This window comes from Microbacterium sp. (assembly GCF_003248605.1).
Lineage (GTDB): Bacteria > Actinomycetota > Actinomycetes > Actinomycetales > Microbacteriaceae > Microbacterium.
Window position 1 is genome coordinate 1 of the sequence record NZ_QFPF01000004.1, and the last position, 51,350, is coordinate 51,350.

Consider the following 51,350-nt stretch of genomic DNA (forward strand, 5'->3'; position numbering starts at 1 on the left):
CCGCGCACCTTGATCGGTCCGAGCGTGACGTTCTCCAGCACGGTCTTGTGCGCGAAGAGGTTGAACGACTGGAAGACCATCCCCACGTCCGCGCGCAGCTTGGCCAAGCCCGATCCCTCTTCGGGCAGCTTCGCCCCGTCGATCGTGATGATGCCGGAGTCGATCGTCTCGAGCCGGTTGATCGCCCGGCACAGCGTCGATTTGCCGCTGCCGGAGGGCCCGATGACGACGACGACCTCGCCGCGGTCGACGACCGTGTTGATGTCGCGGAGGACGTGCAGATCACCGAAGTGCTTGTCAACGTGCTCAATCACGACCAGGGGCTCGCCTCGACGTGCGGAGATGTTCGATGTCTTCGGCTGCACATCGCTCTGGCTGACCATGACGTTCAGACTATGCACAGCCCACGTCCAGGGTCAGTAGGTTGACACGACCTTTACCGGACCGTAACAGGAGCGCGGATGCTGCCTCAGCTCGCCGCGGACCGCTGGGCGAATGCGCTCTCGTACAGGCAGACACTCGCCGCAGTCGCGAGGTTCAGCGACTCCGCGCGCCCGTAGATGGGCAGGCGCAGCGAGGCGTCCACGAGGGCGAGGGACTCGTCGGTGAGGCCGCGGGCCTCGTTGCCGAACAGCCACGCGGTCGGCGACGACAGCATCCCGTCCGCTCTCGCCTCGAGCAGATCGGCGCCCTTGACATCGGCGGCCACGACACGGAGGCCGCTCTCTCGCGCCCGGGAGATCACCAGGTCGAGGTCGCCCCCGAGCGCGATCGGCAGATGGAAGAGCGACCCGGTGGTGGCCCGCACGACCTTGGGGTTGTAGGGATCGACCGTGCGCCCGGTGAGCACCACGGCGTCGGCGCCCGCCGCGTCGGCGGCGCGGATGATCGTGCCGAGGTTTCCGGGATCACGCACCTCCTCGCAGATCGCGACCAGCCGCGGCCCCGCGGCGAACACATCGCGCACCGAGACGGGGAACTGCCGCGCGACGGCGACGACACCCTGCGGCGTCACGGTGTCGGCCATGGCCTCGATCACCGGCTCCGTCGTGAACTCGATGGCGCACGAGGCGTCGGCGGCGAGATCGCGCACGTCGCCGTGCTTCTCGAGAGCCGTCGGCGTCGCGTACAGATCGACGATCGCCTCGGGGCGCCAGGTCAGCGCCTCGCGCACCGCCTGCGGCCCCTCGAGCAGGAACAGCCCCGTCTCGTCGCGGGCACTGCGCTTGCTCAGTTTGGCGACGGCGCGCACGCGCGGCGAGCGCGGATTCTCCAGCACACGCCCAGTCTAGGCAACCGGGCTCGTGCGACCGGCGCACCCCACACGGCCATCGCGGCTCGCTATGCTTCGCTCGGCGGATCCCGCCGAACCTTGATCGAGAGGCACGTCATGTCGTTTCGTTATGGACCGGTGGAGCTGTACCTGGTGGGCTTCGACGGCGACCGTCCCGAGCCGGGCGTCGTCGACGCGCTGCAGAGCCTTGTCGGGTCGGGACTGATCCGGCTGCTCGACCTCGTCATCCTCTCGCGGGAGGAGGACGGCTCGGTCGAGGTCATCGAGATCGAGGACGACGATGACGGCTTCGGGTTCGGGGACATCGAGCTCGCCGAGACGGGGATCGCCGGCGACGAGGACATCGAGGAGCTCGCCGAGTTGCTCGAGCCCGGAACGTCGGCCGCGCTCGTCGCGTTCGAGCTCGTCTACGCCCGGCAGCTCGCGGGCGCGCTCGCCGACTCGGGAGCCGTCGTCCTGAGCGCCGAGCGCATACCCGCGCCCGTCGTGAACGCCATCATGGATGCCGACGACGACGTCGACGCCGACTGAGCGAAGGAGAACACCATGCGACGATCCGGACGACCCGGACTCATCGGACTGGCCGCACGAACCGCGGTCGTCGCCGGCACGGCGAACGCCGTCGGCGGCGCGATGGCCGGCAACCGCGACCGCAAGGCGCAGGCACAGTACGAACAGCAGCAGTACCAGGCCGCCCAGCAGCAGGCGGCGATGGATGCTGCCGCCGCTCGCGCAGTCGCTCAGGCGCAGCCCGCCCCGGCCGCCCCTGCGGCTCCCACCGCACCCGCCGCCGCAGGCCCCGCCACCGCCGGTGTCGACATCGTGGCGGAACTGCAGAAGCTCGCCGCGCTGAGAGAGGCCGGGGTGCTCACCGACGACGAGTTCAGCGCGGCGAAGGCCCGGCTGCTCGCCTGATCGGGAGCCCGCCGGGTCAGAATCCCGACATCCTCATCCAGGCGGCCTTGCCCTGTGCGCGAAGCGCGGCCGCCCGCGGGTCGAGGGCCGCGTCGTCACCGACGCGCTTCATGTCGTCGCGCTGGCGCGGACGGCGGCGAAGCACCGCACGACCGACGAAGGCCGCGGCCCAGCCCGCGGCCGCCACCACGGCCAGCACGATCAGTGATCCCATGCGTCAAGGGTAGGCCCGCGAGGCGGCCACGGGGCAGAAAAGACCCCCGTTCTCCGGACGGAGAACGGGGGTCTTTCTGCACGATGTTGCTCGTGTGCTTACGCCGAAGCCTTCGGAGCCGAGGTGTCGGCGGGCAGCGCGGCCTTGGCCGTCGCCACGAGCGACGCGAAGACGGCGGGCTCGTTCACCGCGAGCTCGGCGAGCATACGACGGTCGACCTGCACACCGGCAAGGCCGAGGCCCTGGATGAAGCGGTTGTACGTGAGGCCGTTCTGGCGGGACGCGGCGTTGATGCGCTGAATCCAGAGACGACGGAAGTCGCCCTTGCGCTTGCGACGGTCACGGTACGCGTAGACCAGGGAGTGGGTGACCTGCTCCTTGGCCTTGCGGTACAGGCGCGAACGCTGTCCGCGGTAACCGGAGGCGCGCTCGAGGATGACGCGACGCTTCTTGTGGGCGTTTACTGCCCGCTTGACTCTAGCCATGTGTCTTGTTTCCTATCCTGATTCGGCGCGCTCAGCGACCGAGAAGCTTCTTGGCGACCTTGGTGTCGGCCTTCGACAGGACCTGGTCCTGGTTCAGGCGACGCGTGCGACGACTCGCCTTGCCCTCGAGGTTGTGGCGCATACCGGCCTGCTGCTTCTTGAGCTTTCCGCTGCCGGTGATCTTGAAGCGCTTCTTGGCACCCGAGTGGGTCTTCTGCTTCGGCATCTCGTTTTCCTTTGCTGAGGCCCCGAAGGGCGTCGTGGGTGTGCACCCGCTGAGGCGGGAGTCGTATGGAGTCCTACTCGACGACCGATTCGGCCGTCTCGGACTCGGGCTTGGGACCGCGAGCCTCGCGCGCGGCCTGCTTGCTCGCGTCGCGCTTGGCGTTCTGCTCGGTCTTCACCTCGGACTTGTTCTTGTGCGGGGCGATGACCATGACCATGTTGCGTCCATCGATCGTGGGGCTCGACTCGACCGTGCCGAACTCGGCGACGTCCTCGGCGAACTTGCGCAGCAGGCGCACGCCCTGGTCGGGACGCGACTGCTCGCGACCGCGGAAGAGGATCATCGCCTTGACCTTGTCGCCGGTCTTGAGGAAGCCCTCGGCGCGCTTGCGCTTGGTCTCGTAGTCGTGGTCGTCGATCTTCAGACGGAACCGGACCTCTTTGAGAATGGTGTTGGCCTGGTTGCGGCGTGCTTCCTTGGCCTTCTGCGCTGCTTCGTACTTGAACTTGCCGTAGTCCATGATCTTGACCACGGGCGGCTTCGAGTTCGGAGCCACCTCGACCAGGTCGAGGTCGGCTTCTTGCGCCAGGCGCATCGCAACCTCGATGCGGACGACACCGATCTGCTCTCCTGCGGGGCCGACGAGTCGGACCTCGGGGACGCGGATGCGGTCATTGGTGCGGGGATCGCTGATGCGGAGCTCCTTGTGATCTGTGGGAGCCGCAGGGCGGAGCCGAGCGGCGAGGCCACCCGGATACGAGGGTCGGATCCGGGTGAAAGGGGACGCCGCATTCCACCCGGCGCGCGGTACATCACAGAGCCCGCCGGCTTCGTGCCCTGGCAACCGGGCCTCTCTTGCGAGACGGTCCGGCGGAGCACCTGGACCCGGTAGCCTGGTGAGCGGCCGACGCGGGTGGGATGCGAATCCTCTTTCGAACCGGGACAGAATGCCCCGGAGCCCGCCATAGCTTAGCAGAGAGTGACGCGTGACCACGATTCCCGGCGACCATGACCGCAGCACCCCCGCGACCGGGGCCCCGACAGGCCCCGACGCCGCACGTCAGGCCCGGTGGGAGGAGCAGGAGCGCGCCGCCTCGTCGGCCACGCGCGACATCGCCGATGTCGCGGCGGTCGAGGTCATCACCACGACGGCGGTCCACCTGCTCAGCGCCGCGGCCGTCAAGGTCGGATTGGCCGATGACCCCGAGAGCCAGCGTGACCTCGACGAGGCGCGCAAGCTGATCAACGCCCTCGCGGGCCTGATCACCGCGGCGGCTCCCGAAGTGAGCGACATGCACGCTCGCTCCCTGCGCGACGGCCTGCGCTCGGTGCAGCTGGCCTTCCGCGAAGCGTCGACGATCCCCGACCCGATCGGCAAGGGCCCGGGCGAGAAGTGGACCGGACCGGTCACCTGATCGTGCGGTGAATCACCGGCCGCCCGATCGCGGCTCCTTCGCACTGTCACGTCGGCGGCAGCGCGCGCGCGACCGCCGAGACGGTCTCGGTCACGGCCGTTCGATCCGTAGCCCAGTTGCTGACCGAGAACCGCAGGACGTCACGCCCCCGCCACACCGAGGAGGAGGCGAAGGCGACTCCCTCCGACCGCAGTCGCTCCCCGAGCGCCCGCGTGCCCGCGTCGTCATCGAGGGCGATGCAGACCTGCGTGAAGACGACGTCGTTGACCACGTGCACGCCCGGCATAGCGCCCAAACGCCCGGCGAGGCCGCGCGCTTGGGCGACGAGTCCGTCCACGAGGTCTGCCACTCCCTCCGAACCGAGCGCGCGCAGCGCCGCCCACACGGGAACGCCACGCGCGCGCCGGGAGAGCTCCGGCACCACCTGGTGCGGGTCCGTGGCGGTGTCGGACGCCGTCTCCACCAGATAGCTCGCGTGCGTGCCCATCGCGGCGCGAACGGCCACGGTGTCGGAGACGATCGAGATGCCGCAGTCGTAGGGCACGTTCAGGGTCTTGTGCGCGTCGGTGGCCCAGGACTGCGCACCCCTCACGCCGCGCATGAGCGCGCGCACGCTGCTGCCGGCGGCGGCCCACAGACCGAAGGCACCGTCCACGTGCACCCATGCCCCCGCGCGCCGCGCGATCGGGACGGCGGTGTCGAAGGGGTCGAAGGCGCCCGAGTGGATGTTCCCCGCCTGCAGCACGACGATCGCCGGTCCCGCATCCTCCCCCAGCGCCCGCTCGAGGGCACGTGCCTCGAGCCGGCCCTGGTCATCGACGGCGATCGGCATCGGGAGCCCGAGACCGAGCATGCGCAGCGCCAGATCTACCGATCCGTGCCGCTCCGCCCCGGCGAAGACGCGGATCACCGGGGCGCCCGTGAGACCGTGGACTCCGACATCCCACCCCGCATCCGCGAGCACCCGGTGCCGCGCTGCGGCCAGACCCGTGAGGTTCGCCGTGGTCGCCCCCGTCGTGAATCCCACGTCGCTGCCGCACGGCAGGTCGAGCAGATCGAGGATCCACCGGCCCGCGGCTTCCTCGGCGGCGACGACACCCGTCGTGACATCGCGCATCCCGGCGTTCTGGTCCCACGCGGAGACGAGCCAGTCGGCCCCGAGGGCCGCCGGCAGCGTGCCGCCCATCACCCAGCCGAAGAAGCGCGGCGACTGCGAGGCCATGAGCCCCGGCTCCACCGCGTCGGCGAGCATCTGGACCACCTCATCCGGACCGGCACCCCGCGACGGCAGATCGCCCCCCAGCGCGGCGGCCACCTCTGCGACGGTCGCTCGGGCCGGAATCGCGTGATCGGCACGGCCATGCAGCCAGGCGAGGGCACGATCGGAGGCCGTCGCGAGCGCGGCGGCGTAGTCGGCATCGATCGAAGGATCGAATGTGTGCGTCATGATCCCCTCCGGGGCGGCCGCGTCTGGGCAGGCGCGCGCGCCGTGGATCAGGAGGCGGGCGGGGCGGATCCTGATACGAGCACGACGCTCAGGGAGTCCACGAGCGTGGCGATGCGGTCATCCGCCGCCCAGCGCTGGGCGAGTCGGCCCAGCACCGCATCCAGCTCGTGGCGCTCGAGGCCCTGCAGGAGCCGCAGCCGCACGACCGTCTCGGGGCCGCGCATGCGCGCGTCGGGATCGCCGGCGGCCAATTCGACGTCGAGGGCGGCCAGCTCGGAGGCGATCGACTCCAGGAACGCGGTGCGCACCGGCACGGAGGTGTGCGGCGGCATCCACGCCTCGCCCTGGGCGAGCGCCCACACGGCGGGGCGGCGGATGACGAACTCGGTCTCGGAGCCGGGGTCGACCACGATCAGGTCGGTGCCCTCGCTCACCGCTGCCTGAGCCACGCGCAGGACCGGTGTGGGGATGGGGCGGGCGGTGGCGTCCCACGCCGTCATCGCCGTGACGCTGCTGAACGCCGGGAGCACGGTGCGGCCGTCGGGGGCTGCCACCGTGACGATGGAGAGCTCCTGCGTCTTGTCGACGACGTGACCGTGGGGCGAGAGGCCCTCGTCGCCGCGCTCAGCGACGAGGGGGATCAGCAGTCGTTCGTCGCGCAGCGCCTCGATGACGCCCTCGGGCCCGGTCTCACCGGCGCGGAACGCGGCGATCGCTCCGAGGAACGCCGACGGGGCTGTTCCGTCGTCGCCCGCGTGGGTGTTGGGCTGGAACGCGCGCCCCTGCCAGGGCACACCCGCCGAGTCGCCGGCGGGCGTGCAGTCGTCGCGGTCAGCCGGCCGCGACATCCAGCGCCTCGGCCAGCGTGAACGCACCGGCGTAGAGCGCGCGGCCGACGATCGCGCCCTCGACGCCGAGCGGGACGAGTTCGCGCAGGGCCGCGATGTCGTCGAGGTTCGACACACCGCCGGAGGCCACGACGGGCTTGGGTGTGCGCGAGGTGACCTGGCGCAGGAGATCGAGGTTCGGTCCGCGCAGGGTGCCGTCCTTCGTCACGTCGGTGACGACGTAGCGGCTGCATCCGGCGGCCTCGAGACGCTCGAGCACCGTCCACAGGTCGCCGCCCTCCTCGGTCCAGCCGCGGGCGGCGAGGGTCGTGCCGCGCACGTCGAGCCCCACCGCGATCGCCTCGCCGTAGCGGGCGATGACGTCGGCTGCCCACTCGGGATTCTCGAGCGCCGCCGTGCCCAGGTTGATGCGCGCGGCGCCGCTCTCGAGTGCCGCTTCGAGCGAGGCGTCGTCACGGATGCCGCCGGAGAGCTCGACCTGGACACCCTTGACCTGCTTGATCGCCTTGCGCAGGACCGCGGCGTTGTTGCCGCGCCCGAAGGCCGCATCGAGATCGACGAGATGGATCCACTGAGCACCCTGGCGGGCGAAGTCGACCGCCGCATCGACGGGATCGCCGTGGAAGGTCTCGGTGCCGGCCGCACCCTGCGTCAGTCGCACCGCCTTGCCTGCGGAGACGTCGACGGCGGGGAGCAGGACGAGCTGGGGCGTTGCGGCGAAATCGTTCATGGATCCTCGTGCGAGTGGCGGATGACCCCGGATGGGCACGGGGCGGGTGCCGGGCCGACCCCGCCCTGCGGGCGAGTGGGCACGAAGCCTAGATCCTAGCCAGGCTCAGGCCGTCGATCCAATTCGCGAGCAGACGGATGCCCGCCGCGCCGGACTTCTCGGGATGGAACTGGGTCGCCGACAGCGGGCCGTTCTCGACGGCGGCGAGGAACCGCCCGCCGTAGTCGGTCCATGTCAGGTGCGGCTTCGGGAAGGGCGGCTGCACGTCGAGGAGCCACTGCTGCACGCCGTAGGAGTGCACGAAGTAGAACCGCTCCGCTTCGAGGCCGGCGAACAGGCGCGAACCGGGGTCGGGGCGGACCGTGTTCCACCCCATGTGCGGCAGCACGGGTGCGTCGAGTTCGGTCACGGCGCCGGGCCACTCCCCCATGCCCTCCGTGTCGACGCCGCGCTCGACGCCGTGTTCGAAGAGCACCTGCATGCCCACGCAGATGCCCAGCACCGGCCGGCCGCCGGCGAGGCGACGTTCGATCAGCCGGTCGCCACCGGAGGCCCGCAGTGCGCCCATGACGGCCGCGAACGCGCCCACACCCGGCACGACGAGCCCATCGGCCTCGAGCACGAGCGCGCGATCGTCGGTGAGCCGGGCGTCGGCCCCCGCGGACTGCAGCGCCTTGACCGCGGAGTGCACGTTGCCGGATCCGTAGTCGAGCACCGCCACGAGCGGGCGCGGCCCGTCGGGCACGATGTCTCCCGGCATGTCGGGGGACGTCACAGCGCACCCTTCGTGCTCGGGATGCCGTGCACCAGCGGATCGATCGCCTTGGCCTGGCGGAACGCGCGCGCGAAGGCCTTGAACTCGGCCTCCGCGATGTGGTGCGGATCGCGGCCGGCGAGGAGGTTGACGTGGACCGTCAGACCGGCGTGGAAGGAGATCGCCTCGAAGACGTGGCGCACGAGCGAGCCGGTGAAGTGACCGCCGATGAGGTGGAACTCGTACCCCGCGGGCTCACCTGCGTGCACGAGGTACGGACGGCCCGAGATGTCAACGACCGCCTGCGCGAGGGCCTCGTCGAGCGGGACCAGGGCGTCACCGTATCGGGAGATGCCCGCCTTGTCGCCGAGAGCCTCGCGGATCGCCTGTCCGAGCACGATCGCGGTGTCCTCCACCGTGTGGTGCACATCGATCTCGGTGTCACCGGACGCCCGGATCGTCAGGTCCGTCAGCGAATGCTTGGCGAACGCCGTGAGCAGGTGGTCGAAGAAGGGAACCGTCGTGTCGATGCGGCTGACGCCGGTGCCGTCGAGGTCGAGGTCGAGTTCCACCGTCGACTCGCTCGTGCGACGGGTGCGGCTGGCCGTGCGGGCGCTCATGACTGCGATCCTAGCGACGCGAGCTGATCGAGGAACTCGGTCGTCTCGTCCTCGGTACCGGCCGTCACGCGGAGCGTGCCGGGCAGGCCGACGTCGCGGATGAGCACCCCCCGCTCGAACAGAGCCTGCCACGTGGCGTGCGGGTCGGCGACAGCGCCGAAGAGGATGAAGTTGGTCCAGGACTCGTAGGGCTCGAAGCCCAGCGCCGAGAGGGTCGCCCCCATCCGGTCGCGCTGCGCGACGATGTCATCGACCATGCCGAGCATCGTGTCGGCGTGTCTCAGCGCACCGAGCGCCGCCGCCTGCGTGAGGGCGCTCAGGTGGTAGGGCAGACGCACGAGTCGCAGGGCGTCGACGAACGCGGGATCCGCGGCGAGATAGCCGACGCGCGCACCCGCGAAGGCGAAGGCCTTGCTCATCGTGCGCGACACGGCGAGCCGCGGCCGGTCGTGCAGCAGCGTCAGTGCGGAACGCTGGTCGTGCGGGGCGAACTCCCAGTAGGCCTCATCGACGACCACCACGCCGCGAGCCGCCTCGTAGACGGCCTCGATCACGGGCAGCGGCAGGGGGGTGCCCGTCGGATTGTTGGGCGAGCACAGCAGCACCACGTCGGGATCGGCATCGGCCACCTGCTCGGCGGCGGCCTGCGGATCGAGCGTGAAGTCGTGCGCGCGCTCCCCGGCGACCCACTGGGCGCCCGTGCCCGCCGTGAGCAAGGGGTACATCGAGTAGGTCGGGCCGAAGCCGAACACGCGGCGGCCCGGACCTCCGAAAGCCTGCAGGATGTGCTGCAGCACCTCGTTCGAGCCGTTCGCAGCCCACATCTGGTCACGGGTGAGGCCGTGACCCAGGTAGTCCGCGAAAGCCTCGCGCAGTGTCACGAACTCGCGGTCGGGGTACCGGTTCACCTCGCGCAGGGCGACAGCGATGCCGTCGAGGATGTCGTCGGCGACCTCCTGCGGAACCGGATGCGTGTTCTCGTTGACGTTCAACGCGATGGGAACGGCAGCCTGAGGAGCTCCGTAGGGCCGCTGCCCGCGCAGGTCGTCGCGGAGCGGAAGGTCATCGAGGGATGCAGTCACCCGATCAATCGTAGAGCGCACCCGCCGCGCCCCGACGAGTCAGGAGGCGTACGTGACGGGTCAGGATGCGTACTCCGCGGGGAGGGAGAGCACCTGGCCAGCGCGCAGGGTCGAGGTGTCGAGCGCGTTGAGCCGCGAGATCGCGTCGACGACGTCGCGCGGGTCGGCGCCGGGTGCCACGCGCTGAGCGAGCGACCAGAGAGAATCGCCGGGCAGGACGGTGACGGCGGTGAAGGCCGTCTCCTCGGCGCCCGCGTCGCGTGAGGCGAGAGCGGAGCCGCCGCTGATGACACCGAACGAGAGCACGGCCGCGAGCGGAATCGCGACGACGGCGGCGAGGACGCGCCGGCCCCGTGTCGTCAGACGAAGGCGCGTGTTCGGTGTCGTGATCGTTGCGGCGGTCATGGTGTCCTCCTGGGGCGTGTGCCGTGTGTGGTGCCGGGAGCGCGGGGACGAGGATTCGAAGACTCCGTCCCGACGTCCGCATCCGGACCTCGGCCGGGAGGTCCGGATGCGTACGTGCGTTCCGAAGTTATCTTCGATATCGCCTCAGGTCAAGCTGTTCTTCGAACTTCGTCACCGCGATGCACCCGACACGCTCGAAAGAATGTGCCGAAGACTCCCGCGGATCGGATAGCCTGCAAACGGCTCCGACGAGCGCGGACACAGTCCAGTAGGGGCCACCGACATTCGAAGCCGACAACGGCGGGAGGAGAGTCCGATGGCACTCGAGAACGAGGTCACCGACGGCGGAGCGGAAGCCGCGCCGGCCCCCGAGGCGAAGCCGCGCACACGCCGGCGCAAGAGCCTCAGCGACAAGCAGATGGCGATCCTCGAGGTCATCCAGCGCGCCGTCCAGGCGCACGGATACCCGCCCAGCATGCGGGAGATCGTCGATGCCGTCGGGCTGCGCTCGCTCTCCAGCGTCACCCACCAGCTCAACCAGCTCGAACTCTCCGGCTATCTGCGGCGCGATTCCGGCAAGACCCGTGCCATCGAGGTCCTGATCGACCTGCCCGGCGTCGCCGCCGAGAATCCCGCCGACGCGGCTCCGCCGATGGGCGATGCCGCCCTCGTGCCGCTCGTGGGGCGGATCGCCGCCGGCGTGCCGATCACGGCCGATCAGCAGGTCGAGGAGATCTTCCCGCTCCCTCGGCAGCTTGTCGGCAAGGGCGAACTGTTCATGCTGCGGGTGTCGGGTGACTCCATGCTCGACGCCGCCATCTGCGACGGCGACTGGGTCGTCATCCGCTCGCAGAGCACCGCCGAGAACGGCGACATCGTCGCCGCCATGCTCGACAGCGAGGCGACGGTCAAGACCTTCCGCCGCCGCGACGGCCACACCTGGCTCCTGCCGCGCAACTCCGCCTTCGAGCCGATCCTCGGCGACCATGCCACCGTGCTCGGCAAAGTCGTGGCGGTCCTTCGAGCTGTCTGAGTCCCGGTCGACGGCGACTGTGCCGAACACTCCCCGCGTAGCCTGAGACCATGCCGACCCTGCCCTACGGATCCTGGCCGTCGCCGATCGAGGCTGCGGAGGTGGCGGCCTCGTCACCGCGCATCGACGGTGCCCGCTTCGTGGGCGAGGACATCTGGTGGAGCGAGTCGCTGCCCGGTGAACGCGGCCGCACCGCGATCCTCAGCGTGGGCATCGGCGGCGGCGACACAGCGCCCGAGGTCCTGCTTCCGGCGCCCTGGAGCGTGCGTTCCCGGGTGCACGAATACGGGGGCGGCGCCTGGGCGGTGACCGACGAGGGATCGCTCGTGTTCGTGGAGCATTCCGACCAGCGCGTCTGGCGCATGGCGCCGGGCACCGAGCCCGAGCCGCTCACCCCCGCCGACACGGGAGCGCGCTTCGGCGATCTCGTCTGCAGCGGAGATCGCCTGCTCGCCGTGCGTGAGACCCACGACGACGGCGCGGCCGCCCCGCTGCGCGACATCGTCTCCATCGCCCTCGACGGCTCCGGCATCCACGTGCTCGCCGCCGGACGCGGCTTCTACGCGGCGCCCGCGCCGAGCCCGGATGGCCGGCTGCTCGCGTACGTCGCCTGGGATCATCCCGACATGCCGTGGGACCGCACGGATCTGCAGATCGTCCCCCTCGGCGCCACGACGACGCACGCACCGAGGACGATCGCCGGTGGGCCCGGCGTGTCGGCGCTTCAGCCCGAGTGGTCCGGCGGCGCGCTGCTCTACGCCTCCGACGCGAGCGGGCGCTGGCAGCTCGAGCGGCGGCGCGCCGACGGCGACGAGCCGGGCGACGAGCAGCAGCTCACCTCGGGTGACGCCGACACCGGCGGGCCGCTCTGGAACCTCGGCGCCCGCTGGTACGCCCCCCTCGCGGACGGGCGCATCCTGGCGGTGCGCACCCACGGACGCGACACCCTCACGATCCGTGCGGCCGACGGCACGGGCGAGCGCGTGCTGGACGTGCCGATCTCGGCGCAGATCCTCGTACGCGACGTGCGGGGTGCCCGCGCGCTCGTGACGGGCGCGGGTGCGACCGCCCCGATGGGGCTCTGGCTCGTGGATGTCGACGACCCGGGCGCAACCCGCGCTGTCCGCGGGGGCGCACTCCCGCGTGACGAAGCGTGGTACCCGCGGGCCCGCGCGATGACCTTCACGGGTCCGTCCGGTCCTGTGCATGCGTTCGACTACCCGCCCACCAACCCGGGGACGCACGCGCCCGAGGGCGAGCGGGCTCCGTACGTCGTCACCGTGCACGGCGGCCCGACTGCGCATGTGGCGGGCGAAGTGAGCCCCGCGGTCGCCTATCTCACCAGTCGCGGCATCGGCGTTCTCGACGTGAACTACGGCGGATCCACCGGGTACGGCCGCGCCTACCGGGAGCGTCTGAAGGGGCAGTGGGGCATCGTCGACGTGCAGGATGTCGTGGCCGCGGCCTCGGGACTGGCCGACGCCGGCCTCGCCGATCGGGCGCGGACGGCCATCAAGGGCGGGTCGGCAGGCGGGTGGACGGTGCTGGCCGCACTCACCGGTTCCGACGCGTTCGCGGCCGGGATCAGCCGATACGGCGTGGGCGATCTCCGCGCCCTCGCCGCGGACACGCACGACTTCGAGGCGCGGTACCTGGACGGCCTCGTCGGGCCGCTGCCGGAGGCCGAGCAGATCTACATCGAGCGCTCGCCGCTGTCGCACATGGACGGCCTGAGCGCGCCGGTCCTCCTGCTACAGGGCGCGGAAGACCGCGTCGTGCCACCGGCGCAGGCCGAAGCGCTCCGCGATGCGCTGGCCGCCGGCGGCATCCCGCACGCCCTTGTGATATATCCGGACGAGGCTCACGGCTTCCGCCAGGCGGCGACGATCGTGCACGCGCTCGAGAGCGAGCTCAGCTTCCTCGGACAGGTCTTCGACTTCGAAACGCCCGGCGTTCCGACGCTTCCGCTCGAGCGCTGACCCGGCGCTTCGACGGGCTCGACGACCGCGCTCAGCGCAGGAACGGAGCGAGATCGGCCGCCAGACGCTCCGAGACGTGCGCGTGCAGCGCCGTGCCGCCCTCTTCGTGCGCCTCCGACAGGATCAGGCCGGAGTCGTGCGCCGCCGAGACGAGGTCTCCGCGGTCGTACGGCACGAGAGCGCGCACCTCGACCGCCGGCAGCGGCAGCGCCGCCTCGACGACCGATCTCAGCTCGCCGACGCCCTCGCCGGTGCGAGACGACACGAACAGCGCTTCGGGCTCGAGGCCACGCAGCAGGAGCCGGTCGTCGTCACCGAGCAGATCGGCCTTGTTGAACACGACGATCTCGCGCGAACCCCGTGCCCCGACATCCGCCATCACATCGCGCACCGTCGCGAGCTGCCCCGCCGGATCCGGGTGCGAACCGTCGACGACGTGCACGACGACATCGGCGCCCGCGACCTCCTCGAGGGTCGAGCGGAACGCCTCGACCAGCTGGTGCGGCAGGTTGCGCACGAACCCGACGGTGTCGGTCAGCGTGTACACCCGGCCATCGGGCGTCTCGGACCGGCGCACGGTCGCGTCGAGAGTCGCGAAGAGCGCGTTCTCGACGAGCACGCCCGCGCTGGTGAGCCGATTCAGCAGGCTCGACTTGCCGGCGTTGGTGTATCCGGCGATCGCGACGGAGGGGATCGTGTGGCGCTTGCGCTCGGCGCGCTTGGCCTCGCGGGCAGGGCCGAAATCGCGGATCTGGCGCCGCAGGATGGCCATCCGCGTGCGGATGCGGCGCCGGTCGAGCTCGATCTTCGTCTCACCAGGACCTCGCGATCCCATGCCCGCCCCGCCCGCACCGACCTGACCACCGGCCTGACGGCTCATCGAGTCGCCCCAGCCGCGCAGACGCGGCAGCAGGTACTCGAGCTGGGCGAGTTCGACCTGCGCCTTGCCCTCACGGCTCTTGGCGTGCTGGCTGAAGATGTCGAGGATCACGGTCGTGCGATCGATGACCTTGACCTTCACGACATCCTCGAGCGCGCGCCGCTGGCTGGGGGCGAGCTCGGTGTCGGCGATCACGGTGTCGGCACCGACCGCCGCGACCAGGTCGCGCAGCTCCACGGCCTTGCCCCGCCCGAGGTAGGTCGCGGGGTCCGGATGCGGGCGCCTCTGCAGCACGGCGTCGCGCACGATGGCGCCCGCCGTCTCGGCGAGGGCGGCGAGTTCGCGGAGCGAGTTCTCGGCATCCTCCTGCTCGCCCTGCGGGTAGACCCCCACGAGCACGACGTTCTCCAGCCGAAGCTGGCGATACTCGACCTCGGTGACGTCCTCGAGCTCGGTCGAAAGCCCCGGTACCCTGCGCAGCGCGAGGCGGTCCTCGAGATCCCACTGGTCGCCGTCCGTGTCGCCGCCGCGAGCGGTCGAGGTGTCCTGCAGCGCCTGCGCCGCGCCGAAGACACGCACCCCGGAGCGGGCGTCCGCGCGGGAGAGCACGCGGCTGACCGCGTCATCCGTGGCGCCCTCCGGCGAGACGGCGTCGTCTTCGTGTACGGGTTGGATCTTGTCCGTCATGTCTTCCCTTCAGGATGCTGCGGCCCGGCGTCGTGCGCACGTGGCGGCATCCGTCGCCCGCTTCCCCGCGGTGCTCCAGAACTCTAGCCTCCCGCGGCCCGCGGGTCCTCCGCTACGCTCGCTCCCATGGCGAGCGACCACTATTTCTCATCGAGTCCCGCCAGCCCCGAGAATCTGCGCCGTGTGCGCGTGACCCTCGACGGTCGCGACCTCGAGGTGACGACGGCTGGCGGTGTGTTCAGCCCCGACCGGCTCGATGCCGGCACGGCGGTGCTGCTGGCCAATACTCCGGCCGCACCTCCGGGCGGTCAGTTGCTGGACCTCGGATGCGGCTGGGGACCGATCGCTCTCACCCTGGCCCTCCAATCGCCGCACGCGACCGTCTGGGCGGTCGATGTCAATGAGCGAGCCCTCGATCTCGTGCGCCGAAATGCCGCGCAGCTGGGGCTCGAGAACGTCAACGCCGTGACGCCCGACGATGTTCCCGATGGCCTGTCTTTCCGCGGGATCCGCTCCAACCCGCCGATCCGCGTGGGCAAGAACGAACTGCACGGGCTGCTCGAGCGGTGGATCCCCCGGCTGGACGAGCGCAGCGACGCCTGGCTCGTCGTGCAGCGCAATCTCGGGTCCGATTCCCTCCAGCGGTGGTTGGCAGCCACCTTCGACCGCGGCTACAGCGTTCACCGTGCCGCCACGGGGCGTGGGTATCGCGTGATCAAGGTGCGCCGGCACGGCACTCCTCCCACCACCCCCATCACCGTCGTCCCCTGATTCCGGCGCTCCGCGCCAGCCGCGGGATCAGGCCAGGGCGACCTCGCCGGAGAACACCAGCGCGGCAGGACCGGAGAGGAACACGTGGGCACCGTCGCGACCGGGCGCGACCCGCACACCGAGCGTTCCGCCGGGCACCTCGACACGCCAGCGGTCGGGCGCACCCGCGCCCGCCCAGTGGCGGACAGCCAGAGCGGCGGCGGCGACGCCCGTTCCGCAGCTGAGCGTCTCGCCGACACCGCGCTCGAAGACGCGCATGCGGATCATCCCGACGCCGTCCTGCACGAGCGGTTCGGCGGGCACGACGAACTCGACGTTGGCCCCGGCCGCCGGCTCGGGATCGAGCACAGGGCGCCAGGTGAGGTCGAGTCCATCGAGCTCGTCGTCGCTCGAGAGCGCGATGACCACGTGCGGGTTGCCGACGTCGATGCCGAGCCCCGGGCGGGCGACACTGAGGCCCCTCGCGCGCACGAGCGGTGCGGCCTCGTCCGCGTCGAAGGCGCCGAGGTCCACCTCGAAGCCGGACGCGTCGCGTCGCACGGTCTTGACGCCGGCCCGAGTGCCGATGCGCACGCCCTCATCGAAGCCGCCCGCGAGATCCGCGTGATCGAGGTACCGGGCGAACACCCGGATGCCGTTGCCGCACATCTCGGCGATCGAGCCGTCGGCGTTGCGGTAGTCCATGAACCACTCGGCGCCCTCGGACGCGGCACCGGACCCGTCTCCGAGTGCTGCGGATCGCACCACGCGCAGCAGGCCGTCGCCGCCGATGCCGAATCGGCGGTCGCAGAGCGCCGCGACCTGGGCCGCGGTGATCTCGAGCTCGCCGTCGGGATCGGCCACGATGACGAAGTCATTGCCGGTGCCCTGGCCCTTGGTGAACGCGATGGTCTGGGGCATGCCGAGAAGTCTACGGGCCCACCGGATCGGGATGCTGCCGTCGGATCGAGTCCTCCGCGAGCACCTGCGCGCCCGATACGTCGCCCGCGGCGAACCAGCGCACGTCGGCGTACCGACGGAACCACGACACCTGGCGCCGCGCGTATCGGCGGGTCAGTGCCTGCGTCTGGGCGATCGCGTCGGCCGCGCTCAGCCGGCCCTCCACCTGCGCGAGCGCCTGGGCGTAGCCGATGGCGCGGCGTGCCGTGGTTCCCCGCTCGAGGCCCCGAGCACGCAGAGCTTCCACCTCGCCCGGCAGACCGTCGGCCCACATCGCCTCGACGCGCCGGTCGAGGCGCTCCACGAGCGCGGCGCGATCGTCGCTCAATCCGATGACGGTCGCCGGCATCCATCTGCGCGGCTGATCCGGCAGGGCCGCGCCGTGGGTCGCGCTGCCCTGTGCGAGCACCTCGAGCGCCCGCACGAGTCGGCGTCCGTTGCGGGGGTCGATCCGCCTCGCGGTCTCGGGGTCGAGCGTGCGCAGTCGTGCGAACAGCGGCCCGGGTCCGTGCGCGTCGAGCTCGGCCTCGAGATCCGCGCGCACGGCGGCGTCGCGCGGCGGGAAGGCGAATTCGTACAGCACGCTCGAGACGTAGAGCCCGGACCCTCCCACGAGGATCGCGTGAGACCCCCGAGCGCGGATGTCGGCGATCGCGGCACGCGCGTCGGCCTGGTACCGCGCGACCGCGGCGTCCTCGGTGACATCCAACACGTCCAGCAGATGGTGCGCGATGCCGCGCCGCGCGGGCGCCGAAAGCTTCGCCGTGCCGATGTCCATGCCGCGGTAGAGCTGCATGGCGTCGGCGTTGACGATTTCGGCGCCCTCACCTCGGGCGGCGAGAGCTTCGGCGAGCTCGAGCGAGAGGTCGCTCTTGCCTGTCCCCGTGGCGCCGATGACGGCGAACAGACGAGGCGCCGCAGCGCTCACGCGCGGGGAGGCATCGACGGCAGTCCGAGCGACACGGCACGCGGGGCACCGGACGATGAGGGCGCCGCGGGCACCGCGCAGGTCTCCGCCTGTGCTCGGTCCCACGCGTCGCCCGCGCGGGTGCGCCGGATGCGCAGTGCCTCGCCGTCGCCGCTGTCGGCGACGAGGAAGAAGGGGGCCGCGCGCGTGACGTCGACCGTGACGATGTCGCCGGGCCGCGGCGTCTCCGACCCCTCGGGGAGCTCGAAGTGGACGAGACGGTTGTCTTCGGCGCGTCCGGTGAGACGCCTCGTCTCCGCGTCCTTCTTGCCCTCGCCGCTGGATACGAGAACCTCGAGCGAGCGACCGACCTGCGCCTGGTTCTCCTCGAGGCTGATGCGCTCCTGTAGCGCGACGAGGCGCTCGTATCGCTGCTGCACGACCGCCTTGGGCACCTGGTCCGCCATCGTGGCGGCGGGTGTGCCCTCGCGGATCGAGTACTGGAAGGTGAAGGCGCTGGCGAAACGTGCCTGCTCCACGATCCTCAGCGTGTCTTCGAAGTCCTCTTCGGTCTCGCCCGGGAAGCCCACGATGATGTCGGTGGTGATGGCCGCGTGCGGGATGCGGGCACGCACGCGATCGAGGATGCCGAGGAACCGCTCGCTGCGGTACGAACGGCGCATCGTCTTGAGGATGCGGTCGGAGCCCGATTGCAGCGGCATGTGCAGCTGCGGCATGACGGCCGGCGTCTCGGCCATGGCGTCGATGACGTCGTCGGTGAAGGCGGCGGGGTGGGGCGAGGTGAATCGGATGCGCTCGAGACCGCGGATCTCTCCCGCGGCCCGCAGCAGTTTGCCGAACGCCTGCCGGTCGCCGAACTCGACACCGTAGGAGTTGACGTTCTGGCCGAGCAGTGTCACCTCGATCGCGCCGTCGTCGACAAGCAGACGGATCTCGCTCAGGATGTCGCCGGGGCGACGGTCCTTCTCCTTGCCGCGCAGGCTCGGCACGATGCAGAAGGTGCAGGTGTTGTTGCAGCCGACCGAGATCGAGACCCAGCCGCTGTGCACGGCGTCGCGCTTGGTCGGCAGCGTGGAGGGGAACGTCTCGAGGGCCTCGAGGATCTCGAGCTCGGCCTCGCCGTTGTGTCGGGCCCGCTCGAGCAGCCCGGGAAGCGAGCCCATGTTGTGCGTGCCGAAGACCACATCTACCCACGGTGCCCTATCGAGCACCGTCTGCTTGTCCATCTGCGCGAGGCATCCGCCGACGGCGATCTGCATGCCCGCGTGCTTGTCTTTGCGCGACTTCAGGTGACCGAGCGTGCCGTAGAGCTTGCCGGCGGCGTTGTCGCGCACCGCGCACGTGTTGATGATCACGACGTCGGCATCGGCGCCGCTCTCGACGGGCACGTACCCCGCGCTCTCGAGCGAGCCGGACAGGCGCTCGGAGTCGTGCACGTTCATCTGGCACCCGAAGGTACGCACCTCATAGGTGCGGGCACGCCCATCGTCGGTCTGCGCGGCGGGTGAGGGCGCGATGAGCGTGGGAGCGGAAGAGGGAGAGGACATGATGCCTTCGATTGTACGAGCGCCGCCGCGCCCGCGGGTCTCAGCGGAACCGGGGGCCCGCGGTGCCCGCACTCGCCTCATCCAGCGCCTGCCGCGCCGCCCCCATCGCGACGGGTCCCCCGAAACCCCGGCGCGCGAGCTGCCCGTGCAGTCGGCGGAGCGCGGCGTCGCGATCGAGTGAGCCCATGGAGCGCGCCTTCTGTCGGGCGAACTCGAGGGCCCGCTCAGCCTCATCGTCGGGAAGCTCGTCGAGGGCGGCGTCGACCACTTCACGCGGGATGCCACGCGTGGACAGCGACTGTGCGATCGCGCGGCGCCCCTGCGCCTTGCGCGTGAGGGCGCCGTGCACGAGCTGCTCCGCCAATCGGGCGTCGTCGAGGTAGCCGCGATCCTCGAAGTCGGTGAGGATCGCCTCGGCCGTCTCGGGGTCGACCTCACGCTCGGCGAACATGTCGCGCGCCTCCCTGACCGACAGCTGCCGCGTGCGCAGTCTCTTCAGCAGCACACCCTCGGCGCCGTCGCGGGTGAGCCCGACGGACTCGCCCGACGCGGTCGCGACCGAGGGAAGACAGCGCGGGTCGGCGCTGTCAGCGGCCGCGGCATCCATCGCCTGTTCGGGAACGGCGGGCACCGCCACCCCCGGGAAGAGCGGCACGACGGGGGCGAGGTGTTCGGGCTCGCCCCCGTCGACGAAGCGCACGGCCACGATCAGGCCGGGCGCTTCTTGGCCAGCTGCTCGGCGGCGGGCGCGTCGGCCGGCACCTGAGGCAGCGCCTTGGGCACGCCGATGCCGAGCTTCTGCTTGATCTTCTGTTCGATGTCGGCCGCGATGTCGGCGTTCTTGAGCAGGAAGTTGCGGGCGTTCTCCTTGCCCTGACCCAGCTGCTCGCCCTCGTACGTGTACCAGGCGCCCGACTTCTTCACGATGGCGTGCTCGACGCCGAAATCGATCAGGCTGCCCTCGCGCGAGATGCCCGTGCCGTACAGGATGTCGAACTCGGCCTGCTTGAACGGCGGTGCCATCTTGTTCTTGACGACCTTGACCCGGGTGCGGTTGCCGACGGCGTCCGAGCCGTCCTTCAGCGTCTCGATACGGCGGATGTCGAGGCGCACCGAGGCGTAGAACTTCAGCGCCTTGCCACCCGCGGTGGTCTCGGGAGAACCGAAGAACACGCCGATCTTCTCGCGCAGCTGGTTGATGAAGATCATCGTCGTGCCGGTCTGGTTGAGCCCACCGGTGAGCTTGCGCAGCGCCTGAGACATCAGGCGCGCCTGCAGACCCACGTGGGAGTCACCCATCTCACCCTCGATCTCGGCGCGCGGGACGAGAGCCGCGACCGAGTCGATGACGATGAGGTCGATCGATCCCGAGCGGATCAGCATGTCGGCGATCTCGAGCGCCTGCTCACCCGTGTCCGGCTGCGACACGAGGAGCTGATCGATGTCGACCCCGAGCTTCATCGCATACTCGGGGTCGAGGGCGTGCTCGGCGTCGATGAAGGCCGCGATGCCGCCCGCGCGCTGCGCGTTGGCGATCGCGTGCAGGGTGAGCGTCGTCTTTCCCGAGGACTCGGGGCCGTAGATCTCGATGATGCGCCCGCGCGGGAGACCGCCCACGCCGAGGGCGACGTCGAGCGCGATCGAGCCGGTCTGGATGACCTCGACCGGTGCGCGCTCGTCGCTGCCCAGCCGCATGACCGAACCCTTTCCGAACTGACGGTCGATCTGTGCGAGGGCGGATTCGAGGGCCTTCTCGCGGTCGGCGGGTGATGGCATGCCGTGCTCCTTCTGTGTCGCGGTTCGCTCGCCTGCAGGCTGTCGCGCGTGCGGGCCGGCGGCCCGGGTGCTTCGACAAGGCGGGGGTGGATCCGATGTGCGAACCACGCTACGGAGGGCCTCCGACATCCATCGGAGGGCCACCCGTGACGGGGGACGACGCGGTCGGAACCGACCTGTGGAGGAGCCTACGCCGCGACGAACATAGTTTCGACAGGCGCGCGGCGTGTTGCGGAACGCGTTCGAACCCGGTCAGACGGGATCGAGCGCCCTCGCCATCTCATCGAGGAAGGCGCCGATGACCACTCGCTGATCGGGCGGGTATCGCATCGTGACGGCGCGCATCGTCGCGAGGTGCTCGCCGAAATGCGCGAAGAACGTGCGCCGGGAGTGCTCGGTCAGCACGAGCACCCGCGCCCGGCGGTCACTCGGGTGCGGACGCCGCTCGACATGCCCCGCCGTCTCGAGTCGGTCGATGAGCTTCGAGGTGGACGCCGTCGAGATGCGCAGGTGCCTCGCGAGGTCGTGCGGGCTCACCGCCTGCCCCCGGCGCTCGCGCTCTACCATCATGCGCAGCGCGCGCAGGTCGGTGAGGTTCATCTCCATGTCATCACCCATGGCGCCGTGCATGCGGTCGAGGGCGTCTCCGAGCGAGCGCACGGCGAGCAGCACCTCGATGACCGAATCGTCGACGTCTCTCACTCGATGGACACCCCCACCCCCCATGTGTAACATCGGGAACACCAAATTGCTAGCCAAACTAGCGAAATACGGACGGAGCCCCCATGCACGATACCGACCACGTGGTCCTGCTCGACGACGAGGGCAACGAGATCGGCACCGCACCCAAGTCCAGCGTGCACGGCACCGACACCGCGTTGCACCTGGCCTTCTCGTGCCATGTCCTCGATGCCGAGGGGCGCATCCTCGTGACGCGCCGGGCGCTCGACAAGCAGGCCTGGCCGGGCGTGTGGACGAACTCGTTCTGCGGGCACCCCCGCCCCGCCGAACCGCTGCTCCAGGCCGTGCGCCGTCGCGCGGACTTCGAGCTGGGCATCTCGGTGAGCGACATCGAGCTCGCCCTCCCGCTCTTCCGCTATCGCGCCACGGATGCCTCGGGCATCGTCGAGCACGAGATCTGCCCGGTCTACGTCGCGCGCACCTCCGACGACCTCTCGCCGAACCCCCGCGAGGTGCTCGAGTGGGAGTGGGTCGCCCCCGCCGACCTCGCCGCATCGCTGCGGTCCACGCCCTGGGCGTTCAGCCCCTGGCTCGTGCTGCAGGCCCAGCAGCTCGATCTCTTCCGCGCCGCCGAGCCCGCGTCGATCGCCATTCCCACCCACCACGCGCAGCGTCGCGCGTCATGACCCCCCTCACCACATCGCTGCTCGGTGCGCACCGGGTGCGCGTCGACGACGCCATCGATCAGGCGATCGCCCGCATCGAGAGCCGCATGGCGCCCTTCGGCGGAGCGTTCGCCGACCTCGGCACCGCGATGCGCCGCTCGACCGCGGGCGGCAAGCGGTTCCGGCCCGCGCTCGTGGTCGCCACCTTCGAATCCCTCGCCGGCTCCCCCGACGACACGCCCGCGCTGTACCCCGTCGCCGCGGCGTTCGAACTGCTGCACGCGGCGTTCCTGATGCACGACGACATCCTCGATCACGACACCGTCCGCCGCGGTGTGCCCAACGTCTCGGGCGAGTTCCGGACATACGCCGCCGGCATGGGGGCGGATGCCGAGGCCTGTGCCCTGCTCGGCGATGCCGCCGGCATCCTCGCCGGCGATCTGCTGCTGCACGAGTCGCAGCGGCTCATCGCCCGCGCGCCCACGAGCGCACCGGCCCGTGAGCGGCTGCTGGATCTGCTGGACGAGGCGGTGCTCGTCTCGGCTGCGGGCGAACTCGCCGACATCGCGCACTCCGTGCTCGACGAGGCTCCCGAGGCCGCCGCCGTGCTCGCCGTCACGCACGACAAGACCGCCGTATACTCTTTCGCGGCGCCACTGCGCGCCGGCGCCGTGCTCGCGGGCGCGGAGCCCTCGGTCGAGGCGGACCTCGCCCGGTTCGGCAGCCGCCTGGGACTTGCTTTCCAGCTCGTCGACGATCTGATCGGCGCGTTCGGCACCGACGAGCAGGCCGGAAAGCCCGCGGGCGCAGACCTGCGCGAGGCCAAGCAGACCGCTCTCATCGCCCTCGCCCGGGCCACCGCCGCCTGGCCCGAGGTGCACCGCGCGCTCACCGAGGCGCGCACGGGACCGATCGCGGTGCGGCGCGCCCAGACGGTGCTCGACGAGAGCGGGGCCCGCGGCGAGCTGGAGCGCCTGGTCGCCGACGCCCTCGCCGATGCTCGCAGCATCGCCACGACCGCGGCCGTGCCCGATCGCACCGCCGCGCTGCTGGAGGACCTCGTCCGCGCCGTCGAAGCCCGCATCCCGTGATCGGCCGACGACGCGCGTCCGCCGAGCGGACCGGCCTGGCCCTGTACGACCGCACCGCGGAGGATGCCGCGCGCACGGTCATCGGGCACTACTCGACGTCGTTCGGCTTCGCATCGCGTCTGCTCGGTCCGCGGGTGCGCACCCACGTGCGCTCGGTCTACGCCCTCGTCCGCGTCGCCGACGAGATCGTCGACGGACCGGCACGGGATGCCGGGCTCACCGCCGACGAGGAGTCCCGCGAGCTCGACGCGCTCGAGGAGCAGACCCTCGAGGCGATGCGCACTGGCTTCAGCGCCAACCTCATCGTGCACGCGTTCGCGCGGACGGCGCGCGTGTGCGCGATCGGGGACGACCTCGTGCGCCCCTTCTTCGCGTCGATGCGCGCAGACATCACGGTGAGCGCCCACGACGAGCGCTCCCACGTCGCCTACGTGTACGGCTCCGCGGAGGTCGTCGGCCTGATGTGCCTGCAGGCCTTCGTCAACGCCGGATCGGCCGCCCCGGGGCCGGCCCCCACCGCTCTCGTCGCCGGCGCGCGCCGGCTCGGTGCCGCCTTCCAGAACGTCAACTTCCTGCGCGACCACGGGCAGGACACGCACGACCTCGGCCGCGACTATTTGCGCCTGGACGAGGGCCCCGCGCGGCGTATCGCCGTGCTCGATGACATCGACGCCGACCTCGCCGCCGCCGCCGCCGTCGTGCCGATGCTGCCCCGCGACAGCCGCCGCGCCGTCGTCTGCGCGCACGACCTGTTCGCCGAGCTCAGCGCCCGCCTGCGGGTCGCCGACCCGGAGGCGGGCCGCGTGCGTGTGCCCGACCCCGTCAAGGCGGCGCTGTTCGCCCGCGCGGCCGCGGGCATGCCGCCGCGCGCTCCGCGACAGCATCCGCACCCCGCACCGGGGGCCCCGCCGACACCCCCGCACGGCCCCGACCGGGAGGACCCCGCATGAGCACCACCCCCCGCCGCGTCGCCGTCATCGGCGGCGGCATCGCAGGACTCGCCACGGCCGCGCTGCTGGCCGACGAGGGCGATGAGGTGACCGTGTTCGAGGCGCGGGAGCAGCTCGGCGGCCGTGCCGGGTCGTGGGAGCAGGACGGCTTCCGCTTCGACACCGGCCCGAGCTGGTATCTCATGCCCGAGGTGTTCGATCACTTCTTCCGCCTGCTCGGCACGAGCGCCGCGCAGGAGCTCGATCTCGTGCGCCTCGATCCCGCCTACCGCGTCTTCACCGAGGGGGATGCCGACGCGCTCGAGGTGCGCTCGGGCGTCGAGGAGGCCGCGGCCCTGTTCGAGCGCGTCGAGCTCGGCGCGGGAGACCGACTGCGCGACTACCTCGACTCGGCGCGTGACGCGTACGACCTCGCCGTGACGCGCTTTCTCTACGACGGGTACGCGAGCACGCGGGGCCTGCGCGATCCCGCGCTGCTGCGCCGCCTGCCGCGCCTCGCGCCGCTGCTCACGCGCCCGCTTCACAAGCACATCGAGAGCCGGTTCGCCGACCCGCGGCTGCGCCAGGTGCTCGGCTACCCCGCGGTCTTCCTCGGCGGCTCGCCCTTCGCGGTGCCGAGCCTGTACCACCTGATGAGCCACCTCGACCTCGGCGACGCCGTCGCCTATCCGCGGGGCGGATTCACCACGATCATCGAGGCGATCGCCCGGCTCGCCCGCGAGCGAGGCGTGACGATCGAGACGGGCGTCGAGGTCGTCGCCATCACCACCGCCGATGCGGTCGCGACCGGCGTCCGGGTGCGCGATGCCGCGGGCACGATCCGCGACGTGCCCGCCGACACGGTGGTGGCCGCCGGCGATCTGCACCGCACGGAGACGACGCTGCTGCCCCCCGACCTGCAGACCTATCCCGAGGCGTGGTGGGCCAAGCGCACCCCCAGTCCCGGCGCGCTGCTGCTGCTGCTCGGCGTCCGCGGCGAGCTGCCCCAGCTCGCCCATCACACGCTGCTGTTCACGCAGGACTGGCGCGACAACTTCGACGCGATCTTCGGCGAGCACCCGCGCACGCCCGACCCGGCCTCGCTGTACATCTGCCGCCCGAGCGCGACCGATCCGGACGTCGCCCCCGACGGTCACGAGAACCTCTTCGTCCTCGTCCCCGTGCCCGCCGATCCGACGCCGGGCCGGGGCGGCGTGGACGGCGACGGCGACGCCGCGATCGAGACGGCAGCCGACCGCGTGATCGCGCAGATCGCGCAGTGGTGCGGCATCCCCGACCTCGCCGAGCGCATCGTCGTGCGCCGCACCATCTCGCCCGGCGACTTCGCCGCCGACCTCGGCACCTGGCGCGGGAACAGCCTGGGCCTGTCGCACATCCTGACCCAGAGCGCGGTCTTCCGCCCCCGCAACGCCTCGCGGCGCGTGGACGGCCTGTACTACGCGGGCGCCGACGTGCTGCCGGGCATCGGACTGCCGATGTGCCTCATCTCGGCCGAGCTCGTCGTCAAGCGCCTGCGCGGCGACGATTCGGCGGGTCCGCTCGACGAGCCGCAGCCGGCGCTCGCGGAGAGCTGAGCGTGCCGGGCCTGTATCTGCTGGCGATCCTGCTCTCGACCGCCGGGATCGCCCTGCTCGACCGTCGCTTCCGGCTCGTGTTGTGGATGCCGGGGGCCCGGGCCCGCGCTCTCGCCGCGGTGGGCATCGGCACGGCGTTCTTCCTCGCGTGGGACGCGGTCGGCATCAGCACGGGCGTGTTCGTGAAGGGCGACTCCCCCCTCTACATCGGCATCGACCTCGCACCGCACCTGCCGCTCGAGGAGGTATTCTTCCTCGCCTTCCTCTGCTACCTGGCCCTCATCACCACGGCGGCGGCGGGTCTTGGGCTCGCACGGCGCTCCCGTCGTCCTCCTGCGTCCTCCGGCGCGCCGCGGAGCGACGCGTGACGTATCCCCTGATCGTGCTGCCGTTCCTGCTGATCGCCGCCGTGACGGCTCTCGCAACCGCGCGCCGCCCCGACTTCGCCCGCAGGATGTCGGCGTCCGCGCTGGCGGCCGTGGTGCTGGTCGCCTTGACGGCGGTGTTCGACAACGCGATGATCGCCGCCGGGCTCTTCACCTACCCCGCCGAACACCTCAGCGGGGTGCGTGTGGGCCTCGCGCCGATCGAGGACTTCGCCTACCCCGTCGCGGCCGCCTTCCTCGTGCCCGCCGTCTGGACGCTTCTGCACCGACCGGAGACCCCGTGAACGATTCCGCCCGCCTGTCCGCCGGCACCATCGCCCGCGAGCTCGTCGTGTCCTCGCGTCCGGTGAGCTGGATCAACACGGCCTATCCCTTCGCCGCGGCGTACCTGCTGACGGCGCGCGAGATCGACGCGACCCTGGTCATCGGCCTGCTGTTCTTCCTCGTGCCCTACAACCTCGCCATGTACGGGGTCAATGACGTCTTCGACTACGAATCCGACCTGCGCAACCCGCGAAAGGGCGGAGCGCACGGGGCCGTGCTCGATCGGCGCATGCACCCCGTCACCCTGTGGGCGGCGGGGCTGTCCTGCGCACCCTTCCTGGTGTACCTCGTGGCTGTCGGCGATCCGCTGTCGTGGCTCGTGCTGACCCTCAGCATGTTCTTCGTCGTGTTCTACTCCGCACCGCCGCTGCGGCTGAAGGAGCGGCCCTTCGCGGATTCGCTGACCAGCAGCATCCACTTCTTCTCCCCCGCCGTGTACGGCCTGGTCCTCGCCGGAGCGACGTGGACGCTCCCGCTCGTCGCGATCATCGTGGCGTTCGCGCTGTGGGGAATCGCGTCGCACGCCTTCGGGGCGGTGCAGGACGTCGTGGCCGACCGCGAGGCGGGCATCGCCTCGATCGCGACCGTGCGGGGTGCCGCATGGACCGTCCGATTCGCCCTGCTCTGTTACGCGCTCGCGGGTGTCGCCATGCTCGGCGCGACGTGGCCCGGCCCGCTCGCGGGACTGCTCGTGCTGCCCTACCTGGTCGCCGTGTGGCCGTATCGGAGCGTGCCCGATGCCCAGGCCCATCGCGCCACCGCCGGCTGGCGCAGGTTTCTGTGGCTCAACCAGATCGCGGGCTTCGGCGTGACCCTGCTGCTGATCTGGTGGTGGGCGCTCACCGCCTGAAGAACGCCACCGGGCGCGCGACAGTGGGGCAGGATTCCTCCTGCCCCACTGAGCGTCATCGGCTCCGGATGCCGCGGCCCGCCCTCGCCTACTCCGACAGCGCGAGCAGGCGCTCGATCGCCGAGGTCAGACGCGCATCGGCTTCGCCATACGCCGCCCAGTCGCCGGCCTGCATCGCGGCGTCACGCTCGAGCATCGCCTGCTGGGCCTCGACGAGGAGCGCGTCGACCTCGATGCTGACGCCACCGCCCGAGCCGTCCGAGGGCTCCGAGGGAGCGGGCGAGGACGTGTCGCCCGGGGTCGGCTCGGCCGTGGGATCGACGTCTCCATCGCCCGCGTCGGCACCGGAGTCGCCACCGAACAGCGTGTCGAGGGCCTCGTTGAGGGTGTCCTCGAACGCGATGTCGTCACCGAAGGCGACCAGGACCTTCTGCAGGGTGGGCAGCTGGGTGCCGCCGGAGGACTGCACGAAGACCGGCTGGACGTACAGGAAGCCGCCGCCGACGGGAAGCGTCAGGAGGTTGCCGTTGAGCACCTCGGACTGCCCCTGCCGCAGCAGGTTGATCTGACCCGAGATGACCGGATCGGCGTCGAAGGTGTTCTGCACCTGGCCGGGACCGGGCACCGTCGTGTCGGCGCTGATCTCGAGCATGCGGAGCTTGCCGAAGTCCTCGGCGACGTCGCCCGCGACCGAGCCCGCGTCGGAGTCGACCGCGAGGTAGCCGGTGAGGATGTTGCGCGAGGCCGTGCCCGTGCCCGGCGGGATGAAGGTCGTGAACATCGAGAACGTGGGGTCCTCCTGTCCCGGCATCTGCATCGTCAGGTAGTAGGGCGGCTGCAGGCGGTTGGGGTCCTGCGGGTCGTTGGGCGTGGACCAGGCGTTGTCGCGCTGATAGAACGAGCGCGCGTCATCGACGTGGTACTGCCCGAGCATGGCGCGCTGCACCTTGAACAGGTCGGTCGGGTAGCGCACGTGGCTCATCAGCTCACCACCCATCTCGCTGATCGGCTCGACGGTGTTCGGGTAGATGTTCTGCCATGCCTGCAGCACCGGGTCCTCGGGATCCCACGCGTAGAGGGTGACCGATCCGTCGTACGCGTCGACCGTCGCCTTGACCGAGTTGCGGATGTAGTTGATGTCGTCGATCGCGAATCGCGGCGAAGGGTTGGTGCTGTCGGTGATGGCCTGCGACAGGCTCACCGTGCGCGAGTAGGGGTATGTGGAGGCCAGCGTGTACCCGTCGACGACCCACACGATGCGCCCGTCGACGACCGTCGGATACGGGTCGGCGTCGAGCTCGAGGTACGGCGCCGCCTTCTGCACGCGCAGCGCGGGATCGCGGTCGTAGAGGATCTGCGAGTCCTCGTTGACGAAGTCCGAGAGCAGGATGTCGGTGGACTGGAACTTCATCGCGTAGATCAGCTTGTCGAAGAGGTTGCCGATCGCGGGACCGCCGTCGCCCGTGAAGGTCGTCTTGGTCTCGTTGGCCCCCTCTTCGCCGCGCGGGTAGTCGAGCTCGACGGGCGTGGAGCCCTCGGGTGCGCCGACGATCGAGTACAGCGGCGAGTTCTCGCCGAAGTAGACGCGGGGCTGGAAGTCGGGGTTCTCGCTGAGGAATCCCGTGGTGGGGATGCCGCGCTCGAGGAAGACGGGGTTGCCGTCGGGGGTGCGCTGGTTGCCGGCCGCGACGACGAGCCCGTAGCCGTGGGTGTAGACGATGGTGTTGTTCTGCCACGTTCCCGCATCGCCCAGGGCGTCGAGGTCGAGCTCACGCACCGAGACGACCGTGTCCTGCGACTCGCCGTTGATCTCGTAGCGGTCGACGTCGAGCACCTCGGTGAACTGGTAGTACGCACGGAACTGCTCGAGCTGCCGGACGGTGGGGCCGATGATGGCGGGGTCCATGATGCGGATGGATGCCGTCGTGGCGGCGTCCTCGCGCAGGGCGCCCGACTCCGCGTTGGTCGCGGCCGTCGTCTCGGTCTTCTCGAGCCCGTCGATGCCGTACGCCTCCTTCGTGCCCACCAGGTTGCGCTCGATGAACTCCTCCTCGAGCGTGAACTGGTTGGGCGCGACCTGGAAACGGTCCACGATCCACGGATAGCCGACTCCGACGACGATCGCCGAGACCAGCAGCAGCGCGGTGCCGATGAGGGGGAAGCGCCACCGGCCGATGATCGCGGTGACGAAGAAGAGGATCGCGACCAGGAGCGCGATGCCGGCGAGGATCGCCTGACCGGGGATGATCGCGTTGACGCCGGTGTAGCCGGGGCCGGTGATCAGGTCGCCGGTCTCACTGAGGGTCTTGTACCGGTCGAGCCAGAGGCTCGCCGCCTGCACGACGAGGTACAGGCCCGCGATGATCGCGAGCTGGATGCGCGCGGACTTCGAGATGCGCAGCTCCCAGCGACCGCCCTCGCGCTGGCCGGCGCGCACCGATCCGTACAGGTACGACACGACCGCCGTCAGGAGCAGGCAGATCAGCAGGACGGCCGAGACGAAGCCGAGCGTCGCGCTGTAGAACGGCATCGCGAAGAGGTAGAAGCCGGTGTCGATTCCGAACTGGGGGTCGGTGACGTCGGTCGTGACGCCGTTGACCCAGAGCCACGCCGTCTCCCACTGGGTCGACGAGGTGAACCCGGCGAAGAATCCGAAGAAGATCGGGATGCCCCACATCGCGAGCCGGCGCAGCGGCTCGACGACCTCCTGGTAGCGGTCGAGCTGACTGCTCAGGCGTGCGTAGACGGGGCGCAGCCGGTAGGCGAGCTGGATGGTCAGCCACACCGGCACCGCCATCGCGAAGAACCCGACGAGGAACATCACGACACGCGCGATCCACTGCGTCAGCAGCACGCTGTCGAAGCCGAGCTGCTGATACCAGCGGAAGTCGGCGTACAGCGACGCGAAGATGAAGAATCCGATGAGCAGCGCGGCGATCACGGCGAGCGAGATCGCGACGACTCGACGAGTGGTACGGGGGGCCGCCGGCTTCGGCGCAGAAGTCGTGGTCACCCGTCCATCCTAGGCGCGCGGATCTGGGCCTTCGCCGAGCGCCCGCCGCGAGAGTGCCCCGGATGCCGCGCCGGGCATGGGCGGGAGGGTGGCCGATGCCCTCAGCCGGTGGTGCAGGCGGGGAGCGCGTCGAGGTCGCCCCCCTCCCGCAGCGTCTCGAGCGCGGCGAGGGAATCGTCGAGGGTCGCCACCGAGAACACCTGGAGCCCCGCGGGGATGTGGCCTTGGACCTCGTCGCAGTTGGCCTCCGGGGCGAGGAAGTACTCGGCGCCGGCGCCGCGCGCCCCGTACAGCTTCTGCCGGATCCCGCCGATGGGCCCGACGACGCCGTCGGCGTCGATCGTGCCCGTCCCGGCGATGTCGAGCCCGCCGGTCAGCTCCCCCGGCGTCATCGTGTCGATGATGCCGAGCGCGAACATCATCCCGGCGCTGGGCCCTCCGACGTTGTCGAGCTGGATGGTGACGTCGACGGGGAAGTCGTAGTCGTGGATGATCGAGACGCCCACCTGCCAGGCGTCGGCATCCTCGCTGAACTCGGGGAGGATCTCGACCTGCTCGGTCTGCCCCGCGCGCTCGACGGTCAGCGCCACGGGGTCGCCCTCGCCCCGCTGCACGATCTCGCGCAGCTGCTCGACGTCGTCGACGGGCTCGCCCTCGGCGGCGACGATGATGTCGTCGGCCTCGAGCACGCCCTCGGCCGGCGAGTCCTCGGGCAAGGAGAACACGCGCACTCGGGCCCCCACATCGATCCCCTGGGCGGTGAGCGCGGCGGCGGTGGCCTCCTGCTGGGAGTCGACCATCATCTGAGCGCTCTCCTCGTTGCGCTGCTCGCTGGTCTGCCCCGCGGGAAAAACGCTGGCGATCGGCACGACCGCGCGGGACGAGTCGAACCACGCGCCGACGAGCTCGATCCACGAGGGCGTGCGCTCGCGGTTTCCGACCACCTGGACCGTCGTCAGATCGAGCGACCCCGTGGTCTCGAAGGTCTCGGCGCCCTCGATGCTGATCAGCGGAACCTCCTCGCCCTCGCCCGTCGCGGCCGTGCCGAGGGTGTTGTAGACCGGGCCCGGCTGCTGGATGACGTACCCCGTCGGCAGGAACGACAGAGCCGCGAGGATGACGAGCGCCACCGCGAGCGCGGCGAATCCGATGCGCGACGAGCGGCGCAGCGGCGGTCGTCGGCGGGGCTCGATGTCGAGCGATTCGTCGAACAGCGCCACGGCGGTGCCTTTCTGCGCGCGCACCGGGGTGTGTCGAGTGCGGGTTCCGGGGGCGCCGTTCGCGAACGGCGTAAGGGCGGATGGCCGGGTCCAGGAGATGCTCGGCCGGCTGCGACTAGCGTAGAACCACCGACCCGAACCACGCTGAAAGGCGGCTGAAGTGCTGGGCGACGACTCCGATGACTCCCGCAACGAAGACGATCTCTCCGAACTGCTGCGACGCATGCTCGGCGGGCAGGGCGGGATAGACCCCGCCGAGATCGAGCGACTGACCGGGATGCCGGTCGATCCCTCCATGCTGGCCATGATCTCGCAGCAGCTGCGCGGCGCGTTCGCGGGCGGCGGTGACGGCATCTCGTGGGATCTCGCCAAGCGGCAGGCGCTGCAGATCGCCGAGTCGGGCGCGCTCAGCGTCACCGACGGCCAGCGCGTGGACCTCGACGAGGCTCTCGCGCTCGCGACGCTCTGGCTCGGCGAGGCCACCACGATCTCCGACCTCGCTCACAGCGCGCGTGTGCTCACCCGCGCCCAGTGGGTCGAGGCGAGCCTTCCGGTCTGGCAGGAGCTGGCCGAACCCGTCGCCGAGAGCATCGCCGACGCCCTGACCGCCACGCTCGAGGAGCAGGCGCCCGAAGAGATGCGCGCGATGATGCAGGGCGCGGGCCGGCTGATGCGCACCGTCGGCGGCTCCCTGTTCGCCACCCAGCTCGGCCAGGTCGTGGGCCGCCTCTCGACCGAGGTGATCAGCGGCGGTGACGTCGGCATCCCGGTCATGCCCGCGGGCGAAGCCGCGATCCTGCCGCAGAACTTCGCCGATTTCGGCCGCGACCTCGACATCGGCGAAGACCAGCTCGCACTCGCCGTCGCCGTGCGCGAGCTCGCCCACGCGCGCCTGTTCCGCCACGCCAAGTGGCTGCGTCTGCACGTCATCTCGCAGGTGACCGAGTTCGCGCGCGGCATCCGCGTCGACACCGAGGCGCTCGAGGACCTCGCCGGACGCTTCGACCCGCAGCGCCCCGAAGAGCTGCGCCAGGCGCTCGAGAGCGGCGCGCTGCTGCCGGCGCACTCCGAGGCGCAGCGCCAGGCGCTCGGCCGGCTCGAGACCCTGCTGGCGACCGTCGAAGGCTGGGTGGATGTCGTCACCGAGGACGCGACGGCGCGCCTGCCCAAGGCGGGCGCGATCGCCGAGACGGTGCGCCGCCGCCGCGCGGCAGGCGGACCCGCGGAGCAGGCGCTCGGATCGCTCGTGGGACTGGAGCTGCGGCCTCGGCGTCTGCGCGAGGCCGCAGCGATGTGGCGCGCCGTCACGAACGCCGTCGGCATCGAGGCGCGGGACTCCCTCTGGGACTACCCCGACTTCATGCCGACCGCCGAAGACATCGACGACCCCGACGCCCTCATCACGCGGCTGCAGGCGCGCGCCCGCGGTGAGCAGGTGAGCGCCGACGAACTCGACGACGCCATCGCACGCATCCTCGCGGGCGAGGAGCCGGCGCCCGACGACGGCGAGGGTGAGGGGACGAGCCCCTCGGACGACGCCACGGGCGAGGAAGAGCCTCCGCGTCCGGCATAGGTCCGCGCCCCCTCCCCAGGGCATGACCCGGGCGTCGGTTGCCCGGGTCGCTGTGGAGAAGACCGTCCGGGCGGCCTGTCATCGCCAGAATCGGCGCATGACGCTCATGCTGCGCCTCGACCCCGCACACCTTCCGCTCTGGCGGGACGCCGACACGCTCCAGATCGGCCGCGACGCCGTCGCCGTCGTGACCGACCCGTCGCCATGGCAGGAGCGCCTTCTCATCGAGCTCGCGCGGGGGTTCCCCGAATCGGGCATCGACGTCTGGGCCGATCTGCACAGGGTGCACACCCGGGAGGTGCGACGGTTCCTCGACGACCTCGGTGCGATCCTCCTGCGCACCGACCCCGACGCGCCACGACCCCCGGTGCTCGCCCGCGTCGGCCTGGAGAGCGTGGACGGCGAGGCCGGCGCCGGAGCACTGATCGAGACCGTGCGCCGGGCGCTGCACGCCGACGGGCGGGCGGTGTCCGAGTGGGTGGCGGGGACGGAGCCCCGCGTGGATGCCGTCGTGCTGTTCGCCCGCCACGTCGTCGATCCGCGGCGCGCCGCCGTGCACCTGCGCGCGGATCGACCGCATCTGCCCGTGATCGCCTCGGGACGCACCGTGCGCGTGGGCCCGCTCGTCATCCCGGGCGAGACGGCGTGTACGACGTGCGTCGACCTCGCCGAACGCGATCGAGACGATGCGTGGCCGCGCATCGCGACCCAGCTGCTCGTCGCGCCCAGCCCGCCGGTGCCCGTCGAGCTCATGCACCGGGCTGCCGCCGCGGTGCTGCGCGCTCTCAGCGCACCTCGCTCCGGCTCGTCCGTGCTGATGCGCGCGGGGCACGCGATGCCGTCCGTGCAGGATCACCCGCCGCACGCGTCGTGCGGATGCCGAGCTCCGCAAGGAATCGCGACGGTTCCCGGTCCCCCCGCTCGCCCCGCCGCGACCACGACAGCCCGACCTCGCGCCGTGCCCGCGTGAGGGCGACGTACAGCAGCCGCCGCTCCTCGTCGATCTGATCGAGTCCCCGCGCGTGCGAGATCGGCAGCAGGCCCTCGGAGAGACCGACGATGAACACGCGCTCCCATTCCAGTCCCTTCGCGGCGTGCACCGTCGCGAGGGTGACCGTACGCAGCCCCGGCTCGTGCTGGTCCTTCGCACGCGCCGCCAGATCGTCGGTGAACGCGCGCAGGGTCGTCCCGGGCTCCGCGTGCTCGGCCAGGCGCATGAGAGCCGCACGCGCCTCCCACGCGTCGCGCAGCGCTCCGCCCGCCTCGGGGGGCTGCTCCGTCAGACCCAGCGAGCGCAGCACGTCCCGCACGGCCGGAACGAGCGGGCCACGCCCTCCCGCGACGGACTCCCCGCGGAGCATCATGACCGCCTCGCGCACCTCGGGCAGTTCGAAGAAGCGCTTTCCGCCGAGCACGCTCGCCGCGATGCCGGCCGCCGCGAGGGCGCGCTGGAGCGCGGCCGACTGCGCATGGGAGCGGTAGAGGATCGCGAACTCGTCGGGTGAGGCGCCGGCAGAGATCCGGCGCCGGATCTGCGCCGCGACCGCCTGCGCCTCGTCCATCTCATCCTCTGCGGCCCGGACCGCGATATCCGGCAGGGCGGGCGCCGCCGCGACGGCATCGGCTGCCGGAGCCGCGGCGGGCTCGTCGCGTGCTGCGGCGGCGGCCACGAGCTGCAGTGCCCCGGGCCTGCCGCGCATGAGCGCGTTGGCAGCATCCAGCACCCTCTGGTCGGAGCGATGGTTGCGCTCGAGACGCACGACGAGGGCTCCGGGATGGCGGCGCTCGAAATCGAGCAGATAGCGCGGGTCGGCGCCCGCGAACGAGTAGATGGTCTGGCTGGCGTCGCCGACCACGCAGAGGTCGTCGCGTTTTCCGACCCACAGCTCGAGCAGGCGCTGCTGCAGCGGCGAGACATCCTGGTACTCGTCGACCGTGAAGTGGCGGTACTGCTCCCACACCGCCCGGGCGACGCGAGGCTCGGACTCGATCATGCCGGCGCAGGTCAGCAGGATGTCCTCGAAGTCGAGCTGACGCCGCTCGTCCTTGAGACGCTCGTACGCATCGTGCATGTCGATCACGGCGCCCGGGCTCAGCCGACCGATTCCGGCCCGGCCGAGACGGGCGTAGTCCTCGAGGGTCAGCATCGACACCTTGCGCCACTCGATGTCGGACGCGACATCGCGCAGCGTCGGAGTATCGAGCGAGAGCCCGTTGCGGGAGGCCGCATCGGCGAGCACGCGCACCTTGTTGGGCGACACCGGGGGCGCGCTCTCACCTCCCGCGACGATCGGCCAGAAGTAGTTCACCTGCGCCAGCGCCGCCGCGTGGAAGGTGCGCGCGGCGACCCCCTCGATCCCGAGGGCGCGCAGCCGGCCCCGCATCTCGCCGGCGGCCCGCGTCGTGAACGTCACGGCCATCACGCGCTGCGGCGAGCAGATCCCGGTGTCGACGCCGTAGGCGATCCGGTGCGTGATCACGCGCGTCTTGCCGGTGCCGGCTCCCGCGAGCACGCACACCGGCCCCCGTACCGTCGACGCGGCCTCCCGCTGCCGCTCGTCCAGATCCGCGAGCGCCCGTTCCGCTCCGTCTGCCGCGTCCGTCATCGACCGCGTCGCACCGTGCGGTGCCAGTGCTCGATGAGGGCGCGGGAGATGGATGCTGCGCCCGGCAGCGTGACGTCGCCCTCTCCCGCGAGCGCGGCGCCGATCTCGTCGGCCTCGAACCAGCGCACCTCGACGATCTCCGTGCCGTCGGGGCGCGCGGCATCCGGGTCGGAGGTGTGCGCGAGATATCCCAGCATGAGCGAGCGCGGGTAGGGCCAGGCCTGCGAGCCGAGGTACTCGACCGCGGCGATGCGCACGCCCGACTCCTCCTCGATCTCGCGGACGAGTGCGGCCTCGGCAGATTCGCCCGCCTCGACGAAGCCCGCGAAACATGAATAGCGACCCTGCGGCCAGGCCGCGTTGGAGCCGAGCAGGAGGCGATTGCCGTCGGTGACGGCGACGATGACCGCGGGATCGGTCCGGGGAAAGTGCTCCCGACCGCAGGAAGGGCAGTGCCGGGACCAGCCGGCCTGGCGCACCTCGGTGCGCGCTCCGCACGCCGGACAGAACTCCGCGTCGCGCAGCCAGCGCGCGACGCTCATCGCGAGGGTGGCCAGATCCGCGTCCCGGGCGCGCAGCGTGCCGCCGACCGTGCGCAGCTCGGCCCATCCGCCGAGGGGCCGCCAGGAGGGATCCGCATCGTCGTACTCGAGCGCGAGCAGGACGGCTCCCGCGTCGTCGCGCCCGAGCAGGGCGCGCACAACGAGGTCGGTGTCGTGCACGGGGCGCAGCTGCAGCCCCAGCCCGTCCGCGGTGAGCGGGGCCCGGGCGCCGCGCAGCACGAGGACGCGGCTGGTCGGATCCTCGGCGAGTTCGTCGAGGATCCCCGGCTGATCGCGCAGCGCGGCGGCTCGATCGATCGGTGTCCCGACGGGCAGGAGTCCGTCGGGGGCGCCCGTCAGCGGCATGGATGACCCCTTTCGCGGGCGTGGCGTGGGGAGAGCGGCGAGCGCTCGACCTACCCTTTAGGCATGACCCGCTCCCCCCTCACTCTAGCCGCGACGGTGAGCGCGGCCCTGCCCGGGGCGGCCGCCATCTCGGCCGCGCCGCTCTCGGCGGGCGAGTCGGGGCGCTACGACAGCGCCGCCGTCGGTCTCGCCGACGGACGACGCGTCGTCGTGCGCGTTCCCGTCGACCCGTCGGCCGCGAGCGACCTCGCCGCCGAGGCCCTGGCACTGCGGGCGCTCACCTCGGGCGCCCGTGCCCTCCTGCCCTTCCGCGCCCCCGAGCTCCTGGGCGAAGCCATCCTCGGCGAGGCCCGAGCGCTCGTGACCGACCTGCTGCCCGGATACCGCGTCGAGGCGGCGGATCTGCCCGGGGGGCCGGGAGCGGCGCAGTCGATCGGCATCTCGCTCGCGGCACTGCACGCGCTGCCGGCGTCCGTGGTCCGCGCGGAGGGCCTGCCCGTGCGCACACCGGAGCAGGTGCGTGACGCCGTGCGCACGCTCATCGAGCGCACGGCCGACACCCGCCGCCTGCCCGCCGCCCTCGCCACGCGCTGGCGACGGGCCGTCGACGACGACGATCTGTGGCGGTTCGAGTCCTGCGTGGTCCTGGGCGAGGCGTCGGCGCTCTCGTTCGTGTTCGAAGACCGCCGCGACGTGCCCACCGTCGTCGGGGTGCTGGGGTGGCAGGCCTTCAGCGTGGGCGATCCCGCCGTCGATCTGCACTGGATCGCGGGCGCCGCCGAGGCGGCCGATGACATCTACGCGGCCTACGCCGAAGCCGCCGACCGCTCCCCCGATGCCAACCTGCGCACGCGTGCGCGCCTGTATGCCGAGCTCGAGTTCGCGAAGTGGCTGCTCCACGGTCACGAGCAGCACCGCGCCGACATCGTCGACGACGCCGTCGGGCTGCTCGACGCGCTGGTCGAGGGACTCGGCTCGTCGGCGTCGCGCCTTGCTCCGGCCGCGGTCGGAGGCGTCGACGACGCGATCGCCGTGCTCGCCGACGCCGCACCGCGCACCGCCGCACAAGAGCACGAGGCATCGATCGCGATGCAGACAGACGCCTACGACCCTGAGATGGTGTCGCTCTTCGAGGCGAGCATGCGCGAGCGCGGAGAGACCGCCCCCACGCCGGTCACGCGCGCGGAGGGGCTGGGTGCACCCGCCCGCATCGAGGCGGTCGGCGACGCGGCGGACGAGACCGCACCGATCGAGCCGATCTCCCTCTCGAGCTGGACGGGCACCCGTCAGCCCGGCACCGAGGCCCCACCCGAGGCCGCGCCCGCCGATGCCTCGACCCCGGATGCCGCACCCGAGACCGACGAAGCGGTGGAGGCCGCCCGCGCCTCACGCGCCGCGTTCCAGCGCTGGGCCAGGTCGGCCTCGGAGTAGATCTCGGAACCTCGGATGATGAGGTCGTCGGCGACGTAGTAGAGGGCGACGTCGATCTCATCGAGCGGCACGCCGTGCGCGCGATGATAGGCGACGCGATACAGCGCCAGCTGCAGCATCCGCTCGTCGCGTTCGGCGGCCGTGCGCGGGGCGCGCCCCGTCTTCCAGTCGACGATCTCGATCCGCCCGCCGCGGTCGTCGCGCCGATAGACGGCGTCGAGCTTGCAGATCACCACGTGCGATGACCCGTCGGCGCCCCGGAGCGCGAAGTCGATCTCGGCCTCGACCTCGAGCGGGGCGAGCGGCGCCCACTCGGAGCGCTCGAAGTTCGCGCGCAGAAGCGCCAGGTCGACCGCGTCCGCGGCCGACGCTTCGGTCTCGCTCACCTCGTCATCGGTCTCCCAGAGCGCATCGTCGAGAGAGGGGCCGCCCGTCACACGGCCGGAGCGGCGCTCCACCCAGGCGTGGAAGAGCGTGCCCAGACGCGTCTGCCGGTACGGACGCTCGGGAAGGGGTCGGCTGATCGCCGAGACGGTCGCCCGATAGTCGCCGACATAGTCCTTGAACCGCGAAGCGGGGATGCGGGTGGGGGCGTCCAGGGCCGGTCCGCGCGCCCGGCGCTCGCGCTCGGCCAGCAGCCGGGCGAGGATCGGGTCGGGAGCGGTCGACGGCCCCGTCTCGGACGCGGCCTCGCGCACCTGTTCGGCCGCGCGCCGCACGAGAGCCCCGCGCTCGCCCAGCGGATCGAGCGGCCAGGCCAGCACCTGGCCGCCGCGCTCGAGGTAGGGGTTCTCGCCGGCGTCGCCCGGGTCGATCGGTTCGCGGCCGAGCGCCGCCACCATCTCGTCCAGGTACGGACTGGGCCGGCGGGCGCTGCGCTGCCCGCCCCACTGCGAACCGGTGAGCAGCAGCTCGGAGCGCGCTCGCGTCACGGCGACATAGGCCAGCCGGCGTTCTTCGGCCTCCTGGTGGGCGCGACTGTCTTCGCGGAACGCCGTCAACGCCTTGCGCAGCGCGGGGGCGTCGGGGATGCCGGACGGGTCGACCGCGAGGGCGGGCAGCGCGTCCGCGTCTCCGCGGAACGCCGTCGGCAGCACTCCGAACCCTGTCCAGCCGCCGACGCTGCGGGGCGCCTTGGGCAGCTCGTCGGCGACGAGGCGCACGACGGCCACGGCATCCCACTCGAGGCCCTTCGATCCGTGGATCGTCAGCAGCTGCACCACTCCGGGCTGCGGCGGCTCGGGACGGGGCATGAGCTCGTCGGTGTCTTCGGCGTGGTCGAGCCAAGCCAGCAGCGATCCGATCGATCCCCGCTCGTCCGCGGTGAGAAAGGCGCGCACCTCGTCGAGGAAGGCGCGCAGCTGCGCGGACGCGATGCGCGCGGGGCCGCGGCTCTCGTTGGCCGCGAGTTCGATGTCGAGGCGCAGTTCGAGCTCGATGAGGCGGATCAGGTCGGGGATGGGCTGAGCCACCGCGCGGCGCAGGCGCTCGAACATCTCGCCGGCCGAACGCAGCCGGGCACGCCCCTCGTCGGTGAATCCCTCCAGCAGCCGGTAGTCCGCCCGCGCCTGGCGCACGAACTCCAGCGCGTCGATGATCGAGAGCTGTTCATCGGCGCCCGCGGAGCCGCGCACGCGGGCCGCGAGCTCGGGCGGCAGCGGCATCAGCGACCCGTCGCGCCGGGAGAGCGTGTCGGCCAGCTCGTGCAGGGCCGCCATGTCGGCGACGCCGATGCCGAAGCGCGGTCCGACCAGCAGACGGATCAGCGATGATCCCTGCGTGGGGTCGTGGATGACCCGCAGCGCCGCGACGACGTCGACGACTTCGGGGGTGGTCAGCAGCCCGCCGAGACCGAGGATGCGGTGCGGGATGTCATGCCGCGCGAGCGCCTCGGCGAACGCGTTCATGTGTCGCTTCGTGCGGAAGAGGATCGCCCCGGAGTGGGCGCGGGGCGAAACCGGCTCGCGGCCGGCGGCGACGGCCTCGGCCGCGAGCACGGCTTGGTTGTGCTCGTGTCGCCCGCGCACGTCGGCGAACCAGCGGGCGACCTCCTCGGCCTCGTCATCGATCGTGCGCAGGAAGCGGCACGCCACCCGGCCGGATACCGCGCCCGGTCGGGCTTCGAGAGCTCCAACCGGCACACCCGACGCCTCGGCACCCGCGACGAGGCTGTTGGCCGCCCGCAGGATCTCGAGGTCGTTGCGCCAGCTGACCATCAGACCGTGGCTGCCGCACGGCAGCTCGCGGGCGAACAGCCGGGGGAACGCGGCGAGGTTGTCGGCGGACGCGCCGCGCCACCCGTAGATGGACTGGTGCGGGTCGCCCACGGCCATGACGGCGGCGTCGGCGAAGATCGTCGAGAGCAGCGTCGTCTGGATCACGGATGTGTCCTGATACTCGTCCAGCAGCACCACGCGGTACTGCTCGCGGATCGTCCGGGTCACCTCGGGTGACCCCTCGACGATCTCGAGCGCACCGGAGACCTGGTCGGCGAAGTCGAGGGTGTCATCCGCCCGCTTGCGGGCGGCGTACTCGCGCACGAGACCGGCCAGCACGGGGAGCCCCGTCATCGCGGCGTGGAACTTCTCGATCGGACCGGGGTTGGCGAGTGCGGGATTGACGAACTGCTCGAGCGCGCGCCCCCATCTCTCGCCGTAGGCGGCCACCGCGTCGGGGTCGGCCCGGTTGTCGAGCATCTCGCCGGCGAGCCGGTGCACGGCATCCACGACGCTCGAGAACGCCTCGGCGCGCGCGGAGAGGCGGGGATCGTCGGCCGCCACCACGACACGCCGCGCGAGCAGCCACGAGCCGGACTGGCTCAGCAGCGCCGCGTCGGCGTCCCGGCCGATGCGCGCACCGTGCTCGCGCACGATCGCGTCGGCGAACGCGTTGTAGGTGGCGACCCTCGGCCGCAGCAGCAGATCGTCGCTGCGGTCGTGCCCCGCGGCGGGGTGCACGTCGGTCTGATGGGCATCGGCGGCCGCGGCGATGTCGTCGAGCAGGACCGCAAGAGCGGCGCGGCGCTCCCGCGGCGACGCGCCGTCGACGCCCGCCCAGAACCGGCCGAGTCGTCCCGAGGCGATCAGGGCGGGCACCTGCGCCAGCAGCCCCCTGCGCGCGTACTCGCCCATCACTGCGAGGCGCTGGTCGATACGCTCGGCGAGCTCACCCGCGGCCTTGCGGGTGAAGGTCAGCCCGAGCACCTCGTCGCGGCGCACGTGCCCGTTGGCGATGAGCCACACCACTCGCCCCGCCATCGTCTCGGTCTTGCCGCTGCCGGCCCCCGCGACGACCAGCGCCGGAGTCGGCGGCGCCTCGATCACCCGCTGCTGCTCGGGCGTGGGTGTGGGCAGCCCTAGCGCGGCCGCGACCTGCGCCGCCGAGAGCGCGAGCGGCCTGCTCCAGGCGCGCGCGGCGGTCGCCGACGCAGACATGGCGTCGCTGGTCATGATGCCGACACCGCCTTGATGGTGTGCACACGGCACACCGCGAAACGGTCGTCATTGCAGTGGGCGTCGATCTTCGCCTCGAACACGTGCGATGCCATTCCCTCGGCGACGGCGACGATGGCGTCGAGGAATCGGGCGCGCCCGGCCGCGTCGAGGGGTGCCTGCCGAGCGAGGCGGTACCGCGTGTTCTTCAGGGTCTTGGAGAGCACGAGCAGCCGGGCGCCGGCGTTTGATGCCGGGTCGGCGCCCGGGATGAGTCCCTCGAGGAGCGCGAGCTGGTAGGCGGCCAGCTGCGGATCGCCCTCGACCTTCTCGTCCGACACGCGAGTCTCCGAACGACCGGTCTTGAGGTCGACGATCATCACCCGATCTCCCCCGCCTTGGCCGTACGGCACGTCTTCGCCGTGCCCGTCGGGATACACCTCGACACGGTCGACGGATCCGCTGAGCAGCGCGAGACGCGCACCCCCCGTGTCGTCTCGGAGAGTGCCGTCGGCGAGCGCGCGCACGACCGGCTCGCCCGTCTCGCCGCGCGCATCCATGTCGACGGCGATGCGAAAACGTGCCTCGGCCCCGAGCGTGCGCCCCTGCTCTCGATGGAATCGTGCGAGGTAGGCGTGCAGCCGGCCCACCAGCTCCGTCGCCCAGGCGCGCTCCTTGTCACCCATCCACGGCGCCTCGAAATCCAGTTCACCCCAACGCCGGTCGACGACCGCCTGGAGAAGGTGTTCCTCACCCCCGGGCACCTCTTCGAGCGCGGCGTGCAGGATCGTGCCCACTCCCGCCGACCACGAGCGGGTGTCGCCGCCCAGCGCCCGGATCGCCCAGTCGAGAGCGCAGGTCTCGAAGCCCTCGAGACGCGAAGGAGAGACGTGCACCGGGCCGCGGGCGGGATCGCGCAGCGGTCCGGTCGAGGTGGACGCGGCCATGCCGAACCACTGATCGACGGGGGCGCCGGGCACCCCCTCGCGCGCGAGCACGACCAGCTGACCCGCCGCGTGTGCGCGCGCTGCCGCCGACGTGGATGCCGTCAGCGTGCGCCTGTGCTCGGCCACGAGTCCGCGCAGCGTGAGCGGGTGCCCGGGCAGGGCGTCGATCTCGACGTCGGGCTCGGGCAGGAAGGACAGGAAGGGACTGGGGCCCTGATCGTCGTCGTCGACAGCGGTCACGACCAAGCGGGAGCGCGCGCGGGAGACCGCACGGACGAGCAGGCGCAGCTCGTCGTGCAGCGCGGCGCGGCGACGATCGAGCACGGCCGGCTCCGGGCGATCGGGGTCGCCCTCGCGCCAGGCCTGCAGGTCGTCGGCGAGGCGCCAGGTGCCGAGCAGCCCGCCGCGCACGCGCACGTTCGGCCAGACGCCCTCTTGGACCCCCGCCACGACCACCGCCTCGAACTCGGTGCCGAGCGCGGCCGCGGGAGTGAGCAGACGCACCGTCTCCGGACGCTCGGGGGCGGTGAGGGTGTCTTCGGGCACGTCGCTGTCGAGGATGCGGTGGATGAAGGACTCGGGTCTCTCGTCGGGTGAGCGCTCGATGGCGCGCTTGGCGGCGTCGAAGAGGGCGACGAGCGCGTCGAGGGCGTGCCCCGTCTCGGCAGCCTGGCCCCCGTGGGATGTGGCCGCCTCGTGCCAGGCGCGCGCGAGCGGCCGCCCGCCGGCATCCCTCGCCCTGTTCCACACCGTCCACAGCAACTCGTGCACCGTCGCGCCCCGCGCGGCATCGTCGTGCACGATCTGCAGGCTGAGCGCGAGGCGCTCGGCCGCGCGGGCCTCGGGCGTGTCGATGAGGGCGAGCTCGAGCGGGCGCGACATCGCCTCGCGCAGCAGCTCGCGCGCCGGGCGCGTGCCCTCTGCGGCCAGTTCGGCGTGCCGCAGGCGGGCGCGCAGTCGACGCAGCCCGACCGCGTCGAGCGCGCCGAACGGCGAACGCAGCGCCGCCATGAGCGCGTCCGGGTCGCGCTCATGGGGCGGTGCGATGCCGAGTCGCACGATCTCGACGAGGTCGCGCACGACCGGCTCGGCACCGAGCGGTCGCGGTACGCTCGCGGCCCGCGTGGGCACCTCGCGCGCGCCGAGCTCGGCCTCGAGCTCGGCGACCTGGCGCGTGTCATGGGCCATGACCGCCATCCGAGACCACGGGATGTCATCGAGCAGGTGCCACTCGCGGAGCGTGCGCGCGATCAGATCGATCTGCTCGAACGCGGACGGCGCGAGGATCGTGCGCACTCCGGCGTCCGGCACGACGGGCCCCGGCGGTCGGCGATGCTCGACGCGGCCGGAGGCCCCGATCGCCGCGGTGATCTCGCGCCCCAGTCGCGTGAGGGCGGGCGTCGCGCGGTGAGGGTTCTCGAGCACGTGCACCGCGCCGAGAGCATCGCACAGTCTGGCGAACAGCTCGGGGCTCGCCCCGCGGAACGCTCCCGAGGCGATGTCGGGGTCGCCGAAGGCGAGCACGGCGACCCCCCGGGCGCGCAGCGCGCGCAGCACCGCGAGGCCACCACGGGTCAGCTCCTGCGCGTCGTCGACGAGCACCGCCCGCAGCGCGGCGGCCGGGCCGATCGGGGCCCCGCCGAAGCCACCCGACCCGCCCAGCAGCGCGGCCGCCTCGCGCAGCAGGTCGGCGGGGTCGCGGTGGGCGGAGCGCATCGATGCCGCCGCGAAGCGGTAATCGGAGAGGAAGGATGCCGCCGCCACCCACTCGTCGGACCGTCGAGCGCGGCCGAGCTGGGCGAGACGTTCGGGGCCCACGCCGAGCTCGCCGCACTCGGCGAAGAGGGCGCGCAACTCGGCCCGGAAGGAGCGGGACGCGCGCACTCCCGCGTCGAGGCCGGCCGGCCAGCGCGACGGCAGGCCCGCCTGGGCATCGGCGGCGTCGCCCTCGAGCAGCTCGGCGATGATGCGGTCCTGGTCGGGCGCGCTGAGCAGCACGGGCGGCTCGTCGCCGGCGTGCACGGCCGCGGCGCGCACCACCTGGAAGGCGAACGCCGACATCGACCGGGCGAGTGCGCCGGAGGTCGCACGATCGGCGACGACCGCCAGGCGATCGCGCAGCGCGGTCGCCGTCTGCCGCGTCGGCGTCAGGACGAGCACCTGCTCCGGCAGCAGTCCCGCGCCGCCCTCCGCGGCGAGCAGCCGCCGCACACGGTCGACGAGCGCCCGGGTCTTGCCCGTGCCGGGCGCACCGATGACGACTCCCGATGCCTCGGGCGGCAGCTCCACGACGGCGCGCTGTGCGGTGTCGAGACCGGGGTGCTGCGAGGTCATGCCTCCACGCTAGACGCCGACTCCGACATCCCCCGTCGCCCCGTTCGCCCCGCGGGTGTGCACAGCTGCGGACACGACACCGAGACACGCCGGCGAGGAGCCGCATGCCGCGGCGCGTCACGCCCGCTGTCCGCAGCTGTGCACCCGACCCCGGGCACGTTCGCCCTCAGCGTGACGCGCACGGGGTGGCACCGGCGGGCCGTGTCGTAGAGTTTCTGGTGTCGCCCGGCGCCACCCCGGCGCGGAGAGAAAGGCAGTCATCCGTGGAGATTCGCATCGGCATCGCCAACACCGGCCGGGAGCTCACCTTCGAGACCTCCGAGCCCGCCGAGACGGTGCGGGCCTCGGTGACGGGAGCCCTCGATGCGGGCGCGACCCACGTGTCGTTCGCCGATTCCAAGGGCAACTCCTACATCATCCCCACCGCCGGCCTCGCCTACGTCGAACTGGGCACCGAAGAGCTGCGCCGGGTCGGGTTCGTCGGCTGACCGCGGGATGCTGATCGTCCTGGCGCTCGTCGTCGGAGCGGCCGCGGGCCTCGGCCTGCACTACGCCCTCCCCGGACGAGCGCTGCGCGCAGCGGCACTCGCGCCGATCCTCGCGGCGGCGCTGGCGGGCGTGATCTGGACCGCCCTGACGTGGGCGGGTCTGACTGAGGACAACCCGTGGATCTGGGCCGCCTCGCTCCTGGTCCCCCCGGCCGCGACCGCCGGGATGCTGGGGCTGCTCACCCGGGCCCGCACGGCGCACGACGCCCGCGAACGCGAGCGCCTCGGCATCCTCTGACCCCGGGCGGCCCTCCGGCCGACCCCGCGGGGCTCAGGCGTTCAGGCCCATCGCGTCCATCCGGCGCGCATGGGCCGCCATCAGCTCGGTGAACACCGGCTCGACCCGCTTCTCGGCCGCCGAATCCAAAGCTTCTCCGGTCTCGAGCGCGGCGCGCGCGACGATCAGCGTGTCGCCGACCAGGCGCCGCCCCCAGAGCGAGAGCAGCGAGCGCCACTCCTCGTCGCTGGCGATCGTCTCGGCGATGATCTCGACGATCACCCCGCGGTCGTCGTCGGCCTCGAGGATGCGGGAGACGCGGCGACCGGTGTCGGCGTAGCTGGAGGCGAGCGCGTGATAGAAGTCATCGAGCAGCCCCGCCGTCAGATGCACGCTCAGGAGGGTCTCCATGGTGCGCACGCCGTGCGTGACGCGCCGGAACCCGTCGAGCTGCTCGCGGAAGGGCAGCATGAGAGTTGTCGGATCGTCGCCGCGGTCGCGGATCAGCGCGACGAGTGCCTGATGCTTGGTGAGCGCCGCCCCCGCGGCCCGCGACAGGGACTCCTTCTGCGACAACTCCGGCGTCGCCGCGATCAGCTGTGTCAGCGTCTCGAAGTAGCCCAGCTGCAGGTAGGCGGCCTGGCCGAGGAACGTGTCGACGTCGGGTGCGAGCTCGGAGAAGTCGACCCGTGTCGCCCCCGAGGCCTCGCCGCGCGAGCGCAGCGTGAGCACGCGCCCGGGCGTGCGGGTGCGGCGGAACCAGTTCAGCACGCGCCTCAGCCTAGTGCGGCCCCGCGGAACCCCTCGGGTAGGGTGGACGCTGTCCCGGCGTCGGATCGGGACCCCGCGCCTGTGGCTGAGTGAAGGGCGTGGATCGCATCCCGTCCCTTCGGGGCAGCACACAGGCAGCTTCTCACTGCCGGACAGGCACACCTACCGTGACGACCTTCGCCGAACTGGGCGTAGACCAGGACATCGTCGACACCCTCACCGCCAAGGGCATCGTCGACGCGTTCCCCATCCAGGAGCAGACCATCCCGCTCGGCCTTCCCGGGCAGGACATCATCGGGCAGGCCAAGACCGGAACGGGCAAGACGTTCGGCTTCGGCATCCCGGTCGTGCAGCGTCTGGGTCCCCACCCCGAGCCCGGAGTGAAGGCCCTCATCGTGGTGCCCACCCGCGAACTCGCGGTGCAGGTGTACGAAGACATCGACATGCTCACCCGCAACCGCCCGACCTCGGTCGTCGCCATCTACGGCGGCAAGGCCTACGAGGGGCAGATCGAGCAGCTCAAGGCCGGCGCGCAGATCGTCGTGGGAACACCCGGCCGTCTGATCGACCTCGCGGGCCAGCGCCTGCTCGACCTCTCGAACGCCACCGAGGTCGTGCTCGATGAGGCAGACAAGATGCTCGACCTGGGATTCCTCGCCGACATCGAGAAGATCTTCCAGAAGGTCCCCGCGATCCGGCACACGCAGCTGTTCAGCGCGACGATGCCCGGCCCGATCGTCGCCCTGGCGCGCCGGTTCATGACCAACCCGATCCACATCCGGGCGACCGACCCCGACGAGGGCCTGACGCAGGCCAACATCCGCCACCTCGTGTACCGCGCCCACTCGCTCGACAAGGACGAGGTCATCGCCCGCATCCTCCAGGCCGAGGGCCGGGGCAAGACCGTCATCTTCACGCGCACCAAGCGCGCCGCGCAGAAGCTCGTCGACGAGCTCGGCGACCGCGGATTCAACGCCGCCGCCGTGCACGGCGACATGAGCCAGGAGTCCCGCGAGCGCTCGATGGCCGCCTTCAAGGCCGGCAAGCGTGACGTGCTGATCGCCACGGATGTCGCGGCGCGCGGCATCGACGTCGACGATGTCACCCACGTCATCAACCACACGATCCCCGACGACGAGAAGACCTACCTGCACCGCGCCGGCCGCACCGGTCGTGCCGGGAAGACCGGCATCGCCGTGACCTTCGTCGACTGGGACGACCTGCACAAGTGGGCGCTCATCAACCGCGCCCTCGAGTTCGGCCAGCCCGAGCCCGTCGAGACCTACTCCTCGAGCCCGCACCTCTTCAGCGACCTCGACATCCCCGCCGGCACCAAGGGACGCCTGGTCACCGCGCCCAAGACGCAGGCGGTCAAGACCCAGGATGCTGCCACCTCCACCTCGACGGAGCGTCCGGGCAGGCGCCGGTCGCGCTCGCGCGGCGGTTCCGCGGGCGACTCTGCGGCGCCCGCGGGCGCAGACGAAGCCCGCGCCGAGGGCGGCGGGACGCACGACGGCGGCGGAGCGGAGCACCACGACGGCCACCCCGCACCCGCCCGGCGTCGCCGGCGGCGGCGTCGCCCGTCCGGCACGGCCGGGGCGGCCTGACCGGGCGGCAATTGTTACGGCGTCGGTGACGCGCGCACGCGGCGCGGAGCGCTATCTTGAGCGATGACGCCCGCAGGCGTCGACTCCCCCCGTCGAAAGGCACACCGTGCGCATCCTCACCGAGGCCGTGACGCCCATCAGCTACGAGTACCAGGGCTTCTGGGGCTCCTTCTGGGACCTCATCTGGTGGTTCCTGGCCATCTTCATCTTCTTCGCCTACCTGATGGTGCTGTTCTCGATCATCAGCGACCTCTTCCGCGACCACAAGCTGAGCGGTTGGTGGAAGGCGCTGTGGATCGTCTTCCTGCTCGTGACCACGTGGCTCGGCGCCCTGGTCTACCTCATCGCCCGGGGCAAGGGCATGGGCGAGCGGAGCGCAGCGCAGGCTCAGGCCATCCACCGCGCGCAGGAGGAGTACATCAAGCAGGCCGCCGGCACGAGCCCGTCCGACGAGATCGCCAAGGCAAAGGCCCTGCTCGATGCGGGCACGATCACGCAGGCCGAGTACGACCAGATCAAGGCGCGCGCGCTCTCGCACTGAGCGGTCCGCCGGTCAACGGCCCTCGCCCCGCCTTCGGGGGGGGCGGGGGCCGTTCGTGCTCCCGGTGTCAGGCCCGCACGGGCGAGGTGCCCGAGCCCCGCTCGATGATCCGCGCGACCATCTCGTCCGACGTCGTGTTCTCCCCCGGCAGGTTGGGCTTTCCCAGGCCGTGGTAGTCGCTGGATCCCGTGACGATCAGGTCGTGGCGTGCCGCGATGTCCCGGAGCAGGCGCTTTCCGTCGGCGGTGTTCTCGCGGTGATCGATCTCGAAACCCGCGAGCCCAAGGGCGATGAGCCGCTCGATGACGCTGACGGGCAGCATCCGTCCGCGGCCCGCCGGTGTGGGGTGGGCGATGATCGGCACCCCACCCGCGGCGACGACCAGGCGCACCGCCGTCTCGGGACCCGGCGCGTAGTGCGGCTCGTAGTAGCCCTCGCGCGGGTGGAGGATGCTGTCGAACGCCTCGGATCGGTCCCGCACGAGCCCGCGCGCCACGAGCGCGTCGGCGATGTGGGGACGCCCGACGGTCGCGCCGTGGGATGTCTGGGCCACGACGTCGTCCCAGGTGAGGTCGTAGTCGCGGGAGATGTTGCGGACGATGCGCTCGGCGCGTCCGACGCGGTCGTCGCGGATGCGGTCCATCTCGGCACGCAGCGCCGCATCGTCGGGATCGAAGAGGTACGCCAGGACGTGCACGCTCCGCCACTCGTGCTTGGCGCTGAGCTCCATCCCGGGGATCAGCGTCATGCCCAGCGACGATGTGGCCTGGGCGGCCTCCGCCCAGCCCGCGGTGGTGTCGTGGTCGGTCAGGGCGATCGTGCGCAGGCCATGGCGGTGCGCCGACTGCACCACCCCCTCGGGCGGCTCGGTGCCATCCGATCGCAGCGAGTGCAGGTGCAGGTCGCTCGGGCCCTCGAAGCGCCGCCCACCCATCACCCCACGAGCGTACAGCGGAGCGCACGCCGACCGGCCGGGTGCCACCCGCCGGGCGCCGGCATCCGCTGTTCTCCCAGGCTGTGCTCGTAGTGTCGGGGGCGTGTTGCGCGTGCTCGGGGTCCTGCTCGCCGTGCTGTTCGCGATCGCGGCGGCGGTGCTGACCTGGCCCGTCTTCTTCCGGGTCGACCAGATGTTCCCCCTCGCGCAGGCCATCTCCTTCCGGCCGCTGATCGTCGCCGGGTTCGCGGTCACCGCGCTCGTGTTCCTGTTGTTCGCACTCGCACGTCCGCTGCGCGGCTTCGCCCTCTCCATCGCGGCCATCGCTCTCGTCGCGGCGGGCATCGGGGCGGCCACCCTCGTCTCGCGGGGCCTCGGCACCACCGAGCTGCCCGCCGAGACCGAGACGAGCGTGCGGGTCATGACGTGGAACACGGCCGGCGAGGCGACCGATCCCGCGGCCGTCGCCCAGACGGCGGTCGCCATGAGCGCCGACATCATCTCCCTGCCCGAGACGACCATCGAGACGGGCGAGGCCATCGCCATCGCCATGCGCGAGCTCGGCAGTCCCATGTGGGCGCATCACGTCGAGTTCGGCGTGGACTCCTGGGACGCGCGCTCCACGACCCTGCTGATCACCCCCGAACTCGGCGACTACTCCGTGATCGCGTCGTCGCAGGACGGCACGAGCAACACCGCCGTTCTGCCGAGCGCGGTGGCGATGCCGATCGACGGCGAGGGACCCATCGTCGTCGCCGTGCACGCGGTCGCCCCGCGCGAGGAGTACATGGACCAGTGGCGCGACGACCTGCGGTGGCTCGCCGATCAGTGCGTCGACGAGGACGTCATCATGGCCGGCGACTTCAACGCGACGATCGATCACATGCAGCGCCTCGGCGTCGACGGCGGTACCCTCGGCCACTGCCGCGATGCCGCCGCCGACTCCGGCAACGGCGCCCTCGGCACGTGGTCGACCCGCGTGCCGGCGCTGCTGGGCGCGCCCATCGACCACGTCATGTACTCCTCGCACTGGCGGGTCACAGGCTCGATCGTGCTGAAATCCATGGACGACTCGGGCAGCGATCACCGTCCCCTCGTGGCGCAGCTCGAGCCCGTCGACTGACCCCCTGCGGGCGCGAGGGCCGTGCGAGACTGGAGCGATGAGCACGACAGGCGAGACCCGCACGATCGACACCGCCGACGAGACCGCGCAGCGCGAAGAGCAGGCGAACACCAACCGCCGCCAGCGCTACGGGCAGGGTTTCCTCGACACCATCTCCACCGGCTGGGCCGAGCGGCCCGAGAGCCTTCCGTCCGCCCGCGCCCAGGCATCCTTCGCCGCCGCGCGCCGCGCCGTCGTGTCGGCGTCGTTCCCCGGCGAGCGCCTGGTCGTTCCGGCCGGGTCCCTCAAGCAGCGCAGCAACGACACGGACTACCCGTTCCGCGCGCATTCCGCCTTCGCCCACCTGACCGGGTGGGAGAGGGATGCCGAGCCCGATTCCGTGCTCGTCCTCGATCCCACCGACGGGGGGCACACGGCGACGCTGTACTTCCGCGAGCGCGCCGACCGCACGACGGCGGAGTTCTACTCGGACGCCTCGATCGGCGAGTTCTGGATCGGCCCCCGCCCCTCCCGGGCGGGTGTCGCGGCCGAGCTCGCGCTCGCGACGGCGCCCCTCGACGAGTTCACCGCTCTGCCGGGCGATCGTGTCGTCGACGCGGACGACGATCTGACGCGCGCCGTCTCGGAGCTGCGCCTGGTCAAGGACGAGT

At 71.6% G+C, this 51,350-nt stretch carries 48 protein-coding genes; 20 read left to right on the plus strand and 28 right to left on the minus strand.

The annotated features are described in order from the left end of the window. Both DI573_RS01210 and DI573_RS01215 read right to left on the minus strand, forming a co-directional pair. A partial coding sequence (locus DI573_RS01210) for an ATP-binding cassette domain-containing protein (RefSeq protein ID WP_292809786.1) occupies nt 1-383 on the minus strand: 383 nt, incomplete at its 3' end. Nucleotides 384-469: 86 nt separating this feature from the next. Next, nucleotides 470-1,279: an RNA methyltransferase gene (locus DI573_RS01215; protein ID WP_292809788.1), complete on the minus strand. Its 810-nt coding sequence runs from the start codon at nt 1,277-1,279 to the stop codon at nt 470-472. A gap of 111 nt (nt 1,280-1,390) precedes the next feature. On the opposite strand from DI573_RS01215, the gene DI573_RS01220 reads away from it, so the two are divergent. Together DI573_RS01220 and DI573_RS01225 are read left to right on the plus strand one after the other, a co-directional pair. Beyond that, entirely contained in the window at nt 1,391-1,825 is a 435-nt protein-coding gene (locus DI573_RS01220; protein WP_292809790.1) for a DUF6325 family protein, read from the plus strand. A 15-nt stretch (nt 1,826-1,840) separates the two neighbouring features. Continuing rightward, nucleotides 1,841-2,209 carry an SHOCT domain-containing protein gene (locus tag DI573_RS01225; protein ID WP_292809792.1) on the plus strand — a complete coding sequence of 123 codons (369 nt, stop codon included), beginning with the start codon at nt 1,841-1,843 and terminating at the stop codon, nt 2,207-2,209. 16 nt (nt 2,210-2,225) lie between these two features. Here DI573_RS01225 and DI573_RS01230 read toward each other — a convergent pair whose 3' ends face one another. The 4 genes from DI573_RS01230 to infC form a co-directional block, all read right to left on the minus strand. Further along, complete coding sequence (locus DI573_RS01230; protein ID WP_292809794.1) at nt 2,226-2,423, minus strand: hypothetical protein; 198 nt, start codon at nt 2,421-2,423, stop codon at nt 2,226-2,228. A 98-nt stretch (nt 2,424-2,521) separates the two neighbouring features. Further along, the gene (gene rplT / locus DI573_RS01235; protein ID WP_292809796.1) at nt 2,522-2,908 is read right to left on the minus strand and encodes a 50S ribosomal protein L20; all 387 of its coding nucleotides are present in this window, start codon (nt 2,906-2,908) and stop codon (nt 2,522-2,524) included. 31 nt (nt 2,909-2,939) lie between these two features. Next, nucleotides 2,940-3,134: a 50S ribosomal protein L35 gene (rpmI, locus tag DI573_RS01240; protein ID WP_292809798.1), complete on the minus strand. Its 195-nt coding sequence runs from the start codon at nt 3,132-3,134 to the stop codon at nt 2,940-2,942. A 73-nt stretch (nt 3,135-3,207) separates the two neighbouring features. Further along, on the minus strand, nt 3,208-3,828 hold the full coding sequence (gene infC, locus DI573_RS01245) for a translation initiation factor IF-3 (protein WP_292809869.1): 621 nt from the start codon (nt 3,826-3,828) through the stop codon (nt 3,208-3,210). Between the two features lie 301 nt (nt 3,829-4,129). Here infC and DI573_RS01250 point away from each other — a divergent pair, with 301 nt between their 5' ends. Next, complete coding sequence (locus DI573_RS01250; RefSeq protein ID WP_292809871.1) at nt 4,130-4,549, plus strand: DUF1844 domain-containing protein; 420 nt, start codon at nt 4,130-4,132, stop codon at nt 4,547-4,549. 46 nt (nt 4,550-4,595) lie between these two features. Here DI573_RS01250 and DI573_RS01255 read toward each other — a convergent pair whose 3' ends face one another. The 7 genes from DI573_RS01255 to DI573_RS01285 all read right to left on the minus strand — a co-directional run bounded on the left by DI573_RS01255 (nt 4,596) and on the right by DI573_RS01285 (nt 10,435). Further along, complete coding sequence (locus DI573_RS01255) at nt 4,596-5,996, minus strand: pyridoxal-dependent decarboxylase (protein WP_292809800.1); 1,401 nt, start codon at nt 5,994-5,996, stop codon at nt 4,596-4,598. 47 nt (nt 5,997-6,043) lie between these two features. Further along, entirely contained in the window at nt 6,044-6,844 is an 801-nt protein-coding gene (locus DI573_RS01260; protein WP_292809802.1) for an SseB family protein, read from the minus strand. Continuing rightward, complete coding sequence (priA, locus tag DI573_RS01265) at nt 6,828-7,574, minus strand: bifunctional 1-(5-phosphoribosyl)-5-((5-phosphoribosylamino)methylideneamino)imidazole-4-carboxamide isomerase/phosphoribosylanthranilate isomerase PriA (protein WP_292809804.1); 747 nt, start codon at nt 7,572-7,574, stop codon at nt 6,828-6,830. Before priA ends, DI573_RS01260 begins: the two co-directional genes overlap by 17 nt. 88 nt (nt 7,575-7,662) lie before the next feature. Then, on the minus strand, nt 7,663-8,334 hold the full coding sequence (hisH, locus tag DI573_RS01270) for an imidazole glycerol phosphate synthase subunit HisH (RefSeq protein ID WP_292809873.1): 672 nt from the start codon (nt 8,332-8,334) through the stop codon (nt 7,663-7,665). An 11-nt stretch (nt 8,335-8,345) separates the two neighbouring features. Next, the gene (gene hisB, locus DI573_RS01275; protein ID WP_292809806.1) at nt 8,346-8,948 is read right to left on the minus strand and encodes an imidazoleglycerol-phosphate dehydratase HisB; all 603 of its coding nucleotides are present in this window, start codon (nt 8,946-8,948) and stop codon (nt 8,346-8,348) included. Then, the gene (locus DI573_RS01280) at nt 8,945-10,030 is read right to left on the minus strand and encodes a histidinol-phosphate transaminase (protein ID WP_292809808.1); all 1,086 of its coding nucleotides are present in this window, start codon (nt 10,028-10,030) and stop codon (nt 8,945-8,947) included. The genes hisB and DI573_RS01280 overlap by 4 nt, the downstream gene beginning before the upstream one ends. Before the next feature lie 60 nt (nt 10,031-10,090). After that, complete coding sequence (locus tag DI573_RS01285) at nt 10,091-10,435, minus strand: LysM peptidoglycan-binding domain-containing protein (protein WP_292809810.1); 345 nt, start codon at nt 10,433-10,435, stop codon at nt 10,091-10,093. Nucleotides 10,436-10,751: 316 nt separating this feature from the next. Here DI573_RS01285 and lexA point away from each other — a divergent pair, with 316 nt between their 5' ends. Together lexA and DI573_RS01295 are read left to right on the plus strand one after the other, a co-directional pair. Continuing rightward, nucleotides 10,752-11,468: a transcriptional repressor LexA gene (gene lexA, locus DI573_RS01290; protein WP_292809812.1), complete on the plus strand. Its 717-nt coding sequence runs from the start codon at nt 10,752-10,754 to the stop codon at nt 11,466-11,468. 50 nt (nt 11,469-11,518) lie between these two features. Beyond that, entirely contained in the window at nt 11,519-13,447 is a 1,929-nt protein-coding gene (locus DI573_RS01295; RefSeq protein WP_292809814.1) for a prolyl oligopeptidase family serine peptidase, read from the plus strand. 31 nt (nt 13,448-13,478) lie between these two features. Here DI573_RS01295 and hflX read toward each other — a convergent pair whose 3' ends face one another. After that, the gene (gene hflX, locus DI573_RS01300; protein WP_292809816.1) at nt 13,479-15,014 is read right to left on the minus strand and encodes a GTPase HflX; all 1,536 of its coding nucleotides are present in this window, start codon (nt 15,012-15,014) and stop codon (nt 13,479-13,481) included. Between the two features lie 126 nt (nt 15,015-15,140). Between hflX and DI573_RS01305 the strand changes: the two genes are divergently transcribed. Continuing rightward, entirely contained in the window at nt 15,141-15,785 is a 645-nt protein-coding gene (locus DI573_RS01305) for a methyltransferase (RefSeq protein ID WP_292809818.1), read from the plus strand. Nucleotides 15,786-15,812: 27 nt separating this feature from the next. Here the strand turns inward: DI573_RS01305 and dapF are convergent, their stop codons facing one another. From dapF to DI573_RS01335, 6 genes are all read right to left on the minus strand, one after another. Next, complete coding sequence (dapF, locus tag DI573_RS01310) at nt 15,813-16,685, minus strand: diaminopimelate epimerase (protein ID WP_292809820.1); 873 nt, start codon at nt 16,683-16,685, stop codon at nt 15,813-15,815. Between the two features lie 10 nt (nt 16,686-16,695). Further along, nucleotides 16,696-17,652 (minus strand): tRNA (adenosine(37)-N6)-dimethylallyltransferase MiaA, encoded by a 957-nt coding sequence (gene miaA / locus DI573_RS01315; RefSeq protein ID WP_292809822.1) that lies wholly within the window; start codon nt 17,650-17,652, stop codon nt 16,696-16,698. Continuing rightward, on the minus strand, nt 17,649-19,199 hold the full coding sequence (gene miaB, locus DI573_RS01320; protein WP_292809824.1) for a tRNA (N6-isopentenyl adenosine(37)-C2)-methylthiotransferase MiaB: 1,551 nt from the start codon (nt 19,197-19,199) through the stop codon (nt 17,649-17,651). The genes miaA and miaB overlap by 4 nt, the downstream gene beginning before the upstream one ends. A 40-nt stretch (nt 19,200-19,239) precedes the next feature. Further along, the gene (locus DI573_RS01325) at nt 19,240-19,905 is read right to left on the minus strand and encodes a regulatory protein RecX (RefSeq protein ID WP_292809826.1); all 666 of its coding nucleotides are present in this window, start codon (nt 19,903-19,905) and stop codon (nt 19,240-19,242) included. A 2-nt stretch (nt 19,906-19,907) separates the two neighbouring features. After that, complete coding sequence (gene recA, locus DI573_RS01330; protein WP_292809828.1) at nt 19,908-20,975, minus strand: recombinase RecA; 1,068 nt, start codon at nt 20,973-20,975, stop codon at nt 19,908-19,910. Between the two features lie 252 nt (nt 20,976-21,227). After that, nucleotides 21,228-21,677 carry a MarR family transcriptional regulator gene (locus DI573_RS01335; RefSeq protein ID WP_292809830.1) on the minus strand — a complete coding sequence of 150 codons (450 nt, stop codon included), beginning with the start codon at nt 21,675-21,677 and terminating at the stop codon, nt 21,228-21,230. A gap of 83 nt (nt 21,678-21,760) precedes the next feature. Here DI573_RS01335 and idi point away from each other — a divergent pair, with 83 nt between their 5' ends. From idi to DI573_RS01370, 7 genes are read left to right on the plus strand one after another with little or no spacing between them, the layout of a single operon-like run. Then, the gene (gene idi / locus DI573_RS01340) at nt 21,761-22,342 is read left to right on the plus strand and encodes an isopentenyl-diphosphate Delta-isomerase (protein WP_292809832.1); all 582 of its coding nucleotides are present in this window, start codon (nt 21,761-21,763) and stop codon (nt 22,340-22,342) included. Further along, nucleotides 22,339-23,412 (plus strand): polyprenyl synthetase family protein, encoded by a 1,074-nt coding sequence (locus DI573_RS01345; RefSeq protein WP_292809834.1) that lies wholly within the window; start codon nt 22,339-22,341, stop codon nt 23,410-23,412. Before idi ends, DI573_RS01345 begins: the two co-directional genes overlap by 4 nt. After that, on the plus strand, nt 23,409-24,362 hold the full coding sequence (locus DI573_RS01350) for a squalene/phytoene synthase family protein (RefSeq protein ID WP_292809836.1): 954 nt from the start codon (nt 23,409-23,411) through the stop codon (nt 24,360-24,362). The genes DI573_RS01345 and DI573_RS01350 overlap by 4 nt, the downstream gene beginning before the upstream one ends. After that, nucleotides 24,359-25,936 carry a phytoene desaturase family protein gene (gene crtI, locus DI573_RS01355; RefSeq protein ID WP_292809838.1) on the plus strand — a complete coding sequence of 526 codons (1,578 nt, stop codon included), beginning with the start codon at nt 24,359-24,361 and terminating at the stop codon, nt 25,934-25,936. Before DI573_RS01350 ends, crtI begins: the two co-directional genes overlap by 4 nt. 2 nt (nt 25,937-25,938) lie before the next feature. Continuing rightward, nucleotides 25,939-26,304, plus strand: a complete 366-nt coding sequence (locus DI573_RS01360; RefSeq protein ID WP_292809840.1) for a lycopene cyclase domain-containing protein — start codon at nt 25,939-25,941, stop codon at nt 26,302-26,304. Next, nucleotides 26,301-26,606 carry a lycopene cyclase domain-containing protein gene (locus tag DI573_RS01365; RefSeq protein ID WP_292809842.1) on the plus strand — a complete coding sequence of 102 codons (306 nt, stop codon included), beginning with the start codon at nt 26,301-26,303 and terminating at the stop codon, nt 26,604-26,606. Before DI573_RS01360 ends, DI573_RS01365 begins: the two co-directional genes overlap by 4 nt. Continuing rightward, nucleotides 26,603-27,496 carry a prenyltransferase gene (locus DI573_RS01370; RefSeq protein ID WP_292809844.1) on the plus strand — a complete coding sequence of 298 codons (894 nt, stop codon included), beginning with the start codon at nt 26,603-26,605 and terminating at the stop codon, nt 27,494-27,496. Before DI573_RS01365 ends, DI573_RS01370 begins: the two co-directional genes overlap by 4 nt. An 88-nt stretch (nt 27,497-27,584) precedes the next feature. On the opposite strand, the gene DI573_RS01375 is transcribed toward DI573_RS01370, so the two are convergent. Together DI573_RS01375 and DI573_RS01380 are read right to left on the minus strand one after the other, a co-directional pair. Beyond that, nucleotides 27,585-30,509 (minus strand): UPF0182 family protein, encoded by a 2,925-nt coding sequence (locus DI573_RS01375; protein ID WP_292809846.1) that lies wholly within the window; start codon nt 30,507-30,509, stop codon nt 27,585-27,587. Between the two features lie 101 nt (nt 30,510-30,610). Further along, complete coding sequence (locus DI573_RS01380) at nt 30,611-31,729, minus strand: S16 family serine protease (RefSeq protein ID WP_292809875.1); 1,119 nt, start codon at nt 31,727-31,729, stop codon at nt 30,611-30,613. Between the two features lie 163 nt (nt 31,730-31,892). On the opposite strand from DI573_RS01380, the gene DI573_RS01385 reads away from it, so the two are divergent. Beyond that, on the plus strand, nt 31,893-33,302 hold the full coding sequence (locus DI573_RS01385; protein ID WP_292809877.1) for a zinc-dependent metalloprotease: 1,410 nt from the start codon (nt 31,893-31,895) through the stop codon (nt 33,300-33,302). A gap of 785 nt (nt 33,303-34,087) precedes the next feature. Here the strand turns inward: DI573_RS01385 and DI573_RS01390 are convergent. The 4 genes from DI573_RS01390 to DI573_RS01405 form a co-directional block, all read right to left on the minus strand. Then, a complete protein-coding gene (locus DI573_RS01390) occupies nt 34,088-35,908 on the minus strand; it encodes an ATP-dependent helicase (RefSeq protein ID WP_292809847.1) in 1,821 nt (606 codons plus the stop codon). Next, nucleotides 35,905-36,816 (minus strand): NAD(+) diphosphatase, encoded by a 912-nt coding sequence (gene nudC / locus DI573_RS01395; RefSeq protein WP_292809849.1) that lies wholly within the window; start codon nt 36,814-36,816, stop codon nt 35,905-35,907. Before nudC ends, DI573_RS01390 begins: the two co-directional genes overlap by 4 nt. A gap of 1,286 nt (nt 36,817-38,102) precedes the next feature. Then, the gene (locus DI573_RS01400; protein WP_292809879.1) at nt 38,103-41,681 is read right to left on the minus strand and encodes an ATP-dependent DNA helicase; all 3,579 of its coding nucleotides are present in this window, start codon (nt 41,679-41,681) and stop codon (nt 38,103-38,105) included. Nucleotides 41,682-41,692: 11 nt separating this feature from the next. Continuing rightward, complete coding sequence (locus DI573_RS01405; RefSeq protein ID WP_292809851.1) at nt 41,693-44,959, minus strand: ATP-dependent DNA helicase; 3,267 nt, start codon at nt 44,957-44,959, stop codon at nt 41,693-41,695. Nucleotides 44,960-45,222: 263 nt separating this feature from the next. Between DI573_RS01405 and DI573_RS01410 the strand changes: the two genes are divergently transcribed. Both DI573_RS01410 and DI573_RS01415 read left to right on the plus strand, forming a co-directional pair. Then, nucleotides 45,223-45,447, plus strand: coding sequence for a DUF3107 domain-containing protein (locus DI573_RS01410; protein ID WP_292809853.1), 225 nt, complete (start codon nt 45,223-45,225; stop codon nt 45,445-45,447). Nucleotides 45,448-45,454: 7 nt separating this feature from the next. Beyond that, on the plus strand, nt 45,455-45,745 hold the full coding sequence (locus tag DI573_RS01415) for a hypothetical protein (protein ID WP_292809855.1): 291 nt from the start codon (nt 45,455-45,457) through the stop codon (nt 45,743-45,745). A gap of 33 nt (nt 45,746-45,778) precedes the next feature. Here the strand turns inward: DI573_RS01415 and DI573_RS01420 are convergent, their stop codons facing one another. Next, the gene (locus DI573_RS01420; RefSeq protein ID WP_292809857.1) at nt 45,779-46,495 is read right to left on the minus strand and encodes a ferritin-like fold-containing protein; all 717 of its coding nucleotides are present in this window, start codon (nt 46,493-46,495) and stop codon (nt 45,779-45,781) included. Between the two features lie 167 nt (nt 46,496-46,662). Between DI573_RS01420 and DI573_RS01425 the strand changes: the two genes are divergently transcribed. Further along, nucleotides 46,663-48,102 (plus strand): DEAD/DEAH box helicase, encoded by a 1,440-nt coding sequence (locus tag DI573_RS01425; protein WP_292809859.1) that lies wholly within the window; start codon nt 46,663-46,665, stop codon nt 48,100-48,102. Nucleotides 48,103-48,208: 106 nt separating this feature from the next. Continuing rightward, a complete protein-coding gene (locus tag DI573_RS01430; protein ID WP_292809861.1) occupies nt 48,209-48,643 on the plus strand; it encodes an SHOCT domain-containing protein in 435 nt (144 codons plus the stop codon). 67 nt (nt 48,644-48,710) lie between these two features. Here DI573_RS01430 and DI573_RS01435 read toward each other — a convergent pair whose 3' ends face one another. Continuing rightward, entirely contained in the window at nt 48,711-49,577 is an 867-nt protein-coding gene (locus tag DI573_RS01435) for a PHP domain-containing protein (protein WP_292809863.1), read from the minus strand. Nucleotides 49,578-49,680: 103 nt separating this feature from the next. On the opposite strand from DI573_RS01435, the gene DI573_RS01440 reads away from it, so the two are divergent. Both DI573_RS01440 and DI573_RS01445 read left to right on the plus strand, forming a co-directional pair. Continuing rightward, a complete protein-coding gene (locus DI573_RS01440; protein ID WP_292809865.1) occupies nt 49,681-50,700 on the plus strand; it encodes an endonuclease/exonuclease/phosphatase family protein in 1,020 nt (339 codons plus the stop codon). 37 nt (nt 50,701-50,737) lie between these two features. Then, a partial coding sequence (locus DI573_RS01445; protein WP_292809867.1) for an aminopeptidase P N-terminal domain-containing protein occupies nt 50,738-51,350 on the plus strand: 613 nt, incomplete at its 3' end.

Coding starts and splice junctions, on each gene's coding strand:
- DI573_RS01220 (WP_292809790.1), top strand. CDS start 1,391: ATGTCGTTTCGTTATGGACCGGTGGAGCTGTACCTGGTGGGCTTCGAC.
- DI573_RS01225 (WP_292809792.1), top strand. CDS start 1,841: ATGCGACGATCCGGACGACCCGGACTCATCGGACTGGCCGCACGAACC.
- DI573_RS01230 (WP_292809794.1), bottom strand. CDS start 2,423: ATGGGATCACTGATCGTGCTGGCCGTGGTGGCGGCCGCGGGCTGGGCC.
- rplT (WP_292809796.1), bottom strand. CDS start 2,908: ATGGCTAGAGTCAAGCGGGCAGTAAACGCCCACAAGAAGCGTCGCGTC.
- rpmI (WP_292809798.1), bottom strand. CDS start 3,134: ATGCCGAAGCAGAAGACCCACTCGGGTGCCAAGAAGCGCTTCAAGATC.
- DI573_RS01255 (WP_292809800.1), bottom strand. CDS start 5,996: ATGACGCACACATTCGATCCTTCGATCGATGCCGACTACGCCGCCGCG.
- DI573_RS01260 (WP_292809802.1), bottom strand. CDS start 6,844: ATGTCGCGGCCGGCTGACCGCGACGACTGCACGCCCGCCGGCGACTCG.
- priA (WP_292809804.1), bottom strand. CDS start 7,574: ATGAACGATTTCGCCGCAACGCCCCAGCTCGTCCTGCTCCCCGCCGTC.
- hisH (WP_292809873.1), bottom strand. CDS start 8,334: ATGCCGGGAGACATCGTGCCCGACGGGCCGCGCCCGCTCGTGGCGGTG.
- hisB (WP_292809806.1), bottom strand. CDS start 8,948: ATGAGCGCCCGCACGGCCAGCCGCACCCGTCGCACGAGCGAGTCGACG.
- DI573_RS01285 (WP_292809810.1), bottom strand. CDS start 10,435: ATGACCGCCGCAACGATCACGACACCGAACACGCGCCTTCGTCTGACG.
- lexA (WP_292809812.1), top strand. CDS start 10,752: ATGGCACTCGAGAACGAGGTCACCGACGGCGGAGCGGAAGCCGCGCCG.
- DI573_RS01295 (WP_292809814.1), top strand. CDS start 11,519: ATGCCGACCCTGCCCTACGGATCCTGGCCGTCGCCGATCGAGGCTGCG.
- hflX (WP_292809816.1), bottom strand. CDS start 15,014: ATGACGGACAAGATCCAACCCGTACACGAAGACGACGCCGTCTCGCCG.
- DI573_RS01305 (WP_292809818.1), top strand. CDS start 15,141: ATGGCGAGCGACCACTATTTCTCATCGAGTCCCGCCAGCCCCGAGAAT.
- dapF (WP_292809820.1), bottom strand. CDS start 16,685: ATGCCCCAGACCATCGCGTTCACCAAGGGCCAGGGCACCGGCAATGAC.
- miaB (WP_292809824.1), bottom strand. CDS start 19,199: ATGTCCTCTCCCTCTTCCGCTCCCACGCTCATCGCGCCCTCACCCGCC.
- recA (WP_292809828.1), bottom strand. CDS start 20,975: ATGCCATCACCCGCCGACCGCGAGAAGGCCCTCGAATCCGCCCTCGCA.
- idi (WP_292809832.1), top strand. CDS start 21,761: ATGCACGATACCGACCACGTGGTCCTGCTCGACGACGAGGGCAACGAG.
- DI573_RS01345 (WP_292809834.1), top strand. CDS start 22,339: ATGACCCCCCTCACCACATCGCTGCTCGGTGCGCACCGGGTGCGCGTC.
- crtI (WP_292809838.1), top strand. CDS start 24,359: ATGAGCACCACCCCCCGCCGCGTCGCCGTCATCGGCGGCGGCATCGCA.
- DI573_RS01390 (WP_292809847.1), bottom strand. CDS start 35,908: ATGACGGACGCGGCAGACGGAGCGGAACGGGCGCTCGCGGATCTGGAC.
- nudC (WP_292809849.1), bottom strand. CDS start 36,816: ATGCCGCTGACGGGCGCCCCCGACGGACTCCTGCCCGTCGGGACACCG.
- DI573_RS01400 (WP_292809879.1), bottom strand. CDS start 41,681: ATGTCTGCGTCGGCGACCGCCGCGCGCGCCTGGAGCAGGCCGCTCGCG.
- DI573_RS01405 (WP_292809851.1), bottom strand. CDS start 44,959: ATGACCTCGCAGCACCCCGGTCTCGACACCGCACAGCGCGCCGTCGTG.
- DI573_RS01415 (WP_292809855.1), top strand. CDS start 45,455: ATGCTGATCGTCCTGGCGCTCGTCGTCGGAGCGGCCGCGGGCCTCGGC.
- DI573_RS01435 (WP_292809863.1), bottom strand. CDS start 49,577: ATGGGTGGGCGGCGCTTCGAGGGCCCGAGCGACCTGCACCTGCACTCG.